The sequence below is a fragment of the Pseudomonas sp. 2995-1 genome (genome assembly GCF_002742505.1).
GTDB lineage: Bacteria > Pseudomonadota > Gammaproteobacteria > Pseudomonadales > Pseudomonadaceae > Aquipseudomonas > Aquipseudomonas sivasensis.
In genome coordinates, this window is record NZ_LJSA01000353.1 from 57672 (window position 1) to 115342 (window position 57671).

Annotated in this window: 51 protein-coding genes and 2 pseudogenes (2 of these 53 cut by a window edge); 30 read left to right on the plus strand and 23 right to left on the minus strand. The window is 60.2% G+C overall.

Translation table 11 applies throughout. The features are described 5' to 3' along the window. Positions 1-418 carry the beginning of a formimidoylglutamate deiminase gene (locus tag AOA61_RS14280; RefSeq protein ID WP_099601997.1) on the minus strand. The gene continues 947 nt to the left of window position 1, outside the view, so only the first 418 of its 1365 coding nucleotides appear in the window; it begins with the start codon at positions 416-418; its stop codon lies beyond the left edge, outside the window. 78 nt (positions 419-496) lie between these two features. Here AOA61_RS14280 and hutC point away from each other — a divergent pair, with 78 nt between their 5' ends. The 20 genes and pseudogenes from hutC to AOA61_RS14380 all read left to right on the plus strand — a co-directional run bounded on the left by hutC (position 497) and on the right by AOA61_RS14380 (position 25236). Further along, on the plus strand, positions 497-1276 hold the full coding sequence (gene hutC, locus AOA61_RS14285; protein ID WP_178075195.1) for a histidine utilization repressor: 780 nt from the start codon (positions 497-499) through the stop codon (positions 1274-1276). After that, positions 1273-1830, plus strand: a complete 558-nt coding sequence (locus AOA61_RS14290) for a HutD family protein (protein ID WP_032890165.1) — start codon at positions 1273-1275, stop codon at positions 1828-1830. Before hutC ends, AOA61_RS14290 begins: the two co-directional genes overlap by 4 nt. 405 nt (positions 1831-2235) lie before the next feature. Then, positions 2236-3906, plus strand: a complete 1671-nt coding sequence (hutU, locus tag AOA61_RS14295) for a urocanate hydratase (RefSeq protein ID WP_032890167.1) — start codon at positions 2236-2238, stop codon at positions 3904-3906. 142 nt (positions 3907-4048) lie between these two features. After that, a complete protein-coding gene (locus tag AOA61_RS14300; RefSeq protein ID WP_032890170.1) occupies positions 4049-5521 on the plus strand; it encodes a cytosine permease in 1473 nt (490 codons plus the stop codon). Positions 5522-5589: 68 nt separating this feature from the next. After that, positions 5590-6555, plus strand: coding sequence for an ABC transporter substrate-binding protein (locus tag AOA61_RS14305; protein ID WP_032890172.1), 966 nt, complete (start codon positions 5590-5592; stop codon positions 6553-6555). A 71-nt stretch (positions 6556-6626) separates the two neighbouring features. Continuing rightward, positions 6627-7478 (plus strand): proline/glycine betaine ABC transporter permease, encoded by an 852-nt coding sequence (locus AOA61_RS14310; RefSeq protein ID WP_032890174.1) that lies wholly within the window; start codon positions 6627-6629, stop codon positions 7476-7478. Beyond that, complete coding sequence (locus AOA61_RS14315; protein WP_050442867.1) at positions 7475-8299, plus strand: glycine betaine/L-proline ABC transporter ATP-binding protein; 825 nt, start codon at positions 7475-7477, stop codon at positions 8297-8299. The genes AOA61_RS14310 and AOA61_RS14315 overlap by 4 nt, the downstream gene beginning before the upstream one ends. Before the next feature lie 141 nt (positions 8300-8440). After that, positions 8441-9949: a histidine ammonia-lyase gene (hutH, locus tag AOA61_RS14320; RefSeq protein ID WP_099601999.1), complete on the plus strand. Its 1509-nt coding sequence runs from the start codon at positions 8441-8443 to the stop codon at positions 9947-9949. A 45-nt stretch (positions 9950-9994) separates the two neighbouring features. Then, positions 9995-11533, plus strand: coding sequence for a histidine ammonia-lyase (gene hutH / locus AOA61_RS14325; RefSeq protein ID WP_099602000.1), 1539 nt, complete (start codon positions 9995-9997; stop codon positions 11531-11533). Between the two features lie 215 nt (positions 11534-11748). Then, positions 11749-13158, plus strand: a complete 1410-nt coding sequence (locus AOA61_RS14330; RefSeq protein WP_032890178.1) for an amino acid permease — start codon at positions 11749-11751, stop codon at positions 13156-13158. Positions 13159-13173: 15 nt separating this feature from the next. Next, on the plus strand, positions 13174-14379 hold the full coding sequence (gene hutI / locus AOA61_RS14335) for an imidazolonepropionase (RefSeq protein WP_099602001.1): 1206 nt from the start codon (positions 13174-13176) through the stop codon (positions 14377-14379). Positions 14380-14390: 11 nt separating this feature from the next. Continuing rightward, positions 14391-15191: an N-formylglutamate deformylase gene (hutG, locus tag AOA61_RS14340; RefSeq protein WP_099602002.1), complete on the plus strand. Its 801-nt coding sequence runs from the start codon at positions 14391-14393 to the stop codon at positions 15189-15191. Positions 15192-15388: 197 nt separating this feature from the next. Then, on the plus strand, positions 15389-16360 hold the full coding sequence (gene pip, locus AOA61_RS14345) for a prolyl aminopeptidase (protein WP_032890191.1): 972 nt from the start codon (positions 15389-15391) through the stop codon (positions 16358-16360). Beyond that, the gene (dtd, locus tag AOA61_RS14350) at positions 16357-16794 is read left to right on the plus strand and encodes a D-aminoacyl-tRNA deacylase (RefSeq protein ID WP_099602003.1); all 438 of its coding nucleotides are present in this window, start codon (positions 16357-16359) and stop codon (positions 16792-16794) included. Before pip ends, dtd begins: the two co-directional genes overlap by 4 nt. A gap of 267 nt (positions 16795-17061) precedes the next feature. After that, positions 17062-18798 (plus strand): glucan biosynthesis protein G, encoded by a 1737-nt coding sequence (locus AOA61_RS14355; protein ID WP_032890634.1) that lies wholly within the window; start codon positions 17062-17064, stop codon positions 18796-18798. Beyond that, positions 18791-21363: pseudogene (mdoH, locus tag AOA61_RS14360) on the plus strand (glucans biosynthesis glucosyltransferase MdoH); the annotation flags it as partial. The gene AOA61_RS14355 and the pseudogene mdoH, both read left to right, overlap by 8 nt. A gap of 182 nt (positions 21364-21545) precedes the next feature. Next, positions 21546-22346, plus strand: coding sequence for a transporter substrate-binding domain-containing protein (locus AOA61_RS14365; protein WP_099602004.1), 801 nt, complete (start codon positions 21546-21548; stop codon positions 22344-22346). Positions 22347-22566: 220 nt separating this feature from the next. Next, positions 22567-23364, plus strand: a complete 798-nt coding sequence (locus AOA61_RS14370; RefSeq protein ID WP_032890199.1) for a transporter substrate-binding domain-containing protein — start codon at positions 22567-22569, stop codon at positions 23362-23364. Positions 23365-23549: 185 nt separating this feature from the next. Next, positions 23550-24509, plus strand: coding sequence for an amino acid ABC transporter permease (locus AOA61_RS14375; protein WP_032890201.1), 960 nt, complete (start codon positions 23550-23552; stop codon positions 24507-24509). After that, positions 24502-25236 carry an amino acid ABC transporter ATP-binding protein gene (locus AOA61_RS14380; protein WP_099602005.1) on the plus strand — a complete coding sequence of 245 codons (735 nt, stop codon included), beginning with the start codon at positions 24502-24504 and terminating at the stop codon, positions 25234-25236. Before AOA61_RS14375 ends, AOA61_RS14380 begins: the two co-directional genes overlap by 8 nt. Before the next feature lie 26 nt (positions 25237-25262). Here AOA61_RS14380 and AOA61_RS14385 read toward each other — a convergent pair whose 3' ends face one another. From AOA61_RS14385 to ubiE, 11 genes are all read right to left on the minus strand, one after another. After that, positions 25263-27170 carry a methyl-accepting chemotaxis protein gene (locus AOA61_RS14385; protein ID WP_163033285.1) on the minus strand — a complete coding sequence of 636 codons (1908 nt, stop codon included), beginning with the start codon at positions 27168-27170 and terminating at the stop codon, positions 25263-25265. 144 nt (positions 27171-27314) lie between these two features. Next, on the minus strand, positions 27315-29231 hold the full coding sequence (locus AOA61_RS14390; RefSeq protein ID WP_032890206.1) for a methyl-accepting chemotaxis protein: 1917 nt from the start codon (positions 29229-29231) through the stop codon (positions 27315-27317). Positions 29232-29416: 185 nt separating this feature from the next. Continuing rightward, positions 29417-30124 carry a 16S rRNA (uracil(1498)-N(3))-methyltransferase gene (locus AOA61_RS14395; protein ID WP_099602006.1) on the minus strand — a complete coding sequence of 236 codons (708 nt, stop codon included), beginning with the start codon at positions 30122-30124 and terminating at the stop codon, positions 29417-29419. Continuing rightward, positions 30121-30912, minus strand: a complete 792-nt coding sequence (gene tatC / locus AOA61_RS14400; protein WP_032890209.1) for a twin-arginine translocase subunit TatC — start codon at positions 30910-30912, stop codon at positions 30121-30123. The genes AOA61_RS14395 and tatC overlap by 4 nt, the downstream gene beginning before the upstream one ends. Continuing rightward, positions 30909-31319 carry a Sec-independent protein translocase protein TatB gene (tatB, locus tag AOA61_RS14405; protein ID WP_095186135.1) on the minus strand — a complete coding sequence of 137 codons (411 nt, stop codon included), beginning with the start codon at positions 31317-31319 and terminating at the stop codon, positions 30909-30911. Before tatB ends, tatC begins: the two co-directional genes overlap by 4 nt. 10 nt (positions 31320-31329) lie before the next feature. Beyond that, positions 31330-31608: a twin-arginine translocase TatA/TatE family subunit gene (locus AOA61_RS14410; protein WP_032890214.1), complete on the minus strand. Its 279-nt coding sequence runs from the start codon at positions 31606-31608 to the stop codon at positions 31330-31332. Positions 31609-31634: 26 nt separating this feature from the next. Continuing rightward, positions 31635-31967, minus strand: coding sequence for a phosphoribosyl-ATP diphosphatase (locus AOA61_RS14415; protein ID WP_099602007.1), 333 nt, complete (start codon positions 31965-31967; stop codon positions 31635-31637). A gap of 2 nt (positions 31968-31969) precedes the next feature. Then, positions 31970-32362 carry a phosphoribosyl-AMP cyclohydrolase gene (gene hisI, locus AOA61_RS14420; RefSeq protein WP_032890216.1) on the minus strand — a complete coding sequence of 131 codons (393 nt, stop codon included), beginning with the start codon at positions 32360-32362 and terminating at the stop codon, positions 31970-31972. 41 nt (positions 32363-32403) lie between these two features. After that, positions 32404-34008, minus strand: a complete 1605-nt coding sequence (gene ubiB / locus AOA61_RS14425) for a ubiquinone biosynthesis regulatory protein kinase UbiB (RefSeq protein ID WP_032890218.1) — start codon at positions 34006-34008, stop codon at positions 32404-32406. Beyond that, positions 34005-34628, minus strand: coding sequence for an SCP2 domain-containing protein (locus AOA61_RS14430; protein WP_099602008.1), 624 nt, complete (start codon positions 34626-34628; stop codon positions 34005-34007). The genes ubiB and AOA61_RS14430 overlap by 4 nt, the downstream gene beginning before the upstream one ends. Further along, positions 34628-35398, minus strand: a complete 771-nt coding sequence (gene ubiE, locus AOA61_RS14435; protein ID WP_003171186.1) for a bifunctional demethylmenaquinone methyltransferase/2-methoxy-6-polyprenyl-1,4-benzoquinol methylase UbiE — start codon at positions 35396-35398, stop codon at positions 34628-34630. The genes AOA61_RS14430 and ubiE overlap by 1 nt, the downstream gene beginning before the upstream one ends. A 144-nt stretch (positions 35399-35542) precedes the next feature. Here ubiE and AOA61_RS14440 point away from each other — a divergent pair, with 144 nt between their 5' ends. From AOA61_RS14440 to AOA61_RS32485, 4 genes and pseudogenes are all read left to right on the plus strand, one after another. After that, the gene (locus tag AOA61_RS14440; protein WP_032890222.1) at positions 35543-35818 is read left to right on the plus strand and encodes a polyhydroxyalkanoic acid system family protein; all 276 of its coding nucleotides are present in this window, start codon (positions 35543-35545) and stop codon (positions 35816-35818) included. Positions 35819-35922: 104 nt separating this feature from the next. Continuing rightward, positions 35923-36345 (plus strand): phasin family protein, encoded by a 423-nt coding sequence (locus AOA61_RS14445; protein WP_032890224.1) that lies wholly within the window; start codon positions 35923-35925, stop codon positions 36343-36345. A 12-nt stretch (positions 36346-36357) separates the two neighbouring features. Continuing rightward, on the plus strand, positions 36358-37305 hold the full coding sequence (locus AOA61_RS14450; protein ID WP_099602009.1) for a phasin family protein: 948 nt from the start codon (positions 36358-36360) through the stop codon (positions 37303-37305). Positions 37306-37783: 478 nt separating this feature from the next. Beyond that, positions 37784-38114: pseudogene (locus tag AOA61_RS32485) on the plus strand (helix-turn-helix transcriptional regulator); the annotation flags it as partial. 7 nt (positions 38115-38121) lie between these two features. Here AOA61_RS32485 and AOA61_RS14460 read toward each other — a convergent pair. The 10 genes from AOA61_RS14460 to AOA61_RS14505 form a co-directional block, all read right to left on the minus strand. After that, entirely contained in the window at positions 38122-38742 is a 621-nt protein-coding gene (locus AOA61_RS14460; RefSeq protein WP_032890239.1) for a TetR/AcrR family transcriptional regulator, read from the minus strand. Between the two features lie 27 nt (positions 38743-38769). After that, the gene (gene phaC / locus AOA61_RS14465) at positions 38770-40452 is read right to left on the minus strand and encodes a class II poly(R)-hydroxyalkanoic acid synthase (protein WP_099602010.1); all 1683 of its coding nucleotides are present in this window, start codon (positions 40450-40452) and stop codon (positions 38770-38772) included. 88 nt (positions 40453-40540) lie between these two features. Further along, entirely contained in the window at positions 40541-41386 is an 846-nt protein-coding gene (gene phaZ, locus AOA61_RS14470) for a poly(3-hydroxyalkanoate) depolymerase (protein WP_032890243.1), read from the minus strand. 144 nt (positions 41387-41530) lie between these two features. Further along, entirely contained in the window at positions 41531-43210 is a 1680-nt protein-coding gene (phaC, locus tag AOA61_RS14475) for a class II poly(R)-hydroxyalkanoic acid synthase (RefSeq protein WP_095186132.1), read from the minus strand. A gap of 249 nt (positions 43211-43459) precedes the next feature. Then, positions 43460-43837, minus strand: coding sequence for a gamma-butyrobetaine hydroxylase-like domain-containing protein (locus AOA61_RS14480; protein WP_032890248.1), 378 nt, complete (start codon positions 43835-43837; stop codon positions 43460-43462). A 149-nt stretch (positions 43838-43986) separates the two neighbouring features. Continuing rightward, the gene (gene hslU / locus AOA61_RS14485; RefSeq protein WP_032890250.1) at positions 43987-45324 is read right to left on the minus strand and encodes an ATP-dependent protease ATPase subunit HslU; all 1338 of its coding nucleotides are present in this window, start codon (positions 45322-45324) and stop codon (positions 43987-43989) included. Between the two features lie 37 nt (positions 45325-45361). Continuing rightward, the gene (gene hslV, locus AOA61_RS14490) at positions 45362-45892 is read right to left on the minus strand and encodes an ATP-dependent protease subunit HslV (protein ID WP_010563201.1); all 531 of its coding nucleotides are present in this window, start codon (positions 45890-45892) and stop codon (positions 45362-45364) included. Positions 45893-46150: 258 nt separating this feature from the next. Continuing rightward, a complete protein-coding gene (locus AOA61_RS14495) occupies positions 46151-46852 on the minus strand; it encodes an SPOR domain-containing protein (protein WP_027605014.1) in 702 nt (233 codons plus the stop codon). A 1-nt stretch (position 46853) separates the two neighbouring features. Beyond that, positions 46854-48590: an arginine--tRNA ligase gene (gene argS / locus AOA61_RS14500; RefSeq protein WP_099602011.1), complete on the minus strand. Its 1737-nt coding sequence runs from the start codon at positions 48588-48590 to the stop codon at positions 46854-46856. Between the two features lie 110 nt (positions 48591-48700). Continuing rightward, positions 48701-50920: a primosomal protein N' gene (locus AOA61_RS14505; RefSeq protein ID WP_099602012.1), complete on the minus strand. Its 2220-nt coding sequence runs from the start codon at positions 50918-50920 to the stop codon at positions 48701-48703. A 222-nt stretch (positions 50921-51142) separates the two neighbouring features. On the opposite strand from AOA61_RS14505, the gene rpmE reads away from it, so the two are divergent. From rpmE to AOA61_RS14520, 3 genes are all read left to right on the plus strand, one after another. Then, positions 51143-51373 carry a 50S ribosomal protein L31 gene (gene rpmE, locus AOA61_RS14510; protein ID WP_049710411.1) on the plus strand — a complete coding sequence of 77 codons (231 nt, stop codon included), beginning with the start codon at positions 51143-51145 and terminating at the stop codon, positions 51371-51373. 14 nt (positions 51374-51387) lie between these two features. Continuing rightward, complete coding sequence (locus tag AOA61_RS14515; RefSeq protein ID WP_099602013.1) at positions 51388-52194, plus strand: thermonuclease family protein; 807 nt, start codon at positions 51388-51390, stop codon at positions 52192-52194. 181 nt (positions 52195-52375) lie between these two features. After that, complete coding sequence (locus tag AOA61_RS14520; RefSeq protein WP_032890259.1) at positions 52376-53644, plus strand: malic enzyme-like NAD(P)-binding protein; 1269 nt, start codon at positions 52376-52378, stop codon at positions 53642-53644. Positions 53645-53890: 246 nt separating this feature from the next. Here AOA61_RS14520 and AOA61_RS14525 read toward each other — a convergent pair whose 3' ends face one another. After that, complete coding sequence (locus AOA61_RS14525; RefSeq protein ID WP_099602014.1) at positions 53891-56353, minus strand: penicillin-binding protein 1A; 2463 nt, start codon at positions 56351-56353, stop codon at positions 53891-53893. A gap of 48 nt (positions 56354-56401) precedes the next feature. Between AOA61_RS14525 and AOA61_RS31215 the strand changes: the two genes are divergently transcribed. The 3 genes in view from AOA61_RS31215 to AOA61_RS14535 are tightly spaced (at most 23 nt apart) and all read left to right on the plus strand, a layout consistent with a single transcriptional unit that may run on beyond the window. Beyond that, a complete protein-coding gene (locus AOA61_RS31215) occupies positions 56402-56548 on the plus strand; it encodes a hypothetical protein (protein ID WP_158234805.1) in 147 nt (48 codons plus the stop codon). 23 nt (positions 56549-56571) lie between these two features. Beyond that, positions 56572-57228 (plus strand): type IV pilus biogenesis protein PilM, encoded by a 657-nt coding sequence (pilM, locus tag AOA61_RS14530; protein WP_099602037.1) that lies wholly within the window; start codon positions 56572-56574, stop codon positions 57226-57228. Beyond that, on the plus strand, positions 57225-57671 hold the 5' portion of the coding sequence (locus AOA61_RS14535) for a PilN domain-containing protein (RefSeq protein ID WP_095186126.1). Its footprint extends 105 nt past the window's final position; only the first 447 of its 552 coding nucleotides appear in the window; its start codon is at positions 57225-57227; the stop codon falls past the right edge of the window. Before pilM ends, AOA61_RS14535 begins: the two co-directional genes overlap by 4 nt.

Genomic DNA, 57671 nt, shown 5'->3' on the forward strand with positions numbered 1-57671 from the left:
GCCGCGACAGTTCCGTACGGTCGGCGTACGGCTGGCCGCTGACATCATGATGCACGTAGTGAAATTCGGCCACCGAGGTGTAACCGGCCTTGAGCATCTCGATGTACAGCTGGCGCGCAATCACCTGCAGTTGCTCCGGACTGATCTTGCCGACCATGCGGTACATCAGCTCGCGCCAGGTCCAGAAGCTGTCATTCGGGTTGCCGGCGACTTCGGCCAAACCCGCCATGGCGCGTTGGAATGCGTGGGAGTGCAGGTTGGGCATGCCCGCCAATACCGGGCCTTTGAGCCGCTCGGCACCGTCTGCACTGGCATTGGCCGCAATCTGTGTCAGCAGTCCATCGGCGCTGACTTCAAGACGTACATCGTTGGCCCATCCATTAGGCAGCAGTGCGCGTTCGGCAAAAAAAGCGGACATGTTCAGAGCACTCCGGTCGTGTGTTTATTTGTATATACATATACAGACGTTTGCCTGCTCGGTAAACTCCGGCAATCTATGCATCTTTCCCCCCTGCAAGGATTCCCTGTGCCGCCTCCGCCCGCCAAGTCTTCACTGGCTGCCCACATGGACGAAAGTCCGGCGCCCTTGTATGCCCGCGTCAAACAGATGATCAGCCAGCAGATCCTCAACGGCAACTGGCCACCCCATTACCGCGTGCCGTCGGAGAGTGAACTGGTCAGCCAGCTGGGCTTCAGCCGAATGACCATCAATCGCGCCCTGCGCGAACTCACCGCAGAAGGGTTGCTGGTTCGCATGCAAGGCGTCGGTACTTTTGTCGCCGAGCCCAAAAGCCAGTCGGCGCTGTTTGAAGTGCACAACATTGCTGATGAGATCGCTTCCCGCGGTCATCGGCATACCTGCCAGGTCATCACCCTGGGCGAAGAGGCCGCCGGTTCCGAACGTGCCGTCGCTCTGGAAATGCGCGAAGGCGGGCGGGTGTTCCACTCACTGATCGTGCATTACGAAAACGATATTCCCGTGCAAATCGAAGACCGTTTCGTCAACGCCCTGGTCGCGCCGGAATACCTGCAGCAGGATTTCACCCAACAAACGCCCTATGCCTATCTCAACCAGGTTGCGCCGCTGACGGAAGGCGAGCACGTCGTGGAAGCGATCCTCGCCGACGCCGACGAGTGCAAGCTGCTGCAAATCGAGCCCACCGAACCGTGCCTGTTGATTCGCCGACGCACCTGGTCCGGACGCCAACCGGTGACCGCCGCGCGGTTGATCCACCCTGGTTCCCGTCACAGCCTCGAAGGACGCTTCAGTAAATGAGTTTGAAAGTCTGGCGCGCCGCCGATTACGTCCGCATGCCGTGGAAAAACGGCGGTGGCAGTACCGAAGAAATCTCCCGTGATGCCGGCGATGGCCTGGATGGCTTTGGATGGCGCTTGTCGATTGCCGATATCGCCGAGTCGGGCGGCTTTTCCACCTTCGCCGGTTACCAGCGTGTGATCACGGTAATCAAGGGCGCAGGCATGGTGCTGACCGTGGATGGCGAGGAGCAGCGCGGACTGTTACCGCTGCAACCGTTCGCGTTCAAGGGTGACAGCCAGGTGTCGTGCCGATTGATCACTGGGCCGATTCGCGATTTCAACCTGATTTATTCGCCCGAGCGCTACCACGCGCGGTTGCAGTGGATGGATGGTGTGCAGCGGTTTTTCAGTACGGCGCAGACGGTGCTGGTGTTCAGCGTGGCGGATGAAGTGAAGGTGCTGGACCAGGTACTGGGCCATCACGATTGCCTGCAAGTGGACGGTAACGCTGGCTTGCTGGACATCTCTATCACTGGCCGTAGCTGCATCATCGAACTGACTCAGCGCGGTTAAAAAATGTGGGAGGGGGCTTGCCCCCGATTGCGGTGTGTCAGTACCAGATGGGCTGACTGATCCACCGCTATCGGGGGCAAGCCCCCTCCCACATTTGTTTCCCGCTGTTGTTGCGATCTGTTTCCAACCCTCGCACCATTTTGTTACCGAACGCCCCAGCGTGGCGCAAAATCATGCTGTCGTGACAAACCTCCCTCGCTAGAAAACCCCTTTGTAAGAAATTTCATCATCTCTCTAAGCCTTAATTTCCAAGGCTCACACACGCTTTCCAAAAAAATCCAAACACCTCACTTAGAAAGTTGGCCGCTTGATTGCATATGCTTGTACATACAAGTAAAGATGTGTGCGTAAGACTCTCCTTCGCACCATCCATGTTCGCGCATCGATCGCCGAGGAGTCCTAGCAGTGACCAAGCCTACAAAATACCGTGACGTCGAAATCCGCGCCGCCCGCGGTAACAAGCTCACCGCCAAAAGCTGGCTGACTGAAGCACCGCTGCGCATGCTGATGAATAACCTCGACCCGCAAGTGGCCGAGAACCCGAAAGAGTTGGTGGTGTACGGCGGCATTGGCCGCGCCGCACGTAATTGGGAGTGCTACGACCAGATCGTCGAGAGCCTCACCAATCTGAACGACGACGAAACCCTGCTGGTGCAATCCGGCAAACCGGTCGGCGTGTTCAAGACCCATAGCAACGCCCCGCGCGTGTTGATCGCCAACTCCAACCTGGTTCCGCACTGGGCCAGTTGGGAACACTTCAACGAACTGGATGCCAAGGGCCTGGCTATGTACGGCCAGATGACTGCCGGCAGCTGGATCTACATCGGCAGCCAGGGCATCGTCCAAGGTACTTACGAAACCTTCGTTGAAGCCGGTCGCCAGCATTACGACAGCAATTTGAAAGGCCGTTGGGTCCTCACCGCCGGTCTCGGCGGCATGGGCGGCGCACAGCCTCTGGCCGCGACATTGGCCGGCGCGTGCTCGCTGAACATCGAGTGCCAGCAGGTCAGCATCGATTTCCGCCTGGCCAGCCGTTATGTCGATGAGCAAGCCACCGACCTCGACGACGCTTTGGCCCGTATCGCCAAATACACGAAAGAAGGCAAAGCCATTTCCATCGCGCTGCTGGGTAATGCGGCCGAGATCCTGCCGGAACTGGTCAAGCGCGGTGTGCGCCCGGACATGGTCACCGACCAGACCAGTGCCCATGACCCGCTCAATGGCTACCTGCCCGCCGGCTGGACCTGGGACGAATACCGCGCCCGCGCCAAGACCGAGCCGGCCGCCGTGATCAAGGCCGCCAAGCAGTCCATGGCAGTCCACGTCAAAGCCATGCTGGAATTCCAGAAGCAAGGCATCCCGACCTTCGACTACGGCAACAACATCCGCCAAATGGCACAGGAAGAAGGCGTGGAAAACGCTTTCGACTTCCCAGGTTTCGTTCCGGCGTACATCCGTCCACTGTTCTGCCGTGGCATCGGCCCGTTCCGTTGGGCTGCGCTTTCGGGCGACCCGCAAGATATCTACAAGACCGACGCCAAAGTCAAAGAGCTGATCCCCGACGACGCCCACCTGCATAACTGGTTGGACATGGCTCGCGAACGCATCAGCTTCCAGGGCCTGCCAGCGCGTATCTGCTGGGTCGGTCTGGGCCAGCGCGCCAAGCTCGGCCTGGCATTCAACGAAATGGTGCGCAGCGGCGAGCTGTCGGCGCCGGTGGTGATTGGTCGTGACCACCTCGACTCCGGCTCGGTAGCAAGCCCGAACCGCGAAACAGAATCCATGCAGGACGGTTCCGACGCCGTATCCGACTGGCCGCTGCTCAATGCCTTGCTCAATACCGCCAGCGGTGCGACGTGGGTCTCGCTGCACCACGGTGGCGGCGTCGGCATGGGCTTCTCCCAGCACTCCGGCATGGTGATCGTCTGCGACGGCACCGACGAAGCGGCCGAGCGGATTGCCCGTGTGCTGCACAACGACCCAGCGACAGGGGTGATGCGTCACGCCGATGCGGGTTACCAGATCGCGATCGATTGCGCCAAAGAGCAGGGTCTCAATCTTCCAATGATCAAGTAACCCATGTGGGGCGGGGCTTGCTCCCGATGGCGGTGTATCAGCCAATAGGTCTGGTGACTGACCCACTGCTATCGGGAGCAAGCCCCCTCCCACAGTTGAGCGGCTGCGACCCCCAAAACAATCCATCAGAGGTTGAACACCCATGGCTGCAAATGACGCGCGTGCAAGCACCACCCCGTTGATCGAGAAACGTTCGATCGACTACATCCCGGAAGCGGAAAGACACGGTCGTCTATTGAGCCAGTTCACCCTGTGGCTGGGTGCCAACCTGCAAATTACGGCCATTGTCACCGGGGCCTTGGCCGTGGTGCTGGGCGGTGATGTGTTCTGGTCGTTGATCGGTCTGTTGATCGGTCAACTGATCGGCGGCGGCGTCATGGCGTTGCATGCGGCGCAAGGGCCCAAGCTCGGCTTGCCGCAGATGATCTCCAGCCGCGTGCAGTTCGGCGTATATGGCGCGGCCATTCCGATCGTCTTGGTGTGCCTGATGTACCTGGGTTTCACCGCAACCGGTACGGTGCTTTCCGGCCAGGCGCTGGGCCAGTTGTTTGGTGTCAGCAGCAGCGTCGGTATCCTGATCTTCGCCAGCGTCATCGTGCTGGTCACGGTGCTTGGTTATCGGGTGATCCACTTCATAGGGCGCGTTGCCAGCGTCATTGGTGTGATTGCCTTCGTTTACCTGTTCAGTCGCCTGATGGGCCAGGCTGACATTGGCGCATTGCTGCAAATCCGCCATTTCAGCTGGAGCAGTTTCTTGCTCGCGGTGTCCCTCGCCGCCTCCTGGCAGATCGCGTTTGGGCCGTATGTGGCGGACTACTCGCGCTACTTGCCGAGCAGCACGTCGTCGGTGAAAACCTTTCTCGCTGCGGGCGCCGGTTCAGTGATTGGCGCACAAGTGGCGATGATTCTCGGCGTGTTCGCCGCCGCCATGGCCAACGGGCAATTCGCCGGTCATGAAGTGGCCTACATCGTTGGTTTGAGTGGTACGGGCGCCACCGCTGCGCTGCTGTATTTCAGCATCGCGTTCGGCAAGGTCACCATCTCTACACTGAACTCCTACGGCAGCTTCATGTGCATCGCGACCATCATCAGCGGCTTTCGTGGTCGCCTGGAGGTCACGCGTCTGCAGCGTCTGGTGTTCGTGCTGCTTATCGTAGGTACGGCGACCCTGATCGCATTGCTCGGCCAGCATTCGTTCCTCGGTGCGTTCAAGTCTTTCATTCTGTTCCTGCTGGCGTTCTTCACGCCCTGGAGCGCGATCAACCTAGTGGACTACTACTTCATCACCCGCGAGCGCTATGACGTGCCGGCGCTGGCCGATCCAAACGGGCGGTACGGTCGTTGGAACCCTCTAGGTATCAGCGTCTATGTCTTCGGGGTGTTGGTGCAGATGCCGTTCATCGCTACCAAGTTCTACACCGGTCCGCTGGTGAGCGCGCTTGGGGGTGTGGATATCTCCTGGATCATCGGCCTGGTGCTGCCCGCCGCCCTGTATTACCTGTGTGCGAAAAAATGGCACGGCAGCGTGCCCGATCAACTGATTCTGCCGGTCGAGCAGGACAGTGTTGTACCCACTAAAAAAAGCGGGGCCAGTCGCGCTGCGGCGCGGGCCTGACAGGACGTGGACAAGGCAGGACGCCTTTTGACTGCCGTAATCCATTTCATGATTGGGAGCGTCACACAATGAAAATGCATAAGACCCTGCTGACCACGTTGTTCTCTGCAGGCTTGCTGGCCAGCGCTGGCGCCCAGGCGGCCGGTTGGTGCGAGTCCGGTAAACCGGTGAAATTCGCCGGGCTGAACTGGGAAAGCGGCATGTTGCTCACCGACATCCTGCAAACCGTGCTGGAAAAAGGCTACGACTGCAAAACCGACAGCCTGCCGGGCAACTCCATCACCATGGAAAACGCCCTGAGCAGTAACGACATTCAAGTGTTCGCCGAAGAATGGGTCGGCCGCAGCGAAGTCTGGAACAAGGCTGAGAAGGCCGGCAAAGTCGTCGGCGTTGGTGCGCCTGTGGTGGGCGCAATCGAAGGCTGGTACGTGCCGCGCTACGTGATCGAAGGCGACGCCAAGCGCAAGCTGGAAGCCAAGGCGCCGGACCTGAAAACCATCGCCGACCTGGCCAAGTACGCCTCGGTGTTCAAGGATCAGGAAGAACCATCCAAGGGCCGCTTCTACAACTGCCCGGCCGGCTGGACCTGCGAGCTGGACAACAGCGAAATGCTGAAAAGCTACGGCCTGGAAAGCACCTACACCAACTTCCGTCCAGGCACCGGCCCGGCGCTGGATGCGGCGGTGCTGTCGAGCTACAAGCGTGGCGAGCCGATCCTGTTCTACTACTGGTCGCCGACGCCGCTGATGGGTCAGGTCGACCTGGTCAAGCTTGAAGAAAAACCCGGTGTGGATAAAACCGTGACCATCAAGGTCGGCCTGTCCAAGACCTTCCACGAACAAGCCCCTGAACTGGTGGCCGTGCTGGAAAAGGTCAACCTGCCCATCGACCTGCTGAACCAGAACCTGGGACGCATGGCCAAGGAGCGCATTGAGTCGCCGAAACTGGCGAAGATCTTCCTCAAGGAACATCCTGAAGTCTGGCACGCCTGGGTTAGCGAAGACGCAGCCAAGAAAATCGACGCGGCCTTGTAGGTCAAGTGTGCACGGCTACCCTGAGGGGTGGCCGGGCGCCCGGCCACAACCCATTGGATCGAGAGCACGCTATGTTTCCTGAGAGTTTTACGTTTTCCATTGCCGACTGGGTTAACGGTTGGGTGGATTCACTGGTTACCAACTACGGCGATGTGTTCCGGCAGATCTCCGACACGCTGCTGTGGGCCATCGTCAACCTGGAAGGCCTGCTGCGCGCCGCCCCTTGGTGGCTGATGCTGGCCATCGTCGGCGGCGTGGCCTGGCACGCTACCCGCAAAGTAGTCACTACGGCGGTCATCGTCGGTTTGCTGTTCTTGGTAGGCGCGGTTGGCCTATGGGACAAGCTGATGCAGACCCTGGCCTTGATGATGGTTGCCACGGTGATTTCGGTGTTGATCGGCATTCCGTTGGGCATCCTCTCGGCGCGCAGTAATCGCCTGCGTTCGGTGTTGATGCCGCTGCTCGACATCATGCAAACCATGCCCAGCTTCGTGTACCTGATCCCGGTGCTGATGCTGTTCGGCCTGGGCAAGGTGCCGGCGATTTTTGCCACGGTGATCTACGCCGCGCCGCCGTTGATTCGCCTCACCGATTTGGGCATCCGCCAAGTGGATGGCGAAGTTATGGAGGCCATCAACGCCTTCGGTGCCAACCGCTGGCAGCAACTGTTTGGCGTGCAACTGCCGTTGGCGCTGCCGAGCATCATGGCCGGCATCAACCAGACCACCATGATGGCGTTGTCGATGGTGGTGATCGCCTCGATGATCGGCGCCCGTGGCTTGGGTGAAGACGTGCTCGTCGGCATCCAGACCCTCAACGTTGGCCGTGGCCTTGAAGCCGGGCTGGCGATCGTGATTCTTGCAGTGGTCATCGACCGCATTACCCAGGCCTATGGCCGCCCACGGCATGAGGCGAGCAAATGACGACTGTCAGCAAAATCGAAGTCAGAAACGTCTTCAAGATCTTTGGCGCGCGTTCCAAGGAAGCGCTGGCGATGATCGGGCAGGGCAAGACCAAGGACCAAGTGTTGGCCGAGACCGGTTGCGTGGTCGGCGTCAACGACCTGTCCCTGAGCATCGGTACTGGTGAGATCTTCGTGATCATGGGCCTGTCGGGTTCCGGTAAATCCACATTGGTACGTCACTTCAATCGCCTGATCGACCCCACCAGCGGCGCGATCCTCGTGGACGGCGAAGACATCCTGCAACTGGACATGGACGCCCTGCGACAATTCCGTCGGCACAAGATCAGCATGGTGTTCCAGAGCTTCGGCCTGCTGCCCCACAAGAGCGTGCTCGACAACGTCGCTTACGGCCTCAAGGTGCGTGGCGAAACTAAGCAGGTGTGCGCCGAACGCGCGCTGCACTGGATCGAAACCGTGGGCCTCAAAGGATACGAAAACAAATACCCGCACCAGCTCTCCGGCGGCATGCGCCAGCGCGTCGGCCTGGCCCGTGCGTTGGCTGCCGACACGGACATCATCCTGATGGACGAAGCCTTCAGCGCCCTCGACCCACTGATTCGCGCCGAGATGCAGGACCAATTGCTGGAGCTGCAAAAGACCCTGCACAAGACCATCGTCTTCATCACCCACGACCTCGACGAGGCCGTGCGCATTGGTAACCGCATTGCGATCCTCAAGGACGGCAAGTTGATCCAGGTCGGCACGCCTCGGGAGATCCTCCATTCACCGGCGGATGAGTACGTGGACCGGTTTGTTCAGCGGCGGGCGGCGGTGGTCTGATCCAGATTCTGTGGTGAGGCTGCTGGCCCTATCGGGAGCAAGCTCCCTCCCACCTTTGAAGATGTTCACCGTTCAAAATGTGGGAGGGGGCTTGCCCCCGATGAGGCCGGCAAAGCGGTAGAGAATATGAAGAGGTCAACAATGCCCCAGGCAACAAAAATCACCATCGCCGACACCCCTCTGCGCTGGCAGGACGTGGTCGCCGTGGCCCGCCACGGCGCGGTGCTGGAACTCTCGGGCCAAGCCTGGGCCCGCATCGACAATGCCCAAGCCATCGTGCAGCGCATCGTCACCAGCGGCGAACGCGCGTATGGCGTGAACACCGGCCTGGGCGCGCTGTGCAACGTGTCGCTTGCGGGCGAGCAACTCAGCCAGCTGTCGCGCAATACCCTGTTGAGTCACGCCTGTGGCGTCGGCCCGGTACTGAGCGATGAGCAGACCCGGGCGATTATCTGCGCCGCGGTCATCAATTACAGTCACGGAAAATCCGGCCTGCATCCGCAGGTCGTACGTTCGTTGCTGGCGCTGCTTAACCACGGCATCACGCCACAGGTGCCGTCCCAAGGTTCGGTGGGTTACCTGACTCACATGGCCCACGTCGGTGTCGCTTTGTTGGGTGTCGGTACGGTGAGTTATCGCGGCCAGATCGTGACGGCGCAGGAAGCCTTGCAGGCAGAAGGTTTGCAGCCCGTGGTACTCGGCGCCAAAGACGGCCTGTGCCTGGTCAACGGCACGCCGTGCATGACCGGTTTGAGCTGCCTGGCCTTGGCCGACGCCCATCACTTGCTGCAGTGGGCCGACGTGATCGGCGCCATGAGTTTCGAAGCCCAGCGTGGCCAGATCGACGCCTTTGATGAAGAAATCATCGCCCTCAAGCCGCACCCCGGCATGCAGCACGTTGGCGTCAACCTGCGTGCCTTGCTCGACGGCAGTGAAGTGATCGCCAGCAGCAAAGGCCTCCGCACACAGGACGCCCTGAGCATCCGCTCGATCCCGCAGATCCACGGCGCGGCGCGCGACCAGGTGGAGCACGCCACCCGCCAGATCGAGACTGAACTCAACAGCGCCACTGACAACCCGTTGGTGCTTGGCACGCCGGACGAGTACCGCGTAGTGTCCCAGGCCAATCCGCACGGCCAGTCCGTCGCCCTGGCCGCCGATATGCTCGCCATCGCCATGGCCGAAATCGGCTCGGTTGCCGAACGCCGCCTGGACCGTTTGATCAACCCGCACGTCAGTGGCTTGCCGGCGTTCCTGGTGAGCAACCCAGGGGTCAACTCCGGAATGATGATCGTGCAATACGTCGCCGCATCACTGTGCGGGCAAAACCGCCAGCTGGCGCAACCGGCGGTGCTCGATAATTTCGTCACCTCGGGGCTGCAGGAAGACCACTTGAGCATGGGCACCAATGCCGCGCTGAAGCTGCATCAACTGCTGGCCAACGTCACCCAGATTCTTGCCATCGAGTACTTGCTGGCGGCCCAGGCCTTTGAGTTTTTGAAGGCCCAGCGTTTCGGCGCGGGTACCGACCGCGCTTGGCGATTGTTACGTGAAGTGGTCCCCGCATACGAGCAGGACCGCTGGCTGGCGCCGGACATTGCAGCTGCCGCCAAGCTGCTCAAAGACACCGCATTACCCAATGTGCACTGAACCCTTATTCAACAGAAATATTCGAAAGAACAATTCACAAGGAGTATGAATGTGACTGCGTTAAATCTGATTCCAGGCCAACTGAGCCTTGCCCAACTGCGGGCCATCTACCAGCAGCCGGTGACCCTCAGTCTGGATGACAGCGCTTCAGCCCAGATCGAAGCCAGCGTTGCCTGCGTGGAGCAGATTCTCGCTGCGAACCGCACTGCCTACGGCATCAACACCGGTTTCGGCCTGCTGGCCTCGACCCGTATCGCCAGCGAAGACCTGGAAAACCTCCAGCGTTCCCTGGTGCTGTCCCATGCCGCCGGCGTCGGTGAGCCGATCAGCGATGCGCTGGTGCGGCTGGTCATGGTGCTCAAGGTCAACAGCCTGAGCCGTGGGTTCTCCGGGATTCGTCGGCAAGTGATCGACGCGCTGATCGCGCTGATCAACGCCGAGGTTTACCCGCATATTCCGTTGAAAGGCTCGGTCGGTGCGTCCGGTGACTTGGCGCCGCTGGCCCATATGTCCCTGGTGCTGCTGGGCGAAGGCAAGGCGCGCTACAAAGGTGAATGGCTGGAAGCGACTGAAGCGCTGAAAGTCGCCGGCCTCACGCCGCTGACCCTCGCGGCTAAAGAAGGCCTGGCGTTGCTCAACGGTACCCAGGTGTCCACTGCTTATGCCCTGCGCGGCCTGTTCGAAGGCGAAGACCTGTTCGCAGGCGCCCTGGCCTGTGGTGGCCTTACCGTCGAAGCAGTGCTGGGCTCGCGCTCGCCGTTCGACGCGCGTATTCATGCCGCACGCGGCCAGCGTGGGCAAATCGATTCGGCTGCCGCTTACCGCGACCTGCTCGGCGAAAGCAGCGAGGTCTCCCAGTCGCACCAGAACTGCGACAAAGTGCAAGACCCGTACTCCCTGCGCTGCCAGCCTCAGGTCATGGGCGCGTGCCTGACCCAGTTCCGCCAGGCCGCTGAAGTGCTGGTGGTCGAAGCCAACGCCGTATCGGATAACCCGCTGGTGTTCGCCGCCGAAGGCGATGTGATTTCCGGCGGTAACTTCCACGCCGAACCAGTGGCTATGGCCGCTGACAACATGGCGCTGGCCATCGCCGAAATCGGTTCCCTCAGTGAGCGTCGTATCTCGTTGATGATGGACAAACACATGTCGCAATTGCCGCCGTTCCTGGTGGGCAATGGCGGGGTGAACTCCGGTTTCATGATCGCCCAGGTGACCGCCGCCGCGCTCGCCAGCGAGAACAAGGCGCTGGCCCATCCCCATAGTGTCGACAGCATTCCGACTTCAGCCAACCAGGAAGACCATGTGTCGATGGCACCTGCTGCCGGCAAGCGCCTGTGGGAAATGGCCGAGAACACCCGTGGCATCCTCGCCGTGGAATGGCTGGCCGCGTGCCAGGGCCTGGACTTGCGCGAAGGCCTGAAAACCTCGCCGAAACTGGAAAAAGCCCGTGGCGTCCTACGCGCCAAAGTGGGGTTCTACGACAAGGATCGCTTCTTCGCCCCGGACATCATCGCCGCCAGCGAACTGCTCGCCAGCCGCTGCCTGAATGACCTGGTGCCGGCGAAGTTGCTGCCGAGCCTGTAAGCGACACTCGCTCTCTGTAGTGAGCGAGCTTGCCCCGCGCTGGGCTGCGTAGCAGCCCCTCCTACAGTCACCGCATTTCTCCAAGTGAAATGCGGTAGCCGGATTTGGGGTTGCTTCGCACCCCAGCGCGGGGCAAGCCCGCTCACCACAAAAAAAGCAGTTGTCATGAGCGCGGCTTTTAATTTTCTCAGGATAAAAATAATTAAGGACGAGAAATGCACCAGCAAGAAAAGGGTTTGAAACGTGGCTTAAGTGCCCGACATATTCGCTTCATGGCACTGGGGTCGGCCATCGGCACCGGGCTGTTCTATGGCTCCGCCTCGGCTATCCAGATGGCCGGCCCTGCCGTGCTGCTGGCCTACCTGATCGGCGGCGCCGCGGTTTTCATGGTGATGCGCGCCCTCGGTGAAATGGCCGTGCACAACCCGGTGTCCGGTTCCTTCGGCCAGTACGCCAGCACCTATCTGGGCCCCATGGCCGGGTTTATTCTCGGCTGGACCTACGCGTTTGAAATGATCATCGTCTGCCTCGCCGACGTCACCGCGTTCGGCATCTATATGGGCTTCTGGTTTCCCGACGTCGCGCGCTGGGTCTGGGTGCTCGGCATTGTGTTTCTGATCGGCGGCCTGAACCTGTGTAACGTCAAAGTCTTTGGCGAGATGGAGTTCTGGCTGTCGCTGCTCAAGGTCGGCGCGATTGTCGCGATGATTCTCGGCGGCTTCGGCATCATGCTGTTCGGTATCCATTCGGCGGGCGAGACCCAGGCCAGCGGCCTGAGCAACCTGTGGGCCCACGGCGGCTTTATGCCTAACGGTGTTGGCGGCCTGATCGCCTCGTTCGCGGTGGTGATGTTCGCCTTCGGCGGTATCGAAATCATCGGCATCACCGCTGGCGAAGCCAAAGACCCGCAGCGCGTAATTCCCAAGGCGATCAACGCCGTGCCGCTGCGCATCCTATTGTTCTACGTGCTGACCCTGTTTGTGCTGATGGCTATCTACCCATGGCCCCAGATCGGCAGCCAGGGCAGCCCGTTCGTGCAGATATTCAGTAACCTCGGCATAGGCTCGGCGGCGACCATTCTCAATATTGTGGTGATCTCGGCGGCAGTCTCGGCGATCAACAGCGACATCTTCGGTGCCGGGCGCATGATGTACGGCCTCGCCCAGCAAGGGCAGGCGCCCAAGGGTTTTGCCCAGTTGTCCAAACAGGGCGTGCCATGGATGACCGTGGTGGTGATGGGCGCAGCGCTGCTCGGCGGCGTGCTGCTCAACTACCTGATCCCGGAAAACGTGTTCCTGGTGATTGCCTCGATTGCCACCTTCGCCACCGTGTGGGTATGGCTGATGATTCTGTTCACCCAGGTCGCCATGCGTCGCTCGATGACTAAAGAACAGGTCGCTGAGCTGAAATTCCCGGTGCCGTTCTGGCCCTATGCGCCGGCGGCTGCCATCGTATTCATGCTGTTTGTGTTTGGTGTGCTGGGTTACTTCCCGGACACCCAGGCGGCCTTGCTGGTCGGCGCCGTGTGGATCGTGCTGCTGGTCGTTGCCTACCTGCTGTGGGTCAAACCCGCCGCCGGGCAAACGGCCAACGTCCAATACGACCCGGCTGTGTCTCATCGATAACTTAGGGAGGCGTTGATGAAAACCCTTTGGCAACACTGCCACGTTGCAACCATGGCTCAAGGTAACTACTCGATCATTGAGGATGCTGCCATGGTCACTGCCGGCTCACTCATCGAGTGGATCGGCCCGCGCAGCCAAGTGCCGACGGCGGACTACGCCCACGTGCATGACCTGCAAGGCGCGTGGGTCACTCCCGGGCTGATCGACTGCCACACCCACACGGTGTTTGGTGGCAATCGCAGTGGCGAATTCGAGCAGCGCCTTGAGGGCGTTAGCTATGCCGAGATCGCGGCCAAGGGCGGCGGTATCGCCAGCACCGTGCGCGCCACCCGCGCCGCCAGCGAGGATGAACTGTTCGACAGCGCCCGCAAGCGCCTGCGCAGTCTGCTGCGCGACGGCGTGACCACAGTGGAGATCAAATCCGGCTACGGCCTGGACCTGGCCAACGAACGCAAGATGTTGCGCGTAGCCCGGCGTCTCGGCGATGAGCTGCCGGTCAGCGTGCGCGCCACCTGCCTGGCGGCCCATGCGTTACCGCCGGAGTACAAGGACCGCGCCGACGACTACATCGAGCATATCTGCAGCGAGATGCTACCGGCCCTGGCGGCGGAAGGGCTGGTGGACGCTGTGGATGCCTTCTGCGAATACCTGGCGTTTTCCACTGAGCAAGTGGAGCGCGTGTTCAAGGTCGCCCAGAAGTTGGGCCTGCCGGTAAAACTGCACGCCGAGCAACTCTCGTCGTTGCACGGCTCCAGCCTGGCGGCGCGTTATCACGCGTTGTCGGCGGACCACCTGGAATTCATGACCGAAGAAGACGCCATTGCCATGGCTGCATCCGGCACTGTCGCCGTGCTGCTGCCAGGGGCGTTCTACTTCCTGCGCGAAACCCAGTTGCCACCGATGGAGGCCCTGCGCAAACACGGCGTGAAAATCGCCATCGCCAGTGATCTCAACCCTGGCACCTCGCCGGCACTTTCGGTGCGCCTGATGCTCAACATGGCCTGCACTCTGTTCCGCATGACCCCGGAAGAGGCCCTGGCCGGCGTCACGCAACATGCGGCCACCGCATTGGGCATGGGCGCTACCCATGGCTCACTGGAAGTGGGCAAAGTGGCGGATTTTGTAGCGTGGCAGATTGATCGTCCCGCCGACCTCGCCTACTGGCTGGGCGGCGAGCTGGATAAACGCGTCGTGCGCCATGGCGTCGATGTCACTGTTTAAGGAGTGCTGTTGTGGATAAGGTTCTGAATTTCAAACAAGGCCGCACCCCGCTGCTGATCAGCATGCCCCACGCCGGCGTGCGTTTGACACCTGCGGTCGAAGCCGGGTTGATCCCCGAGGCGCAAAGCCTGCCGGACACCGATTGGCATATCCCCACGCTGTATGACTTTGCCGAAGAGCTCGGCGCCAGCACTCTCTCGGCGGAGTACTCGCGCTTTGTCATCGACCTCAACCGGCCGTCCGACGACAAGCCGCTGTACGCCGGCGCCACCACCGGCTTGTACCCGGCCACGCTATTTGAGGGTGTGCCGCTGTTTCGTGAAGGCCTGGAGCCCAGCGAGGCAGAACGCGCCACTTACCTGCAAAAGATCTGGGGCCCGTATCACCGCGCGCTGCAAGAGGAACTGGCGCGGCTCAAGGCCGAGTTCGGCTACGCGCTGTTGTTCGACGCACACTCGATCCGCTCTGTGATCCCGCACCTGTTCGACGGCAAACTGCCGGACTTCAACCTCGGCACCTTTAACGGGGCCGCCTGCGATCCCGAACTGGCCAGCCAGCTGGAAGCCATCTGCGCCGCCCATCCGCAGTACACCCATGTGCTGAACGGGCGCTTCAAGGGCGGCCATATCACCCGGCATTTCGGCGACCCGGCGCAGGATATTCATGCGGTGCAGTTGGAGTTGTGCCAGAGCACTTATATGGAGGAGTTCGAGCCGTTCCGTTATCGCGCGGATTTGGCTGAGCCGACGCGGGTAGTGTTGAAGCAGTTGCTGGAAGGTTTGTTGGCTTGGGGGCAAGTGCGCTATCGGTGAGTCTAGGTATTGCTGAAACAGCTATCGGAAGCAAGCCCTTCCCACATTTGATCTCCAGGTGGCGTGGAGGGGCGAAGGGCTGACACAGGTCTAAGCGCTCAAGGACATGCTCATTGCACAATTCGGGTTTATAGTGCCAGACGGCAAAATAAAAGACGTCCCCTCAGGGATGAACCCGACCCCCTACGGAGCGCGCAATGCAGACTTGGTACCCGCAGATCAAACCCTACGCCCGGCACGATCTGGCAGTCGATGACACCCACACCCTGTATGTCGATGAAAGTGGCTCCCCCGAAGGCTTGCCTGTCGTCTTTATCCACGGGGGCCCTGGTTCCGGTTGCGACGCCCAGAGTCGCTGCTATTTCGATCCTAATCTGTACCGCATTGTCACCTTCGACCAGCGTGGTTGCGGGCGCTCCACGCCCCGCGCCAGTCTGGAAAACAACACCACCTGGGACTTGGTCGCCGACCTTGAGCGTATCCGCGAGCACCTGGGCATCGACAAATGGGTGTTGTTCGGCGGCTCTTGGGGCTCGACCCTGGCTCTGGCCTACGCGCAAACCCACCCTGAGCGTGTGCATGGCCTGATCGTGCGCGGCATTTTCCTGGCCCGACCGCAGGACATCGAATGGTTCTACCAAACCGGCGCCAGCCGCTTGTTCCCGGATTACTGGCAGGACTACCTCGCGCCGATTCCTGCGGACGAGCGTCACGATATGATTGCCGCCTACCACAAGCGCCTGACCGGTAACGACCAGATCGCCCAGATGCACGCTGCCAAAGCTTGGTCCGGCTGGGAAGGTCGCATGCTGGGCCTGTGCCCAAGCCCACAGCATGTGGAGCGTTTTTCCGAGCCGCAGCGCGCCCTGTCCATCGCGCGGATTGAATGCCACTACTTCACCAATAATTCCTTTCTGGAACCCAACCAGCTGATTCGCGATATGCACAAGATCGCCCATCTGCCTGGCGTAATCATCCACGGCCGCTACGATATGATCTGTCCGCTGGATAACGCGTGGGAGCTGCATCAGGCTTGGCCGAACAGCGAACTGCAGGTGATCCGCGAGGCGGGCCATGCGGCGTCCGAGCCCGGCATTACCGATGCATTGGTGCGCGCGACCGGTGAGATGGCACGGCGCCTGCTTGATCTACCGCCAGAAGAAGCATGAAGGGCCTGTTGCAACGGGTGTGTGGCGCCCGTGTCGAGGTCGAGGGTGAAGTCGTCGGTGCCATCGACCAGGGATTGCTGGTACTGGTGGCCGTTGAGCCTTCAGATACGCCGGAGAGCGCCGATAAGTTGCTGCACAAATTGCTCAACTACCGTGTGTTCAGCGACGACGAGGGCAAGATGAACCTGTCGCTCAAGGACATCGGCGGTGGTTTGCTGCTGGTGTCGCAGTTTACGTTGGCGGCGGATACCAAGAGCGGGCTGCGGCCAAGCTTCTCCACAGCGGCCCCGCCGGCCCTGGGAGCGGCGCTTTTTGATCACCTGCTGGTACAAGCGCAACAATTGCATGGCAAGGTGGCGTCGGGGCGTTTTGGTGCCGATATGCAGGTGCATTTGGTCAATGATGGCCCTGTGACCTTTCTGTTACAGACCTGAATGTATTAAAAACGACTTTTAATGCCTAAAAACGCAGGATTTCGCTACAAATACTTCGCTGCCCCTGATGCGTTGTCTCGCGGGCTACTAGATAATCGCGCGCTACGGGGATCAGCGTTGTTTGGTCCATTTTTGATTTAGGTAGAGACTTGTCCGACATCCATTGGGGAATCATTTTGACCCAGGGGAGTCGGAACAATGCTCGCCAACCTGGCATATAGATAGCTGGCCGTTGGTTTTTTGATCTGTTTTCGGCGAGGGTTGCTCGTGATTGTTAGTCCCTGTAATGCACCAAAATTGTCTGCCAAACGGTTACGAAACGCACTGGTAACGGGCTCAGCCCTGTTTTGCCTGTTCGGCGCGGGTCAGCTGTGGGCATTCAGTCTGGATGATGTGTCGGCCAAGGCAAAAGAGCTGGCTGGGCAGAAATACGAAGCTCCGCGCAGCAATCTGCCGAACGAATTTCGCGAAATGAAGTTCGCGGACTACCAGAAGATTCGTTTCCGCAACGAAAAAGCCGAATGGGCCGATCAGAACACCCCGTTCAAGCTGTCCTTCTATCACCAGGGTATGCATTTCGATACACCGGTGAAAATCAACGAAGTCACCGCTGACAGCGTGCAGGAAATCAAATACGACCCGTCGCGTTTCGATTTCGGCGATGTGAAGTTTGATCCGAAAGCAACCGAACAACTGGGTTATGCCGGTTTCCGTGTCTTGTTCCCGATCAACAAGAGCGACAAGCAAGACGAAATCATGACCATGCTCGGCGCGAGCTATTTCCGTGTCGTCGGCAAGGACCAGGTGTATGGCCTGTCCGCCCGTGGCATGGCGATCGATACTGCGCTGCCGTCTGGTGAAGAGTTCCCGCGTTTTACCGAGTTTTGGATCGAACGTCCAAAACCGGGTGACAAGCACCTGGTGATCTTTGCCCTGCTCGATTCCCCTCGTGCGACCGGCGCCTATCGCCTGATCCTGCGTCCGGGCACCGACACCGTTGTCGATGTGAAATCCCAGATGTTCCTGCGCGACAACGTCAGCAAGTTGGGCGTTGCCCCGCTGACGAGCATGTTCCTGTTCGGCGCAAACCAGCCGTCCAAGGTGCTCAACTACCGTCGCGAACTGCACGACTCCAGCGGTCTGTCGATCCATGCCGGTAACGGTGAGTGGATCTGGCGCCCACTGAACAATCCTAAACACCTGTCGGTCAGCAACTTCACCGTAGAGAACCCGCGTGGTTTCGGCCTGCTGCAACGCGGCCGCAACTTCAGCCACTACGAAGACCTGGACGACAACTACGACAAGCGCCCAAGCGCCTGGATCGAGCCTGAAGGTGATTGGGGCAAGGGTTCCGTCGATCTGGTCGAGATCCCGACCGCCGACGAAACCAACGACAACATCGTTGCCTTCTGGAGCCCGGCTGTACTGCCGAAAGTCGGCGAGCCGCTGGAAGTCGCCTACCGCCTGCACTGGACTCTGGACGACGCCGCGTTCCACTCGCCGGACAGCGCTTGGGTCAAGCAGACCCTGCGTTCCACGGGTGATGTGAAACAGTCCAACCTGATCCGTCAGCCTGATGGCAGCGTCGCCTACCTGGTGGACTTTGAAGGCCCGTCCCTGAAGAAACTCCTGCCGGACGCCCCGGTGCGCAGCCAGGTGAGCGTGGGTGACAACGCTGAAGTGGTAGAAAACAGCGTGCGTTACAACGAACACACCAAAGGCTGGCGTTTGACCCTGCGCATGAAGATCAAAGACGCAGGCAAACCGACCGAAATGCGTGCTGCCCTGGTTCAGGATATCCCGCAGCCAGAGCCGGAGAAGGTTTCGACCCAGGTGCTCAAGGCTGACAAGGTCCTGGCCAAGCAACACGAGAAACAGGCCAAGAAAGACGCGAAAGACAAGGAAGCCAAGCAGCCAGAAGCTGCCCCAGCCACACCGGAGCCGATCAAGACCGAGCAAGTCCTGACCGAAACCTGGAGCTATCAGTTGCCTGCCGATGAGTAATTCTCAAGTCCAGCCAGAAACTCTGTCCGAGTATCTGGCGCATCTCCCGATGACCGCTGAGCAGCGCGCCGAACTGGCGGGCTGCACATCCTTCACCGAGTTGCACGAGCGTTTGTCGTCCGCAACCTTTGACGCGCCCGTCGACGCCGCCCAGGCGTCGGTTGGCCGCCGCTTGACCCTTAGCACCGCCGAGGAGCTGCAAGACGCCGAAATGCTGGCGCTCGACGCCAGCGGTCGCGTGTGCCTCAAGGCCACGCCACCGATTCGGCGCACCCGTGTGGTGCCGGAGCCTTGGCGTACCAATATCCTGGTGCGCGGCTGGCGCCGCCTCACCGGCCGCAGCAATCCGCCGGCACCGCCGAAAGATGAGCGCGTATTGCCGGCCGCGCGCTGGCGTACCGTGGGTTCGATCCGTCGCTACATCCTGCTGGTGCTGATGCTTGGCCAGACCATCGTTGCCGGCTGGTACATGAAAGGCATCATGCCGTACCAGGGCTGGTCGCTGGTCGACTTCGACGAGATCCGCAACCAGACCCTGCTGCAAACCGCTACTCAGGTACTGCCTTACGCGCTGCAAACCAGCATCCTGATCATGTTCGGGATCTTGTTCTGCTGGGTGTCGGCCGGTTTCTGGACCGCCTTGATGGGCTTTCTGGAACTGCTTACCGGACACGATAAATACCGTATCTCCGGTAAAAGTGCCGGCGACGAGCCGATTCCGAAAGACGCCCGTACCGCGCTGGTGATGCCGATTTGCAACGAAGACGTGCCGCGTGTATTCGCCGGTTTGCGTGCGACGTTTGAGTCTGTGGCCGCTACCGGTGACCTGGACCGCTTCGACTTTTTCGTGCTCAGCGACAGTAATGACGCCGACATCTGCATCGCCGAACAGCAAGCCTGGCTCGACGTGTGCCGCGAGGCCGGTGGTTTCGGCAAGATCTTCTATCGCCGCCGTCGCCGTCGCGTAAAGCGCAAGAGCGGCAACCTCGACGACTTCTGCCGTCGCTGGGGCGGTGACTATAAGTACATGGTCGTGCTCGACGCCGACTCCGTGATGAGCGGCGAATGCCTGACCAGCCTGGTGCGCTTGATGGAAGCCACGCCGGATGCCGGGATTATCCAGACCGCGCCCCGTGCGTCGGGCATGGACACCCTGTATGCGCGCATGCAGCAATTCGCCACTCGTGTGTACGGCCCGCTGTTTACCGCTGGCCTGCACTTCTGGCAGTTGGGCGAATCCCACTACTGGGGTCATAACGCGATCATCCGCATGAAGCCGTTCATCGAGCACTGCGCCCTGGCGCCGTTGCCGGGTAAAGGCGCGTTCGCCGGCTCCATCCTGTCCCACGACTTCGTTGAAGCTGCGCTGATGCGCCGTGCCGGCTGGGGCGTGTGGATTGCCTACGACCTGCCTGGCAGCTACGAAGAACTGCCGCCGAACCTGCTGGACGAACTCAAGCGTGACCGTCGCTGGTGCCACGGTAACCTGATGAACTTCCGCCTGTTCCTGGTTAAAGGCATGCACCCGGTGCACCGCGCGGTGTTCCTGACCGGCGTGATGTCCTACCTGTCGGCACCGTTGTGGTTTCTGTTCCTGGTGTTGTCCACAGCCTTGCTGGCGGTGAACACGCTGATGGAGCCGCAGTACTTCATGGCTCCCCGCCAGCTGTACCCACTGTGGCCGCAATGGCATCCGGACAAGGCGGTGGCGCTGTTCTCCACCACCATCGTGTTGCTGTTCCTGCCTAAGTTGCTGAGCATCATCCTGATCTGGGCCAAGGGCGCGAAAGAGTTCGGTGGCAAGTTCAAGGTGACCTTGTCGATGCTGCTGGAGATGCTGTTTTCCATGCTGCTGGCGCCTGTGCGCATGATCTTCCACACCCGTTTCGTCCTTGCCGCGTTCCTCGGCTGGGCCGCGACCTGGAACTCGCCACAGCGTGACGACGACTCCACGCCGTGGAGTGAAGCGGTCAAGCGGCACGGTCCGCAAACCGTGCTGGGCTTCCTGTGGGCGCTGCTGGTGGTGTGGCTGAACCCAAGCTTCCTGTGGTGGCTGGTGCCGATCGTGGGTTCGCTGATGCTGTCGATCCCGGTGTCGGTGATCTCCAGCCGGGTCAAGCTGGGCCTCAAGTCCCGTGACGAGAGCCTGTTCCTGATTCCTGAGGAGTACAACCCGCCGCAAGCCCTGCTGTCGACGGAGAAGTACACCCATGAAAACCGTTGGCACGCCCTCAATGACGGGTTCGTGCGTTCGGTGGTTGATCCTCAGCAGAACGCCCTGGCCTGCGCCCTGGCGACCTCGCGTCACCGTGAGGCTGAGCCTATCGAGTACCTGCGTATCGAACGTGTGCGTCACGCGTTGAAAGTCGGCCCGGCCGGCCTCAACAACGGTGAGCGTCTGGCTTTGCTCAGTGATCCGGTGGCCCTTGCCCGCCTGCACGAGCAGGTCTGGAGCGAAGGACATGCCGAGTGGCTCGCCGCTTGGCGTGATTCGATCAAGGCCGACCCGCACGCGCCGTTGCTACCGCTGCAACCGCTGTCCTCCCAGGCCCAACCGGCCTGATTCAGACACCCCCGAGGGCTCACCTCGGGGGTGTTCGAAGCGCTGGTCCTACAGCGTTTCCCGCCTCTTCTTTGTCTTCCTGACGCCCTGTTATTTCGAAACAAAAGACCCTCGTCCGAGGCGTATTTGCGTGCCCGCGACTAGGTTAGGATCGCCCCCCAATTTTCTTGGCTGCGAGGGATTCATGCTCAAAAGGTATTGTTCGGCATTGCTTATCAGCGCTGCTGCATTGATTCAAATCAGCCAGGTGCACGCGGGTGCGATTGACGACGCCGTCCGGCGTGGTGTGCTCAAGGTTGGCACCACCCCCACCTATATCCCTTTCGAAATGACCGATAAACAGGGGCGCATTGTCGGCTTTGAAATTGACCTGCTCAACGTGATGAGCCAGGCGCTGGGGGTGGAACTTGAACTGGTCGTGATGCCCTACACCGAACTGTTGCCGGGCTTGCTGGCGAAAAAATTCGACTTGATCGGCAGTGGTATGACTGTCACTCAGGAGCGCAACTTAAGGCTGAACTTCAGTGACGCTTTCATCGTGGTGGGCCAGAGCGTACTGCTGCACCCCCGTCTGGCGGGCAAGGTCAGCAGTATTGAAGACCTGGACGATGCCGGTTACAGAGTCGCTGTCACTGAGGGCACCACCGGCAAAGCAGCGGCTCAACGGTTTTTGGGGGCGGCCCGACTGAGTAGTTTTGCCACGCCGGAGGAAGGGGTTCGCCAGGTCGTAGCGGGGGAGGCCGATGCCTTTATCCATGACGCACCCTACAACCTGATCGCGGTGAACCGGGCGGAGAACGGCACGCTGCTGGCGCTGGAACAACCGTTTACATTCGAACCCTTGGCGTTTGGCGTAAAAAAGGGCGATTTCGACAGCATTAACTGGATCAACCATTTCTTGAACCAGGTGGCCCAGGATGGGACCTATGATCGGCTGCATGACAAGTGGTTCAAGGACACCACCTGGCTGGCAGAACTCGACTGAAAGTCATAACTGCTTACATATCAACCCATTGCCGTGTCAGGTTGCGCAAGTGTCTACCCCTGCGGTTGATCGCAGCGTCGTGGGTCTTTTCCTACATACCCTGATAACAATTGCCCGTGAAACCTTTGTGACGGGCAACGAGTGGGTTAGGATCGCACCCCGAAATGGTGCAGCCCTTTTTGCGCGCCGACCTTATAAGAATCGTTCAGGGGACTTGATGATGAAAAAGTATCTTTCGATGCTGCTGCTTGGCGTCACTGCGCTGGTCGCAGCCAATGCGGCCCAGGCTGGCGCCATCGACGATGCGGTCAAGCGCGGCACGCTGAAAGTCGGCATGGATCCGACCTACATGCCGTTCGAGATGACAGACAAGCGCGGTGAGATCATCGGCTTCGAAGTTGACATCCTCAAGGCCATGGCCAAGTCCATGGGCGTCAAGCTGGAGCTGGTTTCCACGGGTTATGACGGCATCATCCCAGCGTTCCTGACCGGCAAATTCGACATGATCGGCAGCGGCATGACCCTGACCCAGGAACGCAACCTGCGCCTGAACTTCAGCGAACCCTTCATCGTGGTCGGCCAGACTCTGCTGATTCGCAAGGACCTGGAAGGCACCATCAAGTCCTACAAAGACCTGAACGACGAGAAATACCGCCTGACCTCCAAGCTTGGCACCACCGGTGAAATGGTCGCCAAGAAGCTGATCTCCAAAGCCAAGTACCACGGCTATGACAACGAGCAGGAAGGCGTGCTGGACGTAGTCAACGGCAAGGCCGATGCCTTTGTGTATGACGCACCGTACAACGTGGTTGCCGAGAAGAAAGTCGGCAACGGCAAGCTGGTGTTCCTGGACGAACCCTTCACCTTCGAGCCATTGGCGTTTGGCCTGAAGAAAGGTGATTACGACAGCATCAACTTCATCAACAACTTCCTGCACCAGATCAAGAACGACGGCACCTACGATCGCATTCATGACAAGTGGTTCAAGAGCTCAGAGTGGCTCAAGGACATGGAATAAAGGCTGTCCTGTAGTGAGCGGGCTTGCCCTGCGCTGGGGGGCGAAGCCGCCCTAAATCCAGACGCAGCGGTGTTTCAGAAAGACCGAGGCGCATGATTTTGGGGCTACTTGCCCCCCCCCCAGCGCGGGGCAAGCCCGCTCACTACACAAAGGCGCATGCCTTCGAATTTTTTGGATGTCGAGTAATGAAACAGAAAAAAGCCCAATGGCCTTGGCACCTGCTAACCGTGGTCGTGCTGGTCGGCCTGGCCGGCGCCTTGTACTACGCTACCTCGCTGATGTCCTACGAATGGCGCTGGAACCGCGTGCCGCAATACTTCGCCTACCAGGCCGAAGAAGCACAGCGTGCAGCGGACATCTCCACCGTCATTGAGCTGGTTCGTAACGGCGACGTCGCCGAAGTGACCCTGCGCAACGACGCTGGCAACGAGCAAAAGGTGACGGTTGCCGACAACAGTCTGCAAGTGGCGCGCGGTGATGACGTGGCCGAAGGCGATGTCATTGGTGTGAATCGTCATTGGGCGTTGGGCCCGCTGATGTGGGGGTTGTGGACCACGCTGTGGCTGTCGGTGGTTTCCGGGATTTTGGGCCTGGCGATTGGCCTTGCCACCGGTTTGTGCCGACTTTCCAACAACCCGACCTTGCGTGATCTGTCGACGATCTACGTCGAACTGGTACGTGGCACCCCGCTGCTGGTGCAAATCTTCATTTTCTATTTCTTCATTGGCACGGTGCTCAACCTGTCACGGGAATTTGCCGGGATCGCCGCGCTGTCGCTGTTCACCGGCGCCTATGTGGCCGAAATCGTTCGCGCCGGCGTGCAGTCCATCACCCGCGGGCAGAACGAAGCCGCGCGCTCCTTGGGCCTGAGTGCCAGCCAGTCGATGCGCCATGTGGTGCTGCCGCAAGCCTTCAAGCGCGTACTGCCGCCCTTGGCAGGGCAATTCATCAGCCTGGTGAAAGACACGTCCCTGGTCTCGGTGATCGCCATTACCGAACTGCTCAAGAGCGGTCGCGAAGTCATCACGACCTCGTTCTCGCCGTTTGAAATCCTGTTCTGCGTCGCAGGCCTGTACCTGCTGATCAACCTGCCGCTGTCGAAAATGGCCAGCCGGCTTGAGCGGAGGCTCGCCCAAAGTGATTGAAGTCCGCGATCTGGTAAAAGTCTTCGACACCCGTGGCCATGTAGTGCGTGCGGTAGACCATGTGACCACCCAGGTGGCCAAGGGAGAAGTGCTGGTGGTGATCGGCCCGTCCGGCTCCGGCAAGTCGACTTTCCTGCGTTGCCTCAATGGTCTGGAAGAGTTCGACTCGGGCTCGGTGAGCATCGACGGCCTGCAACTGGCCGATCCGAAAACCGACGTGAACGCCTATCGTCGTGAAGTCGGCATGGTGTTCCAGCACTTCAACCTGTTCCCCCACATGACCGTGTTGGAGAACCTGTGCCTGGCGCAAAAAGTCGTGCGCAAGCGCGGCAAGCAAGAGCGCGAAGCCAAGGCCTTGGCCCTGCTGGAAAAGGTCGGCATTGCACAGAAGGCCAACGAGTTCCCATCACGCCTGTCCGGCGGCCAGCAACAACGGGTGGCGATCGCCCGGGCGCTGGCGATGGAGCCCAAGGTGATGCTGTTCGACGAGCCCACCTCGGCCCTCGACCCGGAAATGGTCGGCGAAGTGCTGGACGTGATGAAGACCTTGGCCCTGGAAGGCATGACGATGGTCTGCGTTACCCACGAAATGGGCTTCGCCCGCGAAGTGGCGGACCGTGTGTTGTTCTTCGATCACGGCAAGTTGTTGGAAGATGCGGCACCGGTCGAGTTTTTTGATTCGCCAAAAGACCCGCGTGCCCAAGCGTTCCTGCGTCAGGTTCTGTAAGCCCAAGGCCACTGAAACCGGGAGGTTCATATCTTGAACCTCCCTACGCATTGCTGCAGATCCGTTCCCAGTCGCGCCAACTCGATACTCGCCGCCGCCGTCTGTTCGCTGGCGGCAGCGGTTTGCTCCGAGGCATCGCGGACCTTCAAGACGCTGCGATTGATCTCTTCGGCCACCGCGCTTTGCTCCTCGGCCGCTGCGGCAATCTGCGGGTTCATTTCCTGGATGATGGCCACGGTGCGGGCGATCTCCGTCAGGGCGTCCCCGGCGTTGCGAGTCAGGCCGACGCTGTTGTCGGTCAGCGTGCGGCTGTAGTCCATGATGTCGGCCGCCTGTTGGGTGCCCCTGTGCAGGCCACCAATCAATTCTTCGATTTCTTCGGCGGACTGCTGGGTCCGCCGGGCGAGGCTGCGCACTTCATCGGCGACCACGGCGAAGCCCTGGCCTGCCTCACCGGCCCGTGCGGCTTCAATCGCTGCATTGAGCGCCAGCAGGTTGGTCTGCTGCGACACGGACTTGATCACGTCCAGCACGCTGCCGATTTTCTGGCTTTCCCGTTGCAGCCCCAACATGGCTTCGCTTGAGCGAGCCATCTCATGGGCCAGGTGTTCAATTTGTGCCACGGCATCCGTGACCACCTGATCGCCCAGTTCAGCCTGCTGATTGGCCTGGCCGGCGGCAATCGATGCTTGCTCGGCGTGGCGCGCCACTTCCTGGGCGGTGGCCAGCATCTGGTTCATGGCCGTCGCCACCTGCTCGGTTTCATCGCGCTGATTATTCACCCCGGCGCGGGTTTGCTCAGTGACGGCAGAGAGCTCTTCGGCGGCGCTGGCGATTTGCCGTGCGTTGTCGCTGATGTTGCCAACCAACCCCCGTAGGTTCAGCGTCATTTGGCTCATGCTGCGTTGCAACTGGCCCAGCTCATCGCGGCGCTGTGACTGCACTTCGTTGCTCAGATCACCCTCGGCAATGCGGTTGGCCACCATGAGCGCCTTGCGCAGCGGGTGCACGATTTGTCCGGCAATCACCCAGGCGGCCAAGGCGCCGAAGAGCACCGCGGCAGCCGCAATACCCAAGGTCTGGATGCGGGCTTGGTCGGCTTCTCTGTCGCGTCGTTGGGTCTGATCCTGGCTCAAGAGGTCACTCTGCGCGAGCAACTGATCCAACTGCTGCTCCAACTGGTTATGGCTACTTTCGGTCGTGAGTTGGGTGTCTTTAAGGCGGGTCAGCTGGGTGCGGATACTGAGCACGGCGTTTTTCATCGCGTCACTGTCGACCGCCAGTTTGGCCACTTCAGCCTGGGCGAGTTCGAGGCTGCGTTCTGCGTCAACCACGGCTTGTCCATACGCATCCAGCGAACTTGAAGCCCAAGCCGGGCTCTTGGCACGGTCCTCGGCCTGTTCCATGGCCTGGCGCAGGTTTTCGACGGCATCCAGGGCTTTTTCATCTTCCTGATCAGGCAAGTCGCTAGCCAGTTGTGCCAGAACATCGCCGGCCCGCGTGGTGCTCTGTGTCAGCTGTTCCCGGGCACTTTCGCGTTTTTCCACCAGCGCGGGCACGCCCTTGAGTGTGGATTTGAACGTGGCAGACATCCGCGTCATCTCCTGCAGATATTGAATGGCTTTCGGCACCTTAAGTCGGTTGGACAGCTCCGCCAGGGCCTTGTCGACTTTCTCCATACTCGCGCTCAATCGACTGAGGCTTTCGGCGTCGTCCAGGGTGCGATAGAGGATTCTGTCGGTGCGCAGCTCTTCGCCGGCCACCGCCAGTTGTGCCAGTACGCTCAGCGTTTGTGATCGGTAAAGGGACGCCGCTAATGCTTGCCAGCCGGTCACGGCAATGACAAGGCTCAGGGCCAGTACCAGGGCAAAGCCCAGGGCCAATTTGAGGGTGACACTGGCGTTACCCAGCAGGTGAGTCATTCGACGAAGCATGATTAACCTCCGACAAGTGCGTGAGCACACTGAACTGACCTGAACGCTAGTGTCTTTGAAGATCGGGAGGGGCTGATAAACGTGTAGGAAGTTTCATAGATTGCAGGCGGCGACCCAGGACAGGTCGCCGCGCGGGGAGGTAGGTCAGACTCGGAAGCGACCCACCAGTGCTTGCAGATGCGTGCCCAGGCGCGCCAGTTCGGTGCTCGACGCGGCGGTTTCTTCACTGGCCGCAGCCGTCTGCTCCGAGACATCGCGCACGTTCAGCACGCTGCGGTTGATCTCTTCCGCCACAGCGCTTTGCTGTTCGGCGGCGGTGGCGATCTGGGAGTTCATCGTCTGGATAGTCGAGACTGTGCGGGTGATGTTCTCCAATGCGCTGCCGGCACGGCGGGTCAGCTCGACGCTGCTGTCGGTGAGGCTGCGACTGTTGTCCATGATGGTCGCCACCTGTTGGGTGCCGCTCTGCAGGCCGGCAATCAGCTCTTCGATCTCTTCGGTGGACTTCTGCGTGCGCTGGGCCAGGCTGCGCACTTCATCGGCCACCACCGCGAAGCCACGTCCGGCTTCACCGGCGCGCGCGGCTTCGATTGCGGCGTTGAGGGCCAGCAGGTTGGTTTGCTGGGCCACGGATTTGATCACGTCGAGCACGCTGCCGATCTTGTCGCTTTCCCGTTTAAGGTCGCCCATGGCGACTGTGGAATTGCCGACCTCAGTGGCCAGGCGCTCGATTTGGGCGATAGCTTCACCGACCACCTTGTCGCCTTCGCGGGCCTGCTGGTCAGCCGCTGCGGCGGCCTCGGAGGCTTCTTCGGCATTGCGCGCGACTTCCTGCACGGTCGCGGCCATCTCGTTCATGGCGGTGGCTACTTGGTCGGTCTCGACCTTCTGGCTGTTGACCCCGGCGCTGGTCTGTTCGGTGACAGCCGACAGTTGCTCAGCAGCGCTGGCGATCTGGGTCACGCCCTCGCTGATGCCGCCGATCAACTCGCGCAAGCCCACGGTCATGCTCTGCATAGCCCTCTGCAACTGCCCCAGCTCGTCCTGGCGCAAAGACGTCAGGTTGTGGCTCAGGTCACCCGAGGCGACGCGCTCGGCGACCTTGAGTGTTTGGTCCAGCGGGATAATGATTTGGCGGGTGATCGCCCAGGCCGCCACCAGGCCAAAGATCAACGCCAGCACAGTTGCCAGCAGCAACAGAGACTTGGCTTGCGCGGCATCGGTGTCGCGCACCACGGTTTGGGAGAGGGTCAGTTTGTCGCTGTGGCCAAGCAACAGATCGCCTTGATCGCTCATGGTTTTAAGGGCCGCAGCGCTGGCCACCTGCGAGTCGCGGTACTGGCTGACAGCGGCGCGGTAGGCTTGCAGCGAGACGCTGGCCTGTTGCAGGTTGGTCGAATATTGCTCAGGCAGTTGGCCGTTGAGGCTGGTGATTTTCTTCAGGGCATTGTCGATGGCATCCAGTGCGGGTTGCTCGGCTTCGACCTTGCCGCTGTAGGTATAGCCGCGCACTTGGAAGCGCGCCTGCTGTATCAGTTTGCTCGCTTCCACCACAGTGTTGAACTGGGTGACGCTGTCGCCTTGCAGCAGGGCCTTCTCGATCTCATTGATCTTGAGCACCGCGTTGTCAGCGGTATCTCCCAGCTTGCTGCGGGCGTTTTCACGGTTGGCGCTGGCTTGCACCATGTCGCCGAATGCGCGCTTGTACTGGTCCACGGCGGCCAACTGTTCATCGACCAGGGCCGCGTCGGCGGGTTGTTCAATTAGGTTGCGGGCTTTATTCAGGCCGCTATTGAGCTTGTCCAGCAATTCGCTGACCGCGCCTGGGCCTTGTTCGCCATGGCGCAATTCATAGTCCCGGCGAGCCAGGCGCAGGTCCTTGGTCAATCCATTGAGGCTGGAGATAAAGCCCAGCTTGTCACCGCGACTGATCACATCGCCCAGGCCGGTCCAGCCGGTGAAGGTGATCATCAGTGTGAGTAGTAACACCAGGCCGAAACCTACGCCCAACTTGGTTTTGACGCTGACATTCCCCAGCTTTTCGGCTAACCAACGATACATGCTGCGAACTCCCCTGGAACAAGGCTTGGACTTATTCAGGAGTTATCGGCCTGCGCCCGGGATTCTGTAGCGACGCAGCTCTAATGGCGGGGGGGTGCGCCCGATAGGGGGATCGGTCGATATATTTATCAGCTGACAAACCGTCATCGGGGGCGAGCCCCTCTCACAAGGGGACAGCGCCGTTGTTAGAAGAGGCGGGCGAGCAGGGCGGTGACGGCGGTTTCAACCCGTAGGATCCGTGCGCCGAGTTGTACCGGCTGCAAGCCAGCCTTGGCCAATAGGTCCACTTCGTAGGGGATCCAGCCGCCTTCCGGGCCGATGGCCAGGGTAACCGGCTCATCCAGCCCACGGGGGCAAGCTGGGTAATCGCCTGGATGGCCGATCAGGCCAAGGGTGCCTTCGGTCATGGCCGGCAGGCGGTCTTCGACGAATGGCTTGAAGCGCTTTTCGATGATGATCTCGGGCAGCACCGTGTCCCGCGCCTGTTCCAGGCCAAGGATCAGTTGCTCGCGTATCGCCTCGGGCTCCAGGAACGGGGTCTGCCAGAAGCTCTTTTCCACTCGGTAACTATTGACCAGCACCACCTTCGGCACGCCCATGGCAGCAACGGTTTGCAGCACCCGGCGCAGCATTTTCGGGCGGGGAAGGGCCAGTAGCAGGGTCAGGGGCAGCTTGGCTGGAGGCGGTTGGTCGAAGCTCACTTGCAGCTCGGCTTCGCTGGCTTCCAGACGCAACAATTGCGCGACGCCCATCAACCCGCCGATGCGCCCCACGCGCAGGCTGTCGCCTACGGCGGCGCGGTGGACCTCCTGCATATGCACCAGGCGTCGATCGCGCAGGATCACCCGGTCGGCCGCAATAAAGTCGGCCTCTTCAAGCAGCAGCAGGTTCACGGCTGGGTCGCTGGCGGCTGTTCGTCGTCGACGGGTTGGTCATCCGGGTGATCGCCACGCTTGCTGATCAAACCGCTGAACAGGATGCCGATCTCGAACAGCATCCACATCGGCACGGCCAGCAGGGTCTGGGAGAAGATGTCCGGCGGCGTCAGGATCATGCCGACCACGAAGCAACCGATGATCACGTACGGGCGGATCTTCTTCAGGTAGGCCACGTTGACCACGCCGATCCACACCAGCAGCACCACGGCCACCGGGATTTCGAAGGCCACGCCAAAGGCGAAGAACAGCGTCATCACGAAGTCGAGGTAGCTGGTGATGTCGGTCATCATCTCCACGCCCGCCGGAGTGGCAGCGGCGAAGAACTTGAAGATCAACGGGAATACCAGGAAGTACGCGAACGCCATGCCGGTGTAGAACAGCAGGATGCTCGATACCAGCAACGGCACCGCGATGCGCTTCTCGTGCTTGTACAGGCCCGGCGCGATAAAGCCCCAGATCTGATGCAGGATCACCGGGATCGCCAGGAACAGCGAAACCATCATCGTCAGTTTCAACGGCGTGAGGAACGGCGATGAAACATCCGTGGCGATCATCGTCGCGCCGGCCGGCAGGTACTGGCGCAGCGGCGTGGAAACGAAGGTATAGATCTGCTGGGTAAAGGCGAACAGCCCGGCAAAGATGATGAATATGGCCGCTACGCAACGCAGCAGGCGCGTACGCAGCTCGGTGAGGTGCGAGACCAGCGGCATGTGCTGGTCGTTTTCCGGTTTATCAGCGCTCATGGGGCTCGCGGCGGCAATGTAGGGTCATGGGGCGCGGGCGACGCAACGGGCGTCGGCGCAGGCTCGGTTGGCGCGGTAGGCGTCGGGGCGGCGGGCGTAGGCTCAACCGCTGGCGCAATGCTGTGCTCGGCCACAGGCTCCACCGGCTTGGCGGGCTCCTGGACAGGGGACAAAATCTTCCGTGCTTCCTGCTCCAACGACAGAATGTGCTCGTTGTGCAGTTGGCGGCGGATCTCGTCGGCGCCGATTTCCCGTTCAACTTCCTGTTTGATCGCGTTGAAACTGCGTTTCAGGCGCCCGATCCACAGGCCGGCCGTGCGCGCGGCACCGGGCAGGCGTTCCGGCCCCAGTACCAACAGGGCCACGAGGCCGACGAGCAGCAGTTCAGAGAAGCTGATACCAAACATTATTCAGTGCTCACGAGTCTTTGCGGGTCGGCTCTTCGACTTTCTCAGCCTGCACGTCGAAGGTGCGACGCTCGGTGATCGGCTGGGCGGCCTGCGGGTGCACAGGCTGGACCGGCGGTACGGGATTGGCGGCGGGGTCGGCAGGCTTTTCGTCGTCGTTCATGGCTTTACGAAAGCCCTTGATCGACTCGCCCACGTCGGTGCCCAGGTTCTTGAGTTTCTTGGTGCCGAACACCAGTACCACGACCACCAGAATGACGATCCAGTGTTTCCAGTCAAAAATGCCCATGCTGCAAATCCTCTAGTCTTAGTTATTCAAGCGGACGGGCGCGAGGCCTTTTCGGCATGCCCGGACAAGCCGAAGCGACGGTCCAGTTCGTCCAGCACTGCCTGTGGATGCTGCCCCAGTTGGGCGAGCATGACCATGCTATGGAACCACAAGTCGGCGGTCTCATAGATGACATCGCTGCAGTCGCCGCTGATTTGCGCATCCTTGGCGGCGATGATGGTCTCGACGGATTCTTCGCCGAGCTTTTCCAGAATTTTGTTCAGGCCCTTGTGGTACAGGCTGGCGACGTAGGAGCTGTCGGCGTCCGCACCTTTGCGGTCTTCCAGCACCTGGGCCACGCGGTTCAGGGTATCGCTCATGGTCAGTGTCCTGCGGAATAAATGGCGTGCGGGTCTTTGAGCACCGGTTCGACGGTTTTCCACTCGCCGTTCTCGAACACGCGATAGAAGCAACTGTGACGGCCGGTGTGGCAGGCGATATCGCCGATCTGCTCGACCTTGAGGATCACCACGTCGGCGTCGCAGTCGATGCGCATCTCGTGCAGGGTCTGCACGTGCCCGGACTCTTCGCCCTTGCGCCACAGTTTGCCACGGGAACGTGACCAGTAAATGGCACGCTGCTCAGTGGCGGTGAGGCTCAGGGCCTCGCGGTTCATCCAGGCCATCATCAGCACGCGCCCGGTCTTGTAGTCCTGGGCAATGGCCGGCACCAGGCCGTCACTGTCCCACTTGATCTCGTCCAGCCAGTCTTTCATGTTCGGCTCCGGCAATTTGCGACAGTGTATAACCGGATTGGCTATCGACGCACGATCAGATAAACACCCACGGCGACCATGATCCCCGCAGGCCAGTGGCCCAGTTGATTCAACGGCCCACCAATGGCCAGCATCACACCGCCCACCAGGTGCGCGGCGCCGAGCAGGCGCAGGAACCAGTCATCCTTGCGCTTGCGCCACGGCGGTTCCGGGTCCTTGGCGTGGGGCTGGGACATGCGCTCAAGCAAGTCGCGAGTCATGTTGGCCAGGTGCGGCAGTTGTTCCATTTGGCTGTGCAGGTTACCCAACACGGTTTTCGGGCTCATGCGCTCGCGCATCCAGCGTTCGAGGAACGGCTGGGCGGTGTTCCACAGGTCGAGGTCCGGGTACAACTGACGGCCCAGGCCTTCGATGTTGAGCAAGGTTTTTTGCAGCAGTACCAACTGCGGCTGCACTTCCATATTGAAGCGCCGCGCGGTCTGGAACAGGCGCATCAGCACCTGACCAAAGGAGATGTCTTTTAACGGTTTCTCAAAGATCGGTTCGCACACGGTGCGGATCGCTGCTTCGAATTCGTTGAGTTTGGTTTCCGCCGGCACCCAGCCTGAGTCGATGTGCAACTGCGCCACGCGGCGGTAGTCACGCTTGAAGAAGGCGAACAGGTTGCGCGCCAGGTAGTCCTGGTCTTCCGGGGTAAGGCTGCCGACGATGCCGCAGTCGATCGCGATGTACTGCGGGCTCCACGGGTTGACGGTGCTGACGAAGATGTTGCCCGGGTGCATGTCGGCGTGGAAGAAGCTATCGCGGAACACTTGGGTGAAGAAGATCTCCACACCGCGTTCGGCGAGCATCTTCATATCGGTGCGCTGGTCGGCCAGGGTGGCGAGGTCGGTGACCTGCACGCCGTAGATGCGCTCCATCACCAGCACTTTCGGGCGGCACCAGTCCCAATACACTTGCGGCACGTACAGCAGCTGCGAGCCCTCGAAGTTGCGCTTGAGTTGGCTGGCGTTGGCGGCTTCGCGCAGCAGGTCGAGTTCGTCGTAGATGGTTTTTTCGTAGTCGGCGACCACGTCCACCGGGTGCAGCAGGCGCGCGTCGGCAGAGAAACGTTCGGCAGCGCGGGCGAGGATGAACAACCACGCGAGGTCCTGACCGATGATCGGCTTCAGGCCTGGGCGAATGACCTTCACGACCACTTCTTCGCCAGTCTTGAGCTGCGCCGCGTGGACTTGTGCCACGGAGGCCGAGGCCAGCGGCTCGACGTCGAAGCGGGTGAAGACCTCGCTGATCTTCTTGCCCAACTGTTCTTCGATCAGTTTCATCGACTGCTGTGAATCGAACGGCGGTACGCGGTCCTGCAACAGCATCAATTCGTCGGCGATGTCTTCGGGCAGCAGATCGCGGCGCGTCGAGAGGATCTGCCCGAACTTGATGAAGATCGGCCCCAAATCCTGAAGCGCCAGACGCAGACGCGCACCGCGGTTCAGCTCCAGTTGCTTGCGCGGAAACCAGCGCCACGGCAGCACGTAGCGCACCGCCAGCAGAAACCACGGCAAGGGTAGGGCGAACAGCAAGTCATCGAGGCGGTAGCGGATTACGACGCGCTGGATACGAAACAAACGGCGGACGGCGAGCAGCTTCATGCGTTATCGCTTGGATCAAGGGAACGGCTCAGGCGCTCGAAGCGCGCCTCAAGGCGTTCCAGGTCGATTTTGGCCTTGTCGAGTTCGCGAAAGCGCGCTTGCGCTTCCTGCTGCCCGACCAGGGTGCGCGATTCTTCGCTCAGGTATTCGGCGAGGTTCTGGTTGAGGCTGGCAAACCCTTGCTGGTACCAGCGCGTGCGGCTGCGCAGGTGCCCGCTTATCAACTGGGTGGTCACGGGGCCGATCCAGCGGGACAGCTCGTATTCCCAGTCCAGCTCCAGGTCTTGCAGCACGGCGGCCAAGTCCATCAGCACCGCGCTGTCGCCTTCCAGCGCCACTTCAGGGCTGTGCAGGATGGCGGTCTTGTTGCGGCTCAGGGCCAGGTGCAACAGGCTCGACGCCGGCGCGCGCAGAGTGCAGTCGGCTTCGGCGGCCCATTGGCTGGCCAGCAGCAGGCCTTCGTCGCTGGGCAGGATAAAAAGCTGCAAGGCGGGGCTGGTGCAGTCGACGGCAATGACCTTGCCCTCTAAATGCGCGAGCCGCGCCAAGGCGGTACTGTCCAGGCGCAGCACACGGTTGAGGCCGTGTTCGACGCTGGCGAGCAGGCCTGCGAACAGCATCAGGGCTTGATGCCGCGGTGCAGGGCGACGATACCCGAGGTCATGTTGTGGTAGGTCACACGGTCGAAACCGGCTTCTACCATCATCGACTTCAGGGTTTCCTGGTCAGGGTGCATGCGGATCGATTCGGCCAGGTAGCGGTAGCTTTCGGCGTCATTGGTGATCAGCTTGCCCATCAATGGCATGAAGGCGAAGGAGTAGGTGTCGTAGACCTTGGACATCAGCGCATTGGTCGGCTTGGAAAACTCCAGCACCAACAGGCGGCCGCCCGGTTTGAGGACGCGCAGCATCGAGCGGATCGCGTCTTCCTTGTGGGTCACGTTGCGCAGGCCGAAGGCGATGGTCACGCAGTCGAAATGGTTGTCGGGGAACGGCAGCTTTTCAGCGTCGGCCTGGACGAATTCGATATTGCCGGCCACACCCTTGTCGAGCAGGCGGTCACGGCCAACCTTGAGCATCGAACCGTTGATGTCTGCCAGCACGACCTGACCGGTCGGCCCGACGAGCTTGGAGAACTTGGCGGCCAGGTCGCCGGTGCCACCGGCGATGTCCAGCACACGGTTGCCGGTGCGCACACCCGACAACTCGATAGTGAAGCGCTTCCACAGGCGGTGCATACCGCCGGAGAGCACGTCGTTCATCAGGTCGTACTTGGCGGCGACGGAGTGGAACACCTCAGCGACTTTTTCCGCTTTTTGGCTTTCCGGAACGTTCTTGAAGCCGAAGTGAGTGGTGGGTTCGGCATCGCTGCCTTTGCGCTGATCAGTCATATCGCTGTCACCAAAAGAGAATGCGGGACATGATAATCCCCAAGGCTTGCTTTGTCTTGGCAAGGCTGCAGGTAAGATAGGTGGTCACCGAGGCCTTTTGCCGCAGCGAAGGTATTCAAATCCCTATAAAGAGGAGTCATTGCAATGGCCCGTATAACCGTTGAGCGTGCACATTCCCTGGGTAAAGAAGGCGCACGGGCAAAGGCCGAGAAGTTGGCGCACAAACTCAAGGAGCAATATGGGCTTGAGCCGTCGTGGTCCGGCGATACCTTGAACCTCAAGCGCTCCGGGGTTAAAGGAACAGTATTAGTGGCGGATGATTCGCTGCGTATTGATGTGGAGTTGGGGCTGTTGATGTCGGCCATGAGTAGCACGATCAAGTCTGAAATCGAGAAAGCCTTGGATAAGGCATTGGCCTGATCGATTGTTCTTAGGGTGCCGATTCTAATTTTTCCTCCTACTTTGTGCCCAAGCCCTCAACTCCTGCGGGCCGTTCCTCCACCCTATTCTGCGTGAGGTGCACCATGGCCAAAGTTATCTTGAAGAAAAAAATCGACGTACAGACCGGCGCCCTGACTGACGTTAAAACCTACGCCCGCAAGATCTGGCTTGCAGGACTCGGTGCTTATGCCAAGGTCGGCAGCGAGGGCAGCGAGTACTTCAAAGAGCTCGTAAAGAGCGGTCAACATGTTGAAAGTAAAGGTAAAAAAGTTGCAGTTGAACAACTTGATGCCGCCAACAGTCAGATTGACCAAGTAAAGAGCAATGTCTCCGCTGTCAAAGGTCTGGTAGAAGTTCAGCTGGATAAAGTTGAAAAAGCTTTTGACACTCGTGTTGCAAGTGCCTTGAATCGAATCGGCATTGCGTCTAAACATGACGTGGAGACACTCTCTGCTAAGCTCGAAGAGCTGACGGCATTGCTCGAACGTGTCGCGCGTAAACACTAAGGAGACATCGGGATGGCTGTTAAAAAGACTACTCAGAAAGAAGGCAGCTCGTGGGTCGGGAAAGTTGAAGAATATTCCCGCAAAATCTGGCTCGCTGGTTTAGGTGTGTACTCGAAGATCGACATTGACGGCAACAAACTCTTCGAGACCCTGGTTAAAGACGGCGAGAAGGCCGAGAAGTTGACCAAGAGCACCGTTGGCAAACAAGTTAATGCCGCTAAGGCGACTGCCGGTTCGCGCATCAGTGATGCGAAGAAGCAGGTGCTGGGTACCTGGAGTGAACTTGAAGGGGCGCTGGATACACGTCTTAACAAGGCGATTTCGCGACTGGGCGTGCCGAGCCGTACTGAAGTCAAGGCACTGCACACCAAGGTCGATACCCTGACCCGGCAGATCGAGAAACTCACCGGCGCCAAAGTAACTCCGGTGAAAACCGCAGCCGCGAAACCGGCTGCCAAGCCAGCGGCTAAAACCGCTGCGGCCAAACCGGCCGCGAAAAGCGCTGCCAAGCCGCTGGTGAAAGCCGCCGCCAAACCCGCTGCCAAGGCGCCGGCAAAAGCTACCGCAAAAACGGCTGCCAAACCTGCCGCCAAAACCGCCGCCGCCAAACCAGCCGCTAAACCAGTGGCCGCCAAAGCCGCTGCCAAGCCAGCAGCGAAAGCAGCCGCCAAACCGGCCGCCAAGGCCGCTGCCAAACCTGCGACCAAGCCAGCGGCTAAAACCGCTGCGGCCAAACCCGCAGCCAAGCCTGTTGCGGCAAAACCAGCGGCCAAACCTGCTGCGGCGAAGAAGCCCGCCGCGGCCAAAAAACCAGCAGCGACCAAGCCAGCCGTTGCGGCCAAACCTGCTACCGCGACGACCCCTACCGCTTCATCAGCCAACTCGGTTGCTGCACCGACGCCCGCTGCCGTGAGCCCGACTGCAACGCCGGTTACCCCGACGCCATCCAGTCAGTCCTGATTTTTCCGGGACACATAAAAATGCCCGGCCTGAGAAGGTCGGGTTTTTTTTGCGTGTTTGGCGTTACGACACCAACGCTAGGCCTGCGCCGATCAGTTGTAAGTGATCGAAGCGGTAATGGCTGAGGCCAGAGTGCTTTGGGTAATGGCTGCGCCGTTTTTGTGGTCCGCAGCGCCGAGCGGCAGGACTGCTCGGTTGCCGTAAACCGTCACTGTGCGGGCATCATCGGCCACAATGGGGATGATGTTCTGGACAGCGTCACACCGCGCGCAGTGCCTGTATTGGCGAGCAGGCAGTCGTTGCCGGGCGCTGGCGTGCCGGAAACCGAAAGGTCACATTGGATGCGTTGGTGCAGGTGACTTTAGTCGACGTATACGACTAGGAAGCCTACGCGGGTTTTGCTAGGCCTGCTTCTATGCTCACTACTTACACCGTCAGGCTTTTAGATGACCATGAAAAGGTTCGGCAGGCAATTGAGCTGGGCAAAACCCAAAACCTGACCGAGCTGGTGACGGCCATTCGAACGGTCGCTCAAGGCCGGATTTACTTGAAACCCTGTAGGTGTCCTAAATATGAAATCGAGAGTGGAGCTTTCAACTCTGTTGCAAATGAACGCTTGTCCAACACCCAAGGAGCAGGAAGTGTTGCGGTGTTTTCTCGATGGTATGACGGTAAATTCAATTGCTGCGAAGTTTTCGCGTAGTGCAAGTACCATCAGCACGCAGAAGCAATCGGCGTATCGCAAGTTGGGCATTAGCAGTGACAGCGAACTCTTCAAGTTCAGTTACCAGTTCGGCGAGCCGGGATGACGGCCCGTCAAACGGGCTCATCCAAATAACGCAGCGCCAACCGCTCCGTCGTTAGCCGTGTCGGCAATAGCAGGTGCGGCGCTACCAGCATCATGATCTGGTACACCACGACCCGTATCTCGCCTTCGCGATCAAGTATCCGCTGGTAATCCAGGGAAAACAGCAAGGTCATGGTGATCTGTTCCACCAATTGCCCCAGTGCCTGCGTGTCACTGACCACTTGCCCCGCTGCCTTCAATCGCGCCAGCAATGATGCCAGGGTACGTTTGAGCGCTGTAAGCAGGTTGCGAATGCCTTTGGCAAGCTTCGGTAGGCGTCCGGCCAAGTTGGATAAGTCCTGGAACAGAAACCGGTAGTGGGCCATTCGCTCGACAATCAGGTGCAGGAACAGCCAGTAATCCTCAGCCTTCAATTGTGCGTCTGCGGGCGGATCAAGCAACGGCGCCAGCTCACCTTGAAAACGCTCAAAAAGCCCAATGATCAGCGGCTCCTTGCCATGGAAGTGGTAGTAGAGGTTGCCGGGACTGATCCCCATTTCATTGGCCACCTCCATGGTTGATACATTCGGCTCGCCCTTTTGGTTGAACAACTGCAGGGCGCATTCAAGGATACGGTCGCGGGTCTTCATCCAGTCTTCTTAATGTGATCGTTGAGCTCAGCGCACTCGCACATAGGTGCCCGGCGCCGCTTCCATCGGTGGGTAATTCTGGTTGCCCAGAGCCGTGAGGGTTTCGCGTTGCACGCCCGAGCGCTGCTGGATCCACTCCAGCCATTGCGGCCACCAACTGCCTTCGACATGGTTGGCGTCGTAGTACCAGGCGCGTGGGTCGCTGCTCAGCTTTGGGTTCTCGACGTAGTTGGCCTTGGGGTTGCCCGGAGGGTTGAGGATGCTCTGGATATGCCCGCTGTTGGACAGTACGAAGCGCCGCTCGCCGCCCAGCAATTGTGTGGAGCGATACACCGCGTCCCACGGCGTAATGTGGTCGTTGATGCCGGCCACGCTGAAGCTGTCCACGGTGACCTTTTGCAAGTCAATGGGCGTGCCGCATACCTCCAGGCCGCCGGGATGGCTCAGCGGGTTGTGCTTGAAGAAGTCCAGCAGGTCGCCATGCAGCGCGGCGGGCAGGCGCGTGTTGTCGTTGTTCCAGTACAGGATGTCGAAGGCCGGCGGTTCCTTGCCCAACAGGTAGTTGTTGATCCAGTAATTCCAGATCAGGTCATTGGGGCGCATCCAGGCGAAGACCTTGGCCATGTCGCGCCCATCCAGCACTCCCTCTTGATAGGAGCGGCGTTTGGCGGCTTCCAGGGTTTGCTCGTCGGCGAACAGGGTGGCGGGGCTGTCGATCTGGCTGTCCAGCAGGCTCACCAGGTAGCTGGCGCTGGAGATGCGGCGTAGCTGACGCTTGGCCTGCAAGTGGCCTTGCAAGGCGGCGATGGTCAGGCCGCCGGCGCAGGCACCCATCAGGTTGACTTCTCGGGCGCCGGTGATTGCCCGGCATACGTTAAGCGCTTCCTCCAGTGCCGCAACGTAGGTGGACAGGCCCCACTCGCGGTGGCGCACATCCGGGTTGCGCCAGCTGACCATAAAGGTCTGCAGTCCGTTTTTGAGCGCGTACTGCACAAAGCTGTTGGCCGGGCTCAAGTCGAAAATGTAGTACTTGTTGATCTGCGGCGGCACGATCAGCAGTGGCTTGGCGTACTGTTTTTCGCTCATGGGCTTGTACTGGATCAGCTCCAGCAGCTCATTGCGAAACACCACCGAGCCAGGGGTGGTGGCAACCGTCTTGCCAACTTCGAACGCGTGCTTGCTCACTTGGCGTGGCAAGCCGTTGTTGTGCAGCAGGTCTTCGAACAAATTGGCCACACCGCGCACCACGCTGTTGCCGCCGGAGTTGAGCAACTCTTTGACGGCCAGCGGGTTGAGCAGGGTGTTGGAGGGGGAGACGGCATCGTTGAGCAGGGAGAAGGCGAAGTGTGCGCGGGCCCGGTCATCGGCGCTCAGGGCGCTGTCGTCGATCCAGTGACGTGTCTGCTTCTGCCAGCTCAAATAGGCTTGCAGACTTCGGCGGTAGAGCGGGTTGAGCTTCCAGGTGGGATCGCTGAAGCGGCTGTCATGGGGGTTGGGCTCGTGCACGGTCTCGCCCAACAGCACCCGACCCAACTGGCCGCTCAAGGCCCAGGCATGCCGTGCGGTGTGCACCGGGTTGCGCAAGCTGTGGGCGGCGACGCTGCGCAAGGTCGAGAGCAAGTTCCTGCCCCTGAGGCCGGTGATCGCATTTTGCGCATTGATGAACGCAGCAGGGGTAGGCGCCGGGTTCGTCACGGGTCTTTCTCGCATGAGCCAACACTCCTTCGTCTAGCCATCAAACAGGCACGCCAATTCAGAACCATAGTCGGTTCCTGGCAAGTTGCGCGGCGTTGCGTCCTTACACCGCCGGGCGTGGATGAATCACTGCACGCATTCGCTCCTCTTCCAAGAACTTCATGATGATCGGCGCCACGGCTTCGGCCCGGGTGATCAAGAACAGGTGGCCGTCATCGATGATGTGCAATTGCGCATTGGGGATGCGCCAAGCCAGCATGCGCATATTGATCAAGGGGATCAGCGGGTCGTCGTCCCCCGCCAGCACCAGGGTGGGCTGGCGGATCTTGTGCAGCCAATGGATGCTGGTCCAGCCCAGCCCGGCGAACAGCTGCCAGTAGTAACCGAGTTTGCCGGCAGATCGCACCTTGCTCGCATGTTCGGCGGCGAGGTTCGAGTCGCGGCGGAAAGAACCGCCATAAATCATCGGCGCGATACGCACCACATGGGACGGTTGGATGTAGCGGCGTGGGCTTGCCATCAGCCACAAAACCTTGGGCTTACCCGGCACCATCACTGCGCCAGCCGCCGTAGCTGCCAGGATCAGTTTCTTGCAGCGCTCCGGGTAGTCATAGGCAAACTGTTGCGCCAGTGCACCACCCCAGGACACGCCTACGGCGTTGACCTGGCCGTAGTCGAGATAGTCGAGCATGCGCGCGGTGAGCTTGGCCAGGCCGGGAAAACGATAGGGCCGCTTGGGGGTAGATGAGCCGCCGACGCCTGGCACATCGAATGCAATCACCTCCAGGTCCGGGTCCAGGGCCTGGACGAACGGAAACACCAACTCAAGGTTGGCGCCGATGCCGTTGAAGATCAGCAGCGGCGTCAAGTGAGGCTTGCCCGGGCGCACCGCCGTGCGGATGGTCTGGCCATCCAGGTCGATGGTGCGGAAGATGAACGGTTGCGGCATGCTCAAGCCCTGTGAGGTAGTCCGGTAGGTATTGGGTCAACGTGGGAGGGGGCTTGCTCCCGATAGCATCAACGCGGTGTAGCAGGCGCTCCGTGTCGCCTGCATCGGGAGCAAGCCCCCTCCCACATTTGATCCCATTTCAATCTAACGCTCGTGTACGTAGGTTCCAGGTGCCGCTTCGGCTGCGGCGTAGGTTTTGTTGCCTAATGTCGTCGGCGCCTTCTTCAGCTTCCCGGCGCGCTCTGCCTGCCATACCTGCCAGTGCAGCCACCAGGAATCGGTGTGCTTGGTTGCGTTCTCCTGCCATTCCAGAGGCTTGCCCGCGAGGCTGTCGCTGGTCTGGTAGCGCGCCTTGGGGTTGCCCGGTGGGTTGAGAATGCTCTGGATATGCCCGCTGCTGGACAGCACAAATTCCACTTTGCCGCCAAACAACTGCGCCGACTTGTAGCAAGACTGCCAGGGTGTGATGTGATCGTTGGTGCCGGCCAGTGAATAAATATCCGCCGTGACCTGCTTGAGGTCGATGGGCGTGCCGCACACTTCCAGTGCGTTGGCGCGTACCAGCGGGTTGTTTTTGAACAGTTCGATCAGGTCGCCATGGAAGGCGGCCGGCAAACGTGTGGTGTCGTTGTTCCAGAACAGGATGTCGAACACCGGCGGCTCGTTGCCCAGCAGGTAGTTATTGACCCAGTAGTTCCAGATCAGGTCGTTGGGGCGCATCCAGGCGAATACCTTGGCCATGTCGCGGCCTTCCAGCACGCCGGCCTGGTAGGAATGACGCTTGGCCGCTTCCAGGGTCTGCTCATCCACAAACAGCGCCACCTGGGTGTCCAGGGTGGTGTCCAGCACACTCACCAGCAAGGTCAGGGCGTTGACCTTCTTCTCACCCAGCGCCGCGTAGTGGCCGAGCAGAGCGGTGCAGGTAATGCCTCCGGAGCAGGCGCCGAGCATGTTGATGTCTTTGCTGCCGGTGATCGCCGTGACCACATCGACCGCTTCCTTGAGCGCCTCGATATAGGTCGACAGGCCCCATTCGCGCTGGGCCTTGGTCGGGTTTCGCCAACTGACGATAAAGGTTTGCTGGCCGTTGCGCAGGCAGAAGCGCGCCAGGCTCTTTTCCGGGCTCAGGTCGAATACGTAGAATTTGTTGATCTGCGGCGGTACGACCAGCAGCGGGCGCTCATGCACCTGCTCGGTGATTGGCTTGTACTGGATCAGCTCCAGCACGTCGTTGCGAAACACCACCGCGCCTTCAGTGGTGCCAAGGGACTTGCCCACTTCAAAGGCGCCCATGTTGACCTGGCTCGGCATGCCGCCGTTGTGCACCATGTCCTTGGCCAAATGTGACAGGCCGTCGAGCAGGCTTTTACCGCCGGTTTCAAAGAAGCGTTTGACTGCCGCCGGGTTGGCTGCGCTGTTGGTGGGGGCCATGGCTTCGGTCATCAGGTTGATTACGAAGTGGCCGCGGCTGATGTCCTGGTCCGACAGGTTGCTGTCGCCAATCCAGTCATGCAGTTCCTTGCGCCACGCCAGGTAGGTTTGCAGGTAGCGCTTGTAGAGCGGGTTCTGGCTCCAGGCCGGGTCGTGGAAGCGACGGTCGTCGCTCTCAGGCACCAGCTCCGATTTGCCGAACATCACATTCTTCAATTCAACGCCAAAGTGGGCGACGTGCTTGACGCTGTGCAACGGTTGCTTGATGGCTTGGGTCAGCACCATCTTGGCCGAGGCCAGTAAATCCTTTTTGCGTAACGCGATGATCGGGTTGAGCCCCAGGGTGTTTTCCGAGGCCTGGCGTTTCAAGTCATCGTTGTTCTTGTTACTCATCTACGACGCTCCATTGTCCGAAAGACGAGTACCGGGTACCGCCGTGCACCAAGTTTCGATACACAACACAAGCCTGGTACTGCGACTCGGGTGACCGTTGATACCGCATCGTCAAATGCAGGGAACTTGCCAGTTCCATTGGTTACCCGAGTTTAATTTTTTTCGCAAGCGGGCCAATCGTTGACCACGCGACAGGGCATTCAAACAGATGAAATTAGAAAATGCCCTCTAATGAGCGAGAAGCCTGGACTAGAGCATCAGCCGCACGACCGACTGACTCGGGTCGCGGGTTTTGCCGGCGGCTTTGAGCTCGGCGAGATAATCGGTCCACAACGCGTCCTGACGCACGGCCAATTGATAGAGGTAGTCCCAAGTGAACAGTCCGCTGTCATGCCCATCGTCGAAGGTCAATTTCAGTGCGTACTGACCGGCCGGTTCTACTTTGATCAACTTAACGTTGAGCTTGCCGAATTGCAGGATGGGTTTGCCGTGGCCCTGGACCTCGGCGGAAGGCGAGTGGGTGCGCAGCAGTTCGGCGGGAAGTTGGTATACCTCGTCGGGCCCGTAGGTGAGACCGAGGGTGTTTGAGGTTTTGTGCAGGTTTACAGCAGTAGGAAACTTGGCCATATGAGGTGCTCTTGAATAAACCGGCTTAAAAATGTGGGAGGGGGCTTGCCCCCGATTGCAGTGGGTCAGCTATAGATAAGCTGACTGATCCACCGCTATCGGGGGCAAGCCCCCTCCCACATTTGAAGCAAAGCAGTTCTGTGTGAGGCTTACAGAATATACCGCGACAAGTCTTCGTTCTGTGCCAATTCGCCCAAGTGGCTGTTGACGTATTCGGCGTCGATCTTGATCGCCTCGCCATTCTGCGCACCGGCCATGTCGCCGGCGCTGAAAGACACTTCCTCAAGCAAGCGCTCAAGCAACGTGTGCAGGCGACGTGCGCCGATGTTTTCGGTCTTCTCGTTGACCTGCCACGCGATCTCAGCCAAGCGCTTGATACCGTCCGGCAGGAACTCAATGCCCAGGCCTTCGGTTTTCAACAGCTCGCGATACTGCTCAGTGAGCGACGCATGCGGTTCGCTGAGGATGCGTTCGAAGTCGCCAGGGGTCAGTGCCTTCAGCTCTACGCGAATCGGCAGACGACCTTGCAACTCCGGCACCAGGTCGCTTGGCTTGCTCAGGTGGAACGCACCGGAAGCGATAAACAGGATGTGGTCGGTCTTGACCATGCCCAGCTTGGTGTTCACGGTGCAGCCTTCGATCAGCGGCAGCAGGTCGCGCTGTACGCCTTCGCGGGACACATCGACGCCGCCGGAATTGCCGCGCTTGGCCACCTTGTCGATCTCGTCGATAAACACGATGCCATGCTGCTCGACAGCTTCCAGAGCTTTGGCCTTGAGCTCTTCCTCGTTCACCAGGCGCCCGGCTTCTTCGTCGCGTACCAGCTTGAGCGCCTCTTTCACCTTGAGCTTGCGGCTTTTCTTCTTGCCCTTGCCCATGTTGGCGAACAGGTTCTGCAACTGGCTGGTCATTTCTTCCATGCCAGGCGGTGCGGAAATATCGACGCCGGAGACCTCGGCGACTTCAATCTCGATTTCCTTGTCATCCAACTGGCCTTCGCGCAGGCGTTTGCGGAACAGTTGGCGGGTGTTGGAATCGGACGACGGCGCTGCGTCTTCGTTGAAACCCATGCGTGCCGGTGGCAACAGGGCATCGAGGATGCGTTCTTCGGCGGCGTCTTCGGCGCGGTGGCTGACCTTGGTCACTTCCTGTTCGCGCAGCATCTTCAGGGCGGCGTCGGCCAGATCACGGATGATCGACTCGACGTCACGGCCCACATAGCCGACTTCGGTGAACTTGGTCGCTTCGACCTTGATGAACGGGGCATTGGCCAACTTGGCCAGGCGCCGGGCGATTTCGGTTTTACCGACACCGGTCGGGCCGATCATCAGGATGTTCTTCGGTGTTACTTCAACGCGTAATTCTTCGGGCAGTTGCATCCGGCGCCAGCGGTTACGCAGCGCGATGGCAACGGCGCGCTTGGCATCGTCCTGGCCGATGATATGGCGGTTGAGTTCATGGACGATTTCGCGGGGAGTCATGGACATAGTTTTTGGCGGCCTCAAGCGGGAATAAGCCTACGGCTTACTCGGCGAGGTCCTGCTCCTCAATGGTGAAGTTGTGGTTGGTGAACACGCAAATGTCACCGGCGATACCCAGGGCGGTTTCGACGATTTCGCGGGCCGACAGGTCGGTTTTCTTCAACAGTGCGCTCGCCGCGGCCTGGGCGTAACCGCCACCGGAGCCCATGGCGATCAAGCCGTGCTCGGGTTCAACCACATCGCCGTTGCCGGTGATGATCAGCGAAGCGTCTTTGTTTGCTACAGCCAGCATGGCTTCCAGGCGGCTGAGGGAGCGGTCGGTGCGCCATTCTTTAGCAAGCTCCACAGCGGCGCGCACAAGGTGGCCCTGATGTTTCTCAAGCTGGCCTTCGAAACGCTCGAAGAGGGTAAAAGCGTCGGCGGTAGCGCCAGCAAAGCCGGCGAGCACCTGGCCGTGGTACAGGCGACGGACTTTCTTCGCGTTGCCTTTCATCACGGTGTTACCCAGGGAAACCTGGCCGTCGCCGCCCATGACGACTTTGCCGTGGCGACGTACTGAAACGATGGTGGTCAAGGGGAGAGTCTCCACGCAGCGGGGCGAAAATGCCCTGATGGAAACTCATATGGGGGTGGCGGGGGGGATTTCAACCGTAGGGGTTTATGGCGGACGAGTGGTGTTTATCGGTCTGACACACATTTCAGAGCGCTGCAAAACCAAATGTGGGAGGGGGCTTGCCCCCGATGGCGGAGTGTCAGTCAATGAATCTGGTGACTGATACACCGCCATCGGGGGCAATCCCCCTCCCACATTAATGCTGTTGTGTCTTCGAAATCAGCGGCTCTGGCGTTGTTGTAACAACAGGTTGCTAAACCCTGCGCCGGCCAATTGTTTCTGTGCCACGGTCAGCTGTTCGCGGTTGCTGAACGGCCCCACCAGGACGCGATACCAGGTCGCGTCCTTTACAGTGCCCGACTCCACCGTCACCGTCTGGCCCAGCAGAATAATCTGCGCACGCACACGATCCGCATCCGCCTGTTTCGGGAACGAGCCCGCTTGCAGGAAGAACTTGGTCACCGGCGCCGCTTTGGTCTCCGCAACCGGTGGTGCGGGCGGCGGAGTAATCCCGGCCAGTGCTGCCTGGGCCCGCGCGGTGTCGATTTTCGCGGCTTCCGCTGGGGTCACCGGGGTGGTCGGCACTTGCGGCGTCGGCAGGGTTTTCTCCGGCACGGCGTCAGGCGGCACGATCACTTCCGATTCCGGCAGCAACGTGTAGAAGTCGTATTTCGGCTTCACTGGTGCCGTCGGGCTAGGCGCTGTCTTATTGGCTTCGGCCATTTTCGTGGCTTTCTGCTGTTCCTGTTTGACCCGTTTGACGTCATCGCCCTGGCCGGGATCCAGCTTCATCAGGAACACGATAAACGCGCCAACCGTGAGGCCGATGGCCATCCACAACCAGCCCGGAATCGGCTTCTTCGCCGGGGCCTGGTAGCGGCTGGCGCCGCGCTTGGGTGCAGGTTTTTTCTTGGCAGCCAACTTACATACGCTCCAGAGTTTCCAGGCCCAACAGTTCCAGGCCTTGCTTGAGGGTCCGTCCAGCCAGTGCGGCGAGGCGCAGGCGGCTTTGCTTCTGGGCTTCGTCGTCGGCGGTGAGGATCGGGCAGTTCTCGTAGAAGCTGGAGAACAATCCGGCGACTTCATACAGGTAGGTGCAGAGGATATGCGGCGTGCCTTTCTCGCCGACGCTGTTCAGCACTTCGCCGAATTGCGCCAGTTTGGCGGCCAGTTCCTGTTCATGAGGCGCGTCCAGCACGATCTGGCCTTCGACTTCGCTGAAGTCCTTGCCCAGCTTGCGGAACACACCGGCCACGCGGGTGTAGGCGTACAGCAGGTACGGCGCGGTGTTGCCTTCGAAGTTGAGCATCAGTTCGAAGTTGAAGCTGTAGTCGCTGGTGCGGTGCTTGGACAGGTCGGCGTATTTCACCGCGCCAATCCCCACTACGCGGGCGATGTTGCGCAGGTCGGCTTCGGCCAGCTCCGGGTTCTTTTCCTTCACCAGGTTGTAGGCACGCTCCTGGGCTTCGTTCAGCAGGTCGATCAGCTTCACGGTGCCGCCGTCGCGGGTCTTGAACGGACGGCCATCGGCGCCGTTCATGGTGCCAAAGCCCATGTGTTCCATGTGCATCGGGTGGGTGATGAAGCCCGCACGGCGCGCCACTTCGAACACCTGCTGGAAGTGCAGGGCTTGGCGCTGGTCGACGAAATACAGCGCGCGATCCGCCTTGAGCACGCCGCTGCGGTAGCGCACGGCGGCCAAGTCGGTGGTGGCGTAGAGGTAGCCACCATCGGCCTTGACGATGATCACCGGCAGCGGCTCGCCGTCGGCGGTCTTGAATTCTTCGAGGAACACGCACTGCGCGCCGTTGCTCTCGACCAGCAGGTCCTTGGCCTTGAGGTCGTTGACCACATTGATCAGGTCGTCGTTGTAGGCGCTTTCACCCATCACGTCGGCCATGGTCAACTTGACGTTGAGCAGCTCGTAGATTTCCTGGCAGTGGGACAGCGAGATATCACGGAAGCGGCCCCACAGATCCAGGCATTCCTTGTCGCCGGCCTGCAGTTTCACCACCAGGCCACGGGCCCGGTCGGCGAACTCTTCGGATTCATCAAAACGCTTTTTGGCGGCGCGGTAGAAGTTCTCCAGGTCCGACAGCTCGTTGCTGGTGATCGGGTTTTCCTGCAGATAAGCCATCAGCATGCCGAACTGGGTGCCCCAGTCGCCCACGTGGTTCTGGCGGATCACGGTGTCGCCCAGGAACTCCAGCACCCGCGCCACGCCATCGCCAATGATGGTCGAGCGCAGGTGGCCGACATGCATCTCTTTGGCGAGGTTAGGTGCCGACAGGTCAATGGCCACGCGCTGAGCCGGGCCGGCCTTACGTACGCCGATCTTGGCATCGGCGAGGGCTGCATCCAGGCGCGAAGCCAGGGCCTGGGTGTTTTGGAAGAAGTTGATAAAGCCAGGGCCGGCGATTTCGGCCTTGGTCACACTCTCATCAGCCGGCAGCGCGGCGATGATTTTTTCCGCCAGGTCGCGCGGCTTCATGCCAGCCGGCTTGGACAGCATCATCGCGATGTTGCTGGCGAAGTCGCCGTGGGTCTTGTCTCGGGTGTTTTCCACCTGGATCGCCGGCGTCAGGCCTTCAGGCAACACACCTTCGTTGACGAGTTGGGTGAGGGCTTGTTGGATCAGCTGGCGAATGGTGTCTTTCATGGTGTTCTCTTTCGACCGCAAGCGGCGGCGCGCGATGCGCAGGTGGAAAAACTGGGCATTATCCGTGGCGAGGGCGGGCTTGCCAACCTTCGCGGGACCTGTGGCCTGGGTTAATACAAATCTACCGGGTCTACATCCAACGACCATCGCACTTGTCGGCCGCTGGGCATTTGCTCCAGGGCAAGCAGCCAGCTACTTAATAGTCGATGCAGCGGTGCGCGTGAGGTTGCCTGCAAGAGTAGCTGAGCGCGATAGCGTCCGGCGCGGCGCTCCATGGGCGCGGGCACCGGGCCGAGCAGTTCGATGCCGGTCAGGCTCAGTTCGCCCAGTAAACTTTCGGCGACGCTGCATGCTTCATCAAGAAAACCTTCGGCCTGGCCGGGCTTGTGCGCTTCTGCTCGCAGCAATGCCAGGTGCGCAAACGGCGGCAGGCCGGCGGAACGGCGTTCGCTCAGTGCTTGTTCGGCGAAGGCAAAATAGCCTTGTTCGGTCAGTTGGATCAGCAAAGGGTGGTCAGCGAGGTGCGTCTGAATAATCACCTTGCCCGGCTCCTCCGCGCGCCCGGCACGACCCGCGACCTGCACGATCAACTGCGCCATGCGCTCGCTGGCGCGGAAGTCCCCGGAAAACAAACCACCGTCGGCATCCAGGATCGACACCAGTGTCACCCGTGGAAAGTGGTGCCCTTTGGCGAGCATCTGCGTGCCCACCAGGATGCACGGCTGGCCTTTCTGAATAGTGGCGAACAGCTGATTCATCGCGTCTTTGCGCGACGTGCTATCGCGGTCGACTCGCAGTACCGGGTAATCCGGAAACAGAATGCCCAAGCGCTCTTCGGCACGTTCGGTCCCCGCGCCCACCGGACGCAGGTCCACCTTGCCGCACTGTGGGCAATGGCGAGGCACACGTTCCACATGGCCGCAGTGGTGGCAGCGCAGCTCGCCGTGGCGTTGGTGCACGGTCATGCGCGCATCGCAGCGCTCGCACTCAGACATCCAGCCGCAGTCATGGCACAGCAGTGTCGGCGCAAAGCCGCGGCGGTTGAGAAACACCAATACTTGCTGACCAGCGGCAAGGGTCTGGCCGATGGCTTGCTGCATCGGCCCGGAAATGCCGCTGTCCAGCGGACGGCTTTTGACGTCCAGGCGCATGAAGCGAGGCTGCTTGGCGCCGCCAGCGCGCTCATTCAAGCGTAGGAGCCCATAACGGCCGGTGTAGGCGTTGTGCAGGCTTTCCAGGGATGGGGTGGCCGAACCGAGCACAATCGGAATGTCTTCCTGGCGCGCGCGCACCAGTGCGAGGTCGCGGGCGTGGTAACGCAGGCCTTCCTGCTGTTTATAGGAGCCGTCGTGCTCCTCGTCGATGATGATCAGGCCGGGGTTTTTCATCGGCGTAAACAGCGCCGAACGGGTGCCGATAATAATGTCAGCCTCGCCATCTCGCGCGGCCAGCCACGACTCGAGACGTTCACGGTCGTTGACCGCCGAGTGCACCAGTGCGATGCGAGCGTTGAAGCGCTGTTCGAAACGCGCCAGGGTTTGCGGGCCGAGGTTGATCTCAGGGATCAACACCAGTGCCTGCTTGCCGGCCTGCAGGGTTTCGCGGATCAACTGCAAATAGACTTCGGTCTTGCCGCTGCCGGTGACGCCGGCCAGCAGGAACGCATGGAAACTGTCGAAACCTGCGCGAATCGCTTCATACGCCGCGCGTTGCTCGGGGTTCAGCGGTAATTCCGGCTGGGCCAGCCAATGTTCGTGGCGCGGGTCGGGGGCGTGCTTGCGGATTTCCACCTGCACCAGGCCTTTGGCTAGCAGCAGGTCGAGGCTGTCCTTGCTCAGCATCAGCTTGCTCAATAGCTGATGCGCTACGCCGTGTGGATGTTGGGCCAGGGTTGCCAGGGCTTCACGCTGGCGCGGGGCACGGGCGATGCGCGGGTCATCGAGACGGGCACCGGGCACCGTCGACCAGAAACGCTCCTGGCGTGCTTCGGCCAACTCTCCCTGACGCAACAGCACCGGCAGCGCCCAGCTCAAGGTGTCGCCCAGGCTGTGCTGGTAATACTGGGCGGTCCATAGGCACAGCTTGAATAGCGCGGGCGGCAATGGTGCGGTGGCGTCCAGGATGGCCAGGGCCGGTTTGAGCTTTTCGGCCGGGACTTCGCTGTGATCGGCGACTTCTATCAGAACGCCGATCATTTCCCGTCGGCCAAAGGGTACGCGCACGCGCATGCCTGGCTGCAATTGCGCTCGCAGCACGCCGGCCGGGGCCCGGTAGTCGAACAGGCGGCGCAGGGGCGAGGGCAGGGCTAGGCGCAAAATGGCGTCGGGCACGCGGGGTTCCATATAAGGAGGGTGATGAGGAAGGGCGGGAGCCTAGCAGACAGGGCAAGGCTTGGGTATGCCATGGTTTTCTGATGAAAGGAGCTTTTATGTTGGGAATCGGCCGCAAGGGCCGCTTGCGCGTTTAAAAAGGTCTGGTAGAATCCGCGGCCTAATTACGTGCGGTATTCGACAATAGTGTCGAGTGGCGGCACGCTAGCCCGAGGAAGTGCCATGAAAGCCGATATCCATCCAGCGTACGAAACCATCGAAGTAACCTGCAGCTGCGGCAACAAGTTCGAAACTCGCTCGAACCTGTGCAAGCCACTGGGTACTGACGTATGCAACGAGTGCCACCCGTTCTACACCGGTAAGCAGAAGACTCTGGACACCGGCGGCCGCGTACAGCGCTTCGCAGATCGCTTTGGTGCTTTCGGCAAGAAGCCTGCTACTCCAGCAGAGTAAGGCTCAAAGGCCTTATGGGCTTTTGCCAGCTGTTGAAAAAGGCGTCCCTTGTGGGCGCCTTTTTTGTGCCTGGGATTTGGCTGTCGGCTGTTCAGGCCGAGGTGTTTTGCCCTGCACCGACGTCCGTGTCCCAGGTCGAGGTGCAGCGTGTGGTTGATGGCGATACCGTACGTCTCAAGGATGGCCGCAGCGTGCGGATGATCGGCCTTAATGCGCCGGAGACCGGCAAAAAGGGCCGAACCGATGAGCCCTATTCTGTCGCCGCTCGCCAGCGTTTGCAGGCGTTGGTGGCGGCCAGCGGCGGTCGCGTCGGCCTGGTGCCGGGGCGCGAGCCTAAAGATCATTACGGTCGTACCCTGGCCCACCTTTACGGTGGCAATGGCGAGAACTTGGAGGCGCAATTGCTGGCTGAGGGCCTTGGATTCCAGGTGGGCGTCGCGCCCAATGTGGATCTCGTCGCCTGCCAGCAAACCGCTGAAAACCGCGCCCGTCAGGCAAGTCTGGGCCTCTGGCGGCAATCGCCAATACAGCCAGTGGCGCAGCTCAAGCAATCCGGCTTTGCCTTGGTCAGCGGCCGCGTAAGCAAGATCGAACGCAATCGAGGTGGCATCTGGATAGAATTGGAGCGTTCACTGGTATTACGCATTGCACCCGATCTGGCCCACACATTCGATGTCGGTCTGCTTAATGGTCTGCAAGGCAAGGTAGTCGAGGCTCGGGGTTGGGTGCAGGATCGCTCCAAGCGCGGCGGCCTGAAACACGATCATGCGCGTTGGCTGTTGCCGCTGACCGACTCCAGCATGATCAAATTGACGTTTTAATAAAAAATTGTAGACATTTTTTATGTCGATTGTGAACAGTCTAGCCCTTGTATACCGTGGCTTTAGACTAAAGTACGTCGTTTCGGGGCCTTGACACCTGTGACTGCCCAGTCTTGTAGGGGCTTTACGACACGAGTATCCTCGGCGGTCCGTCGACCAACAGTAAAAGCGGAATGCCGATATGTCTGATTTGAAAACTGCCGCTCTCGAATATCATGCCCATCCTCGTCCAGGAAAGCTGAGTGTAGAGCTCACCAAAGCCACTGCCACTGCCCGCGATCTGTCGTTGGCCTACAGCCCCGGCGTGGCTGAGCCCGTACGTGAAATCGCTCGTGATCCCGAGCTGGCGTACAAGTACACAGGCAAGGGCAACCTGGTTGCAGTGATTTCCGATGGCACCGCGATTCTTGGCCTGGGCAACCTCGGCCCATTGGCTTCCAAGCCAGTCATGGAAGGTAAAGGCGTGCTGTTCAAGCGCTTCGCCGGCATCGACGTTTTCGACATCGAAGTCGATTCCGAGAGCCCGCAGGCCTTCATCGACACCGTCAAGCGTATCTCCATCACCTTCGGTGGCATCAACCTGGAAGACATCAAGGCACCTGAGTGCTTCGAGATCGAAAAGGCCCTGATCGAACAGTGCGACATTCCGGTATTCCACGATGACCAGCACGGCACCGCGATCGTTACCGCGGCCGGCATGATCAACGCCCTGGAAATCGCTGGTAAAACCCTGTCCGATGCCAAAATCGTCTGCCTGGGCGCCGGTGCTGCGGCCATCTCCTGCATGAAGCTGATCGTGAGCATGGGCGCCAAGCTGGAAAACATCTACATGGTCGACAGCAAGGGCGTGATCCAGTCCGAGCGTACCGATCTGAACCAGTACAAGGCGATGTTTGCCCACCCGTCCTCCAAGCGCACCCTGGCTGACGCCCTTGACGGTGCAGACGTGTTCGTCGGCCTGTCCGGCCCGAACCTGCTGAGCGCCGAAGGTCTGAAGTCCATGGCGGCCAACCCGATCGTATTCGCCTGCTCCAACCCGGACCCAGAGATCTCGCCGGAACTGGCTCACGCCACTCGTAACGACGTGATCATGGCCACCGGTCGTTCGGACTACCCGAACCAGGTCAACAACGTTCTGGGTTTCCCGTTCATCTTCCGTGGTGCCCTGGACGTTCGCGCCAAGCGCATCAACGAAGAGATGAAAGTAGCTGCCGCCAATGCCCTGCGTGAACTGGCCAAGCTGCCGGTGCCTCAGGACGTGTGCGATGCCTACGGTGGTGCCAAGCTGGAATTCGGTCGTGAGTACATCATTCCGAAACCAATGGATAAGCGCCTGATCACCCTGATCTCCGATGCCGTGGCCAAAGCCGCCATCGAGACCGGTGTGGCCACCCTGCCGTATCCGAAGAACTACCCGCTGCAAAGCGTGGATGATGTGTTCAACGGCTAAGCCGTTGTAGCGCACCAACAAAAAGCCCCGGCTCTCGCGAGTCAGCGCACCAACAAAAAGCCCCGGCTCTCGCGAGTCGGGGCTTTTTGCTGTGTGGCTATAAAAACCGCGGCCTGCGCAGAACCAAAGGTGGGAGGGGGCTTGCTCCCGATGGCGGAGTGTCAGCCACTTGATGAGTTGGCTGCTCCACTGGTATCGGGGGCAAGCCCCCTCCCACATTGGATCTGTGTTCAAACACAGACTCCGTTAGAACAGGTCGATCGGCGCCGCCTCATCTGCCGGCAGCGGGCTGCCCGGTGCAACGCCGTTACCCAGTTCATTGACCGACGGCGGCGTGTCTTCGCTCTTGAACAGTTCGAAGTACGCATTCGGCGTGCTTGGCGATGCCGCACGGCCACTCACCGGGTCGATCCGCAGGCTAAGGATGCCTTCCGGCTCCGGCTGGGTATGCAGCGGTTTGTCTTTCAAGGCTGCGCCCATGTAGCTCATCCAGATCGGCAGTGCGACGGTGCCACCGAACTCTCGACGACCGAGGCTTTCGGGCTGGTCATAGCCAGTCCACACGGTAGTCACGTAGTCGGCGTTATAGCCGGAGAACCAGGCGTCCTTGGATTCGTTGGTGGTACCGGTCTTGCCCGCGATGTCCGCACGGCCCAAGGCCAGTGCGCGGCGTCCGGTGCCTTTCTTGATCACGTCTTCGAGGATGCTGTTGAGGATATACGTCGTGCGGCCATCCACGATGCGCTCGGCCACGGCAGGTGTCTGTGGTTCGGTTGCAGCGGTGTTTACGGCTGGCGAGGCGCCTGGTGTCGGCTCGATGGTAATGCCGCCGTTGCTCGGCGCTGCCAACCCGTCAGTGGCCGCCACGCCGTTGACCACATCACCCGGCACGCGCGGTGGGTTGGCGGTGAACAGGGTGTCGCCATTGCGGCTTTCGATCTTGTCGATCAGGTACGGCGCGATTTTGTAGCCGCCGTTGGCAAACGTGCTCCAGCCGGTGGCAATTTCCATCGGCGTGAGGGTTGCCGTGCCGAGCGCCAGGGACAGGTTAGGAGGCAGGTCTGACTTGCTGAAGCCAAAACGCGTCATGTAATCGATGGTCTTGCCGACGCCCATCGCCTGCAGCAAGCGGATCGACACCAGGTTGCGCGACTTGTACAACGCCTCGCGGATACGGATAGGGCCAAGGAACGTGTTGGTGTCGTTTTTCGGGCGCCAGACCTTGTCCAGGTACTCGTCGACAAACACGATCGGTGCATCGTTGACCAGACTGGCGGCGGTGTAGCCGTTATCCAGTGCGGCACTATAGATAAACGGCTTGAAGCTTGAGCCCGGCTGGCGCTTGGCCTGGGTGGCACGGTTGTAGTTGCTCTGCTCAAAGGCGAAGCCACCCACCAGGGCGCGGATTGCACCGTTTTGCGGGTCCAACGAGACCAGCGCACCTTGGGCCAGCGGTACTTGGCTGAATTTAAGACTGTCGTCTTTCTGGCGTAGCACGCGGATCAGGTCGCCCACTTGCGCGACGTCTGACGGCTGCTTGGGCATCGGGCCCATGCTGTTGGTGTTCAGGAACGGGCGTGCCCACTTCATGCTGTCCCAGGCTACGTGGGCTTCGCCGGTGCGTGTCAGTACCTGCAGGCCATCTTTCTTCACCTGGGTGACGATGGCCGGCTCCAGCCCGCTGATCGCGCGCTGTTTACCCAGCTCGGTCGTCCAGGCGCTCAGGGTTTTGCCCGGCAAGCGCGATTCAGGGCCTCGGTAGCCGTGGCGCTGGTCGTAAGTGATCAGGCCGGAATGCACTGCGTCATTGGCGATGTCCTGCAAGTTGCTCGGAACCGTCGTCGTCACGCGGAAGCCTTCCGTGTAGGCCTCGCTGCCATAACGGCCGACCATCTCCGCACGCGCCATTTCAGCGATATAAGGTGCGTTCACTTCCGGCGTCGGTACGTGATAGCTGGCGTTCAGTGGTTCGGCTATCGCGCTTTCATAAGCGGCTTGGTCGATCTTGCCCAGTTTGTACATGCGCCCAAGGATCCAGTCGCGGCGCTCTTTACTGCGCGCCGGGTTGGCCAGTGGGTTGAAGCGCGAAGGCGCCTTTGGAAGGCCGGCAATCATCGCCATCTGCGCCAGGCTGGCGTCGCGAATGGACTTGCCGTAGTACACCTGGGACGCGGCTTCGATGCCGTAGGCGCGGTTGCCCAAGTAGATCTTGTTAACGTAAAGCTCAAGGATCTCGTCCTTGGTCAGCTGACGCTCGATCTGCAATGCCAGCAGGATCTCGGTGGCTTTACGCGAAAAGCTGCGTTCGCTGGTGAGGAAGAAGTTCTTCGCCACCTGCATGGTGATGGTGCTGCCGCCGGATTGAATGTGTCCGCTTTTTACCAATTGTGTGGCGGCGCGAACCAGGCTGCTGGGGTCGACGCCATAGTGGTTGGCAAAATTATCATCTTCGGCTGACAGCAGGGCGCTGATGAAATTGGGCGGAATGTCGGCAAAACGGATCGGTGTGCGGCGCATTTCGCCGAACTCCGCGATCAGTTTTTCATCGCTGCTGTAGACCCGCAAAGGAATCTGCAACTGGATACTTCTGAGTGCCTCTACGGAGGGTAAACCCGGACTAAGGTAGAGGTAGGCCCCGCTGAGTACGAGCAGTAGCCCGCAGACGATCGCGACAATGGAGTACCCGAAAAACTTCAGCAGACGAATCAAGGCTTTTGGATTTCCAGAGAAAAGAATGAGTTAGGCGTCGGGGCATGCATGGCAAACGATGGATCGACCCGGGCAGCAGAGAAAAAGCGGGAAAAAACGCTGGGCATTAAAGCATTTTTCGGGTTGGGGCGTCATTCGCGCCACTTCAACATGCCGACCGAATGCGCGGCGCCCAGCCGCAATCAGGCGTTATGACAGGGAAAGTTTTGGGGAGTTTTATGGAAAAGGGATTTTTCAGGCGAAAAGACGACACCGTCCTGGGCGTCGACATCAATGAAGCGGGGATCAAGCTGGTTGAAATCAGTCGTTCAGCCAGCGGTTACACCGTGCAAAGCTACGCCACACAGGCGCTGTCTGCCCATTCGGTAGTCGATGGCACCCTGCTGGACCTGGAAGGTATTGGGCAGGCGCTTTACATCGCACTGTCTCGGCTTGGCACGTCGGCCAAGCGGGCGGCTGTTGCCGTTGCGGGGCCTTCGGTGATTACTCGGGTAATTGAAATGCCTGCAGGGCTGAGTGATGACGAAATGGCCTGGAGGATTCAGATGGAAGCAGATCAATACATTCCTTATCCGCTGGATGAAGTGGCACTGGATTTTCAGGTTCAGGGCATTTCGGCGCAGGGGTCAGCGCGGGTCGAGGTATTGCTGGCAGCCTGTCTCAAGGAGCACGTCGAGGCCCGTGAAGCCGTTTTGGCGCTGGCTGGGTTGGCGACCAGTGTCGTGGACATCGAAGAGTTTGCATTGGCGCACGCTTGCAGTCAGGATTTCGCCAGCTTCACACTTGGCCATCGAGTTGATGGTACACAGTGGGTCGTCGATGCCCCTGGGATGGGAGTCGCTTGCGGGTTGGCCCTGAGGAGTTTCGCTGGATGACACGAATCAATTTTTTGCCTTGGCGCCAGGCGCTGGCGGAACGGCGGCGTAAATATTTCCTGATGCTGCTGGCGGCGTTTGCCTGCGTGGCGCTTGCGGCGGTGTGGCTGGCGGATCAGGTGATCGACCAGGCGATCGACCGGCAGGTGACGCGCAATAATCATGCGAGCAAGGACGTCGCCGTGCTGGACTCGCGTATCAAGACCATTGATGACCTTCAGGTGCAAAGCCAGCAACTGGCGGAACGCATGAAGGTCGTACAAGACTTGCACGATAATCGCTCCGCCGGCGCACAACTGCTCGATCAGTTGGCCCGTGCGGTCCCTGATGGCGTGCATTTGCATGAGGTCGTCGCCAAAGGCGATACGGTGAGTATTAGTGGCAGCGCTGAATCCAGCCAGGACATTGCCCAGTTGATGCGCCGCCTGGAAGCCTCCGAAGGT

Bases quoted from the DNA above. Each gene is read 5' to 3' on its own strand.
- hutC (WP_178075195.1), top strand. From the start codon at position 497: ATGCATCTTTCCCCCCTGCAAGGATTCCCTGTGCCGCCTCCGCCCGCC.
- AOA61_RS14290 (WP_032890165.1), top strand. From the start codon at position 1,273: ATGAGTTTGAAAGTCTGGCGCGCCGCCGATTACGTCCGCATGCCGTGG.
- AOA61_RS14300 (WP_032890170.1), top strand. From the start codon at position 4,049: ATGGCTGCAAATGACGCGCGTGCAAGCACCACCCCGTTGATCGAGAAA.
- AOA61_RS14305 (WP_032890172.1), top strand. From the start codon at position 5,590: ATGAAAATGCATAAGACCCTGCTGACCACGTTGTTCTCTGCAGGCTTG.
- AOA61_RS14310 (WP_032890174.1), top strand. From the start codon at position 6,627: ATGTTTCCTGAGAGTTTTACGTTTTCCATTGCCGACTGGGTTAACGGT.
- AOA61_RS14315 (WP_050442867.1), top strand. From the start codon at position 7,475: ATGACGACTGTCAGCAAAATCGAAGTCAGAAACGTCTTCAAGATCTTT.
- hutH (WP_099601999.1), top strand. From the start codon at position 8,441: ATGCCCCAGGCAACAAAAATCACCATCGCCGACACCCCTCTGCGCTGG.
- hutH (WP_099602000.1), top strand. From the start codon at position 9,995: ATGAATGTGACTGCGTTAAATCTGATTCCAGGCCAACTGAGCCTTGCC.
- AOA61_RS14330 (WP_032890178.1), top strand. From the start codon at position 11,749: ATGCACCAGCAAGAAAAGGGTTTGAAACGTGGCTTAAGTGCCCGACAT.
- hutI (WP_099602001.1), top strand. From the start codon at position 13,174: ATGAAAACCCTTTGGCAACACTGCCACGTTGCAACCATGGCTCAAGGT.
- pip (WP_032890191.1), top strand. From the start codon at position 15,389: ATGCAGACTTGGTACCCGCAGATCAAACCCTACGCCCGGCACGATCTG.
- dtd (WP_099602003.1), top strand. From the start codon at position 16,357: ATGAAGGGCCTGTTGCAACGGGTGTGTGGCGCCCGTGTCGAGGTCGAG.
- AOA61_RS14365 (WP_099602004.1), top strand. From the start codon at position 21,546: ATGCTCAAAAGGTATTGTTCGGCATTGCTTATCAGCGCTGCTGCATTG.
- AOA61_RS14370 (WP_032890199.1), top strand. From the start codon at position 22,567: ATGAAAAAGTATCTTTCGATGCTGCTGCTTGGCGTCACTGCGCTGGTC.
- AOA61_RS14375 (WP_032890201.1), top strand. From the start codon at position 23,550: ATGAAACAGAAAAAAGCCCAATGGCCTTGGCACCTGCTAACCGTGGTC.
- AOA61_RS14385 (WP_163033285.1), bottom strand. From the start codon at position 27,170: ATGCTTCGTCGAATGACTCACCTGCTGGGTAACGCCAGTGTCACCCTC.
- AOA61_RS14390 (WP_032890206.1), bottom strand. From the start codon at position 29,231: ATGTATCGTTGGTTAGCCGAAAAGCTGGGGAATGTCAGCGTCAAAACC.
- tatC (WP_032890209.1), bottom strand. From the start codon at position 30,912: ATGAGCGCTGATAAACCGGAAAACGACCAGCACATGCCGCTGGTCTCG.
- tatB (WP_095186135.1), bottom strand. From the start codon at position 31,319: ATGTTTGGTATCAGCTTCTCTGAACTGCTGCTCGTCGGCCTCGTGGCC.
- AOA61_RS14410 (WP_032890214.1), bottom strand. From the start codon at position 31,608: ATGGGCATTTTTGACTGGAAACACTGGATCGTCATTCTGGTGGTCGTG.
- AOA61_RS14415 (WP_099602007.1), bottom strand. From the start codon at position 31,967: ATGAGCGATACCCTGAACCGCGTGGCCCAGGTGCTGGAAGACCGCAAA.
- hisI (WP_032890216.1), bottom strand. From the start codon at position 32,362: ATGAAAGACTGGCTGGACGAGATCAAGTGGGACAGTGACGGCCTGGTG.
- ubiB (WP_032890218.1), bottom strand. From the start codon at position 34,008: ATGAAGCTGCTCGCCGTCCGCCGTTTGTTTCGTATCCAGCGCGTCGTA.
- AOA61_RS14430 (WP_099602008.1), bottom strand. From the start codon at position 34,628: ATGCTGTTCGCAGGCCTGCTCGCCAGCGTCGAACACGGCCTCAACCGT.
- ubiE (WP_003171186.1), bottom strand. From the start codon at position 35,398: ATGACTGATCAGCGCAAAGGCAGCGATGCCGAACCCACCACTCACTTC.
- AOA61_RS14440 (WP_032890222.1), top strand. From the start codon at position 35,543: ATGGCCCGTATAACCGTTGAGCGTGCACATTCCCTGGGTAAAGAAGGC.
- AOA61_RS14445 (WP_032890224.1), top strand. From the start codon at position 35,923: ATGGCCAAAGTTATCTTGAAGAAAAAAATCGACGTACAGACCGGCGCC.
- AOA61_RS14450 (WP_099602009.1), top strand. From the start codon at position 36,358: ATGGCTGTTAAAAAGACTACTCAGAAAGAAGGCAGCTCGTGGGTCGGG.
- AOA61_RS14460 (WP_032890239.1), bottom strand. From the start codon at position 38,742: ATGAAGACCCGCGACCGTATCCTTGAATGCGCCCTGCAGTTGTTCAAC.
- phaC (WP_099602010.1), bottom strand. From the start codon at position 40,452: ATGCGAGAAAGACCCGTGACGAACCCGGCGCCTACCCCTGCTGCGTTC.
- phaZ (WP_032890243.1), bottom strand. From the start codon at position 41,386: ATGCCGCAACCGTTCATCTTCCGCACCATCGACCTGGATGGCCAGACC.
- phaC (WP_095186132.1), bottom strand. From the start codon at position 43,210: ATGAGTAACAAGAACAACGATGACTTGAAACGCCAGGCCTCGGAAAAC.
- AOA61_RS14480 (WP_032890248.1), bottom strand. From the start codon at position 43,837: ATGGCCAAGTTTCCTACTGCTGTAAACCTGCACAAAACCTCAAACACC.
- hslU (WP_032890250.1), bottom strand. From the start codon at position 45,324: ATGTCCATGACTCCCCGCGAAATCGTCCATGAACTCAACCGCCATATC.
- argS (WP_099602011.1), bottom strand. From the start codon at position 48,590: ATGAAAGACACCATTCGCCAGCTGATCCAACAAGCCCTCACCCAACTC.
- rpmE (WP_049710411.1), top strand. From the start codon at position 51,143: ATGAAAGCCGATATCCATCCAGCGTACGAAACCATCGAAGTAACCTGC.
- AOA61_RS14515 (WP_099602013.1), top strand. From the start codon at position 51,388: ATGGGCTTTTGCCAGCTGTTGAAAAAGGCGTCCCTTGTGGGCGCCTTT.
- AOA61_RS14520 (WP_032890259.1), top strand. From the start codon at position 52,376: ATGTCTGATTTGAAAACTGCCGCTCTCGAATATCATGCCCATCCTCGT.
- AOA61_RS31215 (WP_158234805.1), top strand. From the start codon at position 56,402: ATGGCAAACGATGGATCGACCCGGGCAGCAGAGAAAAAGCGGGAAAAA.
- pilM (WP_099602037.1), top strand. From the start codon at position 56,572: ATGGAAAAGGGATTTTTCAGGCGAAAAGACGACACCGTCCTGGGCGTC.